This window comes from Mycobacterium sp. 23, assembly GCF_048287075.1.
Lineage (GTDB): Bacteria > Actinomycetota > Actinomycetes > Mycobacteriales > Mycobacteriaceae > Mycobacterium > Mycobacterium gordonae_B.
The window spans coordinates 6,627,830-6,683,984 of the sequence record NZ_JBLVUX010000005.1 but is presented as its reverse complement, the minus strand read 5'-3'; the positions used below and the strand labels follow the sequence as shown (position 1 = coordinate 6,683,984).

Here is a 56,155-nt window from a genome sequence, read left to right as displayed (position 1 = left end):
AGAGGGTCCCGTGCCGCCGGATCCCGGGCTCACCGACCTGCCCCCACTACGGCCACAATGGGGACGCCAAAGCATTGTCGCGCAAAGGCGGGCAACCAACTAGTCGACTGTGCCAGCGCCCACGAGGCCTAGCGCAAGTACACCAACGCGTTGTTGCCGCCCTGGCATACGGATCCGGCGGCCGTACACGTCATCGAATACGTCCGGCCGGTCACTGGGCTGTAGACATCGAACGGCGCCGAGCCATTGCCAATCGCGTGATAAGTCTCCGCGGTCTTCAACGCGAATTCGCACGAGGTGTCCGAGTTGCCGGCGTAGACCGACGCCCCGCGACTGGACTTGCCGCAGTAGGTGTCCGCCATCGCCACCGGGGCCACGGTGACTGTCACGACAACCGCGAAGGACACTGCAGCGGCGCCGAGAATGTGCTTGATCATGACTCGACCTCCACCTGCAAAGTCAACTCGCCGCCGAGAATCCGCAGAGCCTCAACCCGCCGCGGCGTACTGCAAAGCCGGTTCCGCCGAATCAACATGACTACCACTGAGAATGGTAAGCATCTCCGGACGAATCTGGTAGCGCACCCCGTTCGCCGGATTCACCACGTCGAACCCGCCGGAAGCCCTTACCGCACCAGGTAATTCGATATGCGCGCCGTCGCTGATCCGCTCACCGCGGTAGTAGAAGTTCCCAGGTCCGGATTGACACACCACCACCAGAGACTTCGCGGTCCGCAGCACCGCCGCGGGCGGACTGCCCGGGTCACACCGCGCCGTATGCCCGACGAAGCCCAACGCGTCGGCGCCATCCACCGGCCGGGACAAGGACGGGGCCACAGAACTAGCCGGCAACGCCGACGGCGCCGACGGACCTGAGCGGCCGCCGAACGCCAAGACCGCCGCCAGCACGGCCGCGATCACCAGCATCAATGCCGCGAAGCCCCCGACGAACATCGGCAACCGACTTCGCCGGAAAGCCAATGGCGCAGGAGCCGGGGAAGGATACGGACTGAATCCAGTGTCCTCGGGATTGGGGTAATCGGTGGCAAACGGCCGCGTGCCCGACGGCGGGTTCATAACTGCCGCGGCCGACCGGGCCAGTTCACCGGCCGAAACGAACCGCGCCGCAGGCTGTTTGGCCATCCCCTTCGCAATGACCCCGTCGAAAGCCCGAGAAACGCCGCGGCGCATGATGCTCGGCCGCGGCGGGGCCGAGAAGAGGTGCGCGCTCATCACCGCGGCGGGTTCAGGAAAGTCGAAAGGTGTTCTGCCCGTCAGGCATTCGTACAACAGGCAGGCCAGCGAGTAGACATCGGTCGCCGGCCCGACCCAGTCTCCGTTGAAGCGCTCTGGCGCCATGTACAGATACGACCCGATCGGCAACCCCGCACCCGTCAAACCGGGATCCCCGCCGCCGCGGGCGATCCCGAAGTCGACGAGATAGGCAAACCCGTCCGCGTTGATCAGCACGTTCTCCGGCTTGACGTCGCGGTGCACCAAGCCGTCCGCGTGAGCGGCATCGAGCGCGGACGCCACCTGAGCGACGATGGCCACCGCATCCGCCGGCGCCAGTGGGCCGCGAGCCTGCAGCATGTCACGGAGGCTGCCGCCATCCACCAGGCGCATGTCGATGAACAACACCCCGCCGATCGCACCGAAGTCATGCACGGGGATGACGTGCGGTTCCTGCAGCCGCGCCGCGATCTGCGACTCCCGCCGGAAACGCTCCTGATATTGCGGGTCGGCGGCCAGATCCGGGCGCAGCAGCTTCAGCGCCACCATCCGCCCGCGAACGGTGTCGAAGGCCCGGTACACCTCACCCATACCGCCCGTACCCAGCACGGATCGCAGTTCGTACGGTCCGAATCGGGTCCCGACACGCGACCCGCCACGCGGCGAAGTCATCACCCGATCCTTCCACGTAGGCTGCGGTCTATGGCGACCAGCAGCCGTCTCACGGTGGACGATTGGCTGCAGGCGGGCTACGCGACGGTGGCCGACGAAGGCCTCAATGCCCTCAAACTCGACCGGCTCTGCGCGCGCCTGAACGTCACCAAGGGCAGCTTCTACTGGCATTTCACCGACATGGCGGCCTACCGGAAAGCCCTGATCGAATCCTGGACCCGGCTCAAAGACGACGAACTCCGCGAGATCGAGGAGCTCGGCGACACCGAACCACGCGAACGGTTGTCCCAGATGATCGGGCTGCTCATAAAGCCAACCCACTGGACTCTGGAACGTGCCATGCGCGAGTGGGCGCGATCCGACGAAGACATCGCCGCCGCCATCCGCGCCGCCGACGGCCGGCTGTTCAAGCAGGTGCGACGCGCCTTCCGTGACTTCGGATTTGATGCCGACGAAGCAGCTCTGCGCGCCGGAACAACTTTCGCCGCCGGCATCGGCCTGTTGCATCTGTCGGTTGGCACACCGGAAAAGCAGCAGCGCGAGAGATTTCTGGACTTCCTGCTCCGCCCGTAAGCCCGACCATACCCAAAGGTATGGTGAAACCATGACGGCTATCACCGACGATTTCGTCGAACGCCTCCAGCAGCGCGCCCAGGAAGCCGAACGGCTGCGCAGGCTCCCGGACGCCACCGTCGACGAACTCCGCGGGTCCGGCTTCACCGAGCTCCTCAAGCCCAAAGGCTACGGCGGCCAACAAGCCGAGTTCGCAGCCATTTTCGACCCCGTACGCCGGATGGCGCACGGTTGCACCTCCACCGCCTGGACCGCCGCGTTCTACACCCTGCACACCTGGATGCTGTCCCTGTTCGACGAGCAGGCCCAGGCCGAAGGCTTCGCGACGCAGCCCTTCTTCGCGTCGGCCCCGCTGGCCCCCACCGGCCGCGGCACACCGGCCAACGGCGGAGTCACCCTGAGCGGACGCTGGTCCTGGGCCACCGGCGTGATGCACGGCAACTGGACCATCGTCGGCGCACTCTGCGGCCCGGACGACGGCATCTACCCGGCGCTCGCGCTCATCCCGGCCGACGACATCAGCATCGTCGACGTTTGGCACACCGACGGCATGTGCGCCACCGGATCCAACGACATCGTCGCCGATCACGTCTTCATCCCCGAGCATCGCCTGGTCAAGATCACCGACATCTACGCCGGCACCACGCCGGGCGCCCGGTTGCACGACGCGGACGTCTACCGGTGGCCCCTGGTGCCCGCACTCGCGCTCACCGCCGCCATGCCGGCCCTCGGCGCAGCCGAACGCGTCACGGAGATCTACACGCAGCGCCTCAGCGAACGGGTCATCGCCTACGAGGGCACCAGCCAGAAGGACAAGCCCGCCGCCCAGGCCCGCCTGGGTGCGGCTCGCGTCCGGCTCCGCGCTTTGCACGGCCTGCTGCACGACACCACCGGTCGCATCAACGAGATCCTGGCCACCGGCAACAAGGTGCCTAGAACCGTCCGCGCCGACGCACGCCTGGCCGCCGCCCACATCGTCAAGGAATCCCGCAGCATCATCGCCGACCTACTCGAAGCATCCGGCGCCAGCGCCCACTTCCTCGACAACCCGCTGCAACGCGCCAAGCGTGACGCCGACGTGATCAGCGGGCACGTGATCTTCGACTACGACACCAGCCGAGAACTGGCCGGCGCCTTGGCAATTGGGCTCAAGATCCCGCCGACCGCGATGGTCTAGGCCGACTACGCCGTCAGCTGCTTCAACAGCGGCACCAGGCTGAACAGACCCGCGACCCGGTTGCCGGTGTTCAGCAAGCCGGTGACCAGCTGGGCGCTGTTGGGGTTCGCGGCGCTCGTCACAGCTGTGTTGAAGAAGCCGGATAGCTGGCCGTCCCCGAGGCTGCCGCCGCTGGCCGAATTGAAGAAGCCCGAGTTTCGTCCGTTGAATCCCGTTCCTCCGGCAGCCGTATTGAAGAAGCCCGACGAGCCGGTACCGGTGTTCCCGAAGCCCGAATTCGGACCGGGTTGGTCGGTCACGCTGCCCACGCCCGTGTTCAGGCTGCCGAAATTCCACACGCCGGTATTCGCACTTCCCGCATTTCCCCAGCCGGTATTGGTGCTTCCCGAATTCCAGAAGCCGGTGTTGCCGCCCAGCGCGGTGCCGCCGCCATTCCCCCAGCCGGTATTCACCTGACCCGCGTTGAAGAAGCCGGTGTCCAACGCCCCCGAGTTACCCAGCCCGAAGTTACCATTGCCGGTGTTCCCGATGCCGATGTTGCCGAAGCCGGATTGTCCGATGCCGATGCCTTGAATCTTGCCAATATCGGCTGGAATGGTGTTGAAACCGGAGTTGAAAATGCCGACATTGCCGTCGCCGGAGTTGAAGAAACCGATGTTGTGGGTGCCCGAGTTACCGAAGCCGATATTTCCGGCGCCCGAGTTCAGGCCGTTGAACACGAACTGGGCCGTCGCCGAGTCGTAGTAGATACCCCCGACACCGACCAACTTGTTGCCGGTGAGACCGAAGCCGACGTTGCCATTGCCCGTATTCCCAGCGCCGACGTTGAGGTCGCCATGGTTCCCGATGCCGAAGTTTCCGTTGCCGAAATTCCCAAAGCCGAAGTTCGCGCCCGGGTTGGTACTGGTCGCGGGGTTGCCTAGGTTACCGAAGCCGATGTTGTCGTTGCCCCGGTTTCCGCTGCCGAAGTTGTTATTGCCCAGGTTCCCGCTGCCGATATTCCCATTGGCAGCGAGCCCGACCCGGCCGTTTCCGCCGCCGAGGTTTCCGCTTCCCGTGTTACCGCTGCCGATGTTGGCGTTGCCGTTGTTGCCGTTGCCGATATTGCCGTTACTGCCCGGTCTGTTCCCGATGCCGAGGTTGAATGGCAGAGCCTGCAACAGCTGCTCGAACGGGTTCAATCCGGCGGCAGCCGCCGCAGCGCTCGCGTGGTATTCGGTCATGGCGGCGACGTCAGCGGCCCACATCGCCTCGTAGTCGAACTCGAACGCGGCGATCGCCGGCCCGAAGATGCCCAGAAAATTCGAGCGAACCAGCTGCACAAACGCACTGCGGTTGGCTTCCACCAGCAACGGATGCACCGTCGCCACCTGCGCGGCCTCGAAGGCGCTGACGACAGCCTGGGCCTGCGCCGCCGCACCGGCAGCACTGGCCGACGCCGCGCTCAGCCACCCCGCGTACGGCGCGGCCGCGGCGGTCATCGCCGCCGCGGCCGGGCCTTGCCATGCCTGACTGGTCAGGCCTGAAGTCACCGAGGAGAACGAATCCGCCGCCGTACCCAACTCATCGGCCAACCCACTCCACGCCGCCGCGGCGTCCACCATCGGCGCAGAACCCGCGCCGCTGAACATCAGCAAAGAATTGATTTCCGGCGGCAGCATCGGAAAATTGACCATGGTTGACCTCCTGACCCGATTCCTGGCCGCCCCGATGCGGCCATGCCCGAGTGGAATCGTGTCGCCCCAGCGCAGATGCTACGAGTACCGGAATGCGGAAATAAGGGACTAAAGGCCCTAAAGGCTCCGCGCGTGATTTCCGGCCAGGAAACAACGTCGAGCGTTAGCCGGCGAATTAGCGAGGGGAACGAAATCCCTATGGCGAGGCTCTACGACCGCCCGGCCAACCGATCCACGTCCACCACTTCACCGCGATTGATGCTCACCCAGTCGCGCCCGTCCAGATACGGGCGCAGGCTGCGCCCGATCAGTTCGGCGTCGGCCGCTGACTTGGGCCGCTGCAGCTCGTACACGTGCGGCAAAGATGCCATGCCGGTGACGACATCCCAGAGCTTCAGCGCGTCCGCGCCGTCCGGCGGGTCCACCAGCACCGGCCCGAACAAGCACTGGCCGTCCAGGAACATCGTCGGCACCCCGTACCCGCCGGCGTCGACCACGCGCTGGTGCTCGGCACGGACGTCGTCGTGGGTCGATGGGTCCGCTAAAGCAGCATCCAGAACCTCAGCGTCACAACCGATTTCACCGAGCAGTCGGCGCGCTACCGCGGGGTCGTGCGGCTTGCCGCCCAGATCGTGCAGCTCGTGACCGATCGCGGCATACCAGCGGTCCAGCAGCTCCATGTCGGTGCGGCGCAATAGCGCTCCGATGCGCATCAGCGACCAGCCGTAGGACCAGCCCCGTTCCCACGGGTGCTTCTTGCCCTCGACGCGGTTGACCTCTTCGAGGCTGAAGAAGCGCCAGTCGATGGTGATGCCCACCTGCTCGCGAACGTTCCGGATCCACACCGAGGTCTGGTAGGCGAATGGACACATCGGATCGAAGTGGAAGTCAACCGTGCTCATCGCTGGGCTCCTCTCTATACCCGGGGACGCACCCCGGCCGCGCGGTACACGAACATCGGTTCCAGCCGGTACTTCACCGTCGCGGCCGGCAGCCGCTGCAGCACCTCGCCGGGAATCTCCCGCCGATAGTTCAGTTTCATCGTTCCCGTGAAGGCGTGGTCGACTTGGCGCAGATCGATCTCGATCGCCAAACCATGCCCCGAGATCGTCGCAATGGCCGGCCCGGGCTCGGCGTCCCACCGGCAATCGATGGACCGCAGATTCGGGTCCGCGCCCGTCGGAAAGGTGGCGACGATTCGCTGCTCGGTGAACGCGAACATGCCGCGATAGCGCGCCACACCCGCAGCCGAGTAGACACCCGGCACGTGACCGCTGAAGCTGCGGCGAACGGGCACCCGCGCAGCGAGCAAGATGATGCCCTCCGCCTCGAGCTCGGCCTGCAACTCCCCCGGCACATTGGAGAACCTGGGCCAACGCGGCACTACTGCACCGTCACGTTCGCGGTGAAGGTGCACGTCGGCGCGGCGTCGCCGACGACGCTGCGGTAGTTGGCGACGATCGTCGTCTTGCCGGACTTCAGTGCGGTGAACGTCCACACCTCGGTGCCGGGTGCGCCCATCCGGTCAGTGTCGCCCCGCACATATTCGTGACTGGCCTGCTTCAGCAGCGCGGCGTCACCGATCTTCGGGTCGTCTGTCCAGCGGTAGGGGGTGGTGTGGTTGGCGCCCAACGAAACCTTCAGCGTGTCACCGACCGCGAGCGTGACATCGCGGGTGATCGAGCTCTGATTGAGCACGTCGTCGATGGGGACGTCGATGGTTTTGGTGGCCGCCTTGCTCGGGCTCGAACACCCCACGAGCATCAGAAACAGGACGAGGACGGCCAGCTGCTTGACCTTCATCAGTGCACCATAGTCCTCCGCGGACCGAGTGTGCGCTGACCGCTTCGAGCGTGCCCTGGTGGTGGAAAAATCGCTGAAATCGCGCAGTACACGCACACCCGAAACAGGCGGCAATACCCCCGCACCAGCAAACAGTCCGGTACTTTCAATGCGTGTTTGGCATCATTCGGCCCTGCCGTCATCGGCTCGGCGGCGAACTCACCGCGGCTTGGCGCGCCCAGCTCTGCGGCCTGTGTCTGGCGTTGCGTGACGACTACGGTCAGGCCGCGCGAATCGCAACCAACTATGACGGCCTGATCGTCTCGCTGTTGGTCGAAGCGCAGTCGGCGGCAAAGCCGACGCGCCGCACGGCCGGGCCGTGTCCGTTGCGCGGCATGAAGCGCGCGGACGTGGCGACCGGCGAATGCGTGCGACTGGCCGCCGTGGTGTCGCTCGCGCTGGCCGCGGCGAAGGTCCGCGACCACGTCGACGACCGCGACGGCCTGGTCGGGGTCGCGGCGGTGCGTCCCACCGCTCGGCGCATCGCCGAACGCTGGGTGCGCCGCGGCACCGACACCGGGCACGAGTTGGGCTTCGACGCCGGCGTGCTGGTGGCCGCGATGGACCGGCAGGCCGAACTGGAAGCATCGGCGGGCCCCGGCAGCTCCCTGCTCACAGTCACCGAACCCACCGAGACCGCCGTCGCCGCGGCCTTCGCCCACACCGCCGTGCTGGCCGGCCGCCCGGCCAACGAGGCGCCTTTGCGCGAGATCGGGCAGCTGTTCGGACGGGTCGCGCATCTGCTGGACGCCGTCGAGGACTACCGCGACGACGTGGCCCGCGGCAAGTGGAATCCATTGGCCGCCACCGGCACAACCCTCGCCGAGGCCCGCACGCTGTGCGACGACGCGGTGCTCGGCATCCAGCTCGCACTGGCCGACGTCGACTTCACCGACGGCCGGCTGCCGAAGCGGTTGCTGACCAAGGAGCTCAGGCGCTCGGTCTCGCGCACCTTCGACCCCAAAGGCAACTACCCCGACGGCACCGCGCACGGTCAGCAGGAGGGCATCAACTTCGGCCCGCAAGGTCCGCAGGGTTTCGGCAACTACCCCGGAGCCCCCGGGGAACTGCCGCCCGAAATGCAGCCCAAGCCGAAACGAGGGTGCTGGGACAGCTGCACCGACGCCTGCTGCTGCGAATGCGAATGCGACTGCTGCTGCGACACCTGCTGCGAGGGTGACAGCTGCTGCTGCGACTGCGGAGACTGCTGCGACTGCAGCTGACGCGACGCCCGTCCAGCCATAAGCAAGGATGGGACAGGTGTTTGCGCTTGTTCTCATCGTTGCGCTCGTTACCACTGTGGTGCTGGGCACCCTCCTGGGCCGGCGGTTCCGGGTCGGTCCCCCGGTCCTGCTCATCTTCCTCGGCGCGCTGCTCGGGCTGATCCCCCGCTTCGCGCATGTCCACATCGAGGGCGAGCTGGTGCTACTGCTGTTCCTGCCGGCGATCCTGTACTGGGAGAGCCTGAACACCAGCTTCCGCGAGATCAAGAACAACATGCGGGTCATCGTGATGACCAGCATCGGCCTGGTCATCGCCACGGCCTTCGCGGTGTCCACGGCGGCGCGGGCGATGGGCATGGAATCGCATGCGGCCGCGGTGCTGGGCGCCGTACTCTCGCCCACCGACGCGGCGGCCGTCGCCGGCCTGGCGAAAAAATTGCCGCGCCGGTCGTTGACCGTGCTGCGCGGCGAGAGCCTCATCAACGACGGCACCGCGCTGGTGCTGTTCGGGGTGACCGTGTCGGTCGCGGTCGGTGGCGGCGAGGTCGGCCCGCTGGCCCTCACGCTGCGGTTCATCTACTCCTACCTCGGCGGCATCGTCGCCGGGCTGATCGTCGGCGGACTGGTGACGCTGCTGCGCCGCCGCATCGACGCGCCGTTGGAGGAGGGTGCGCTGAGCCTGCTCACTCCGTTCGCCGCGTTCTTGCTCGCGGAGACCACGCATTGCAGCGGTGTGGTCGCGGTGCTGGTGTCCGCGCTGATGCTCACCTACGTCAGCCCGCGGGTCATCCGGGCGCGCTCGCGGTTGCAGTCCTTCGCGTTCTGGGACATCACCACATTCCTGCTCAATGGTTCGCTGTGGGTGTTCGTGGGCGTCCAGATCCCTAACGCCATCCGTGGAATCGCCGACGTCCACGGCGGTATCCGGCACGCCGTCTTTCTGGCGTTCGCGGTGTGCGGTGTGGTGATCGCGACACGGTTCCTCTGGGTCGAGCTGACCACCGTCCTGGGGCTGGCCATCGACAAATCCGCGCACCGGGACACCCGTCACGTTCCGTTCCGCCAGCGCAGCGTCACCAGTTGGGCCGGTTTCCGCGGTGCGGTCTCGCTGGCCGCGGCGCTCGCGGTGCCGCTGGAAACACATACCGGCGCACCGTTTCCCGACCGCAACCTGATCATCTTCGTGGTCTCCGTGGTCATCCTGACAACCGTCCTCATCCAGGGCAGCACGCTGCCCCTGGTGGTCCGGTGGGCGCGGTTGCCCGAAGATGTCGCACGCGCCGAGGAGGTGCAGCTGGCCCGCACCCGCGGCTCCGAGGCAGCACTGGAAGCGTTGCCGGAGGTCGCCGCGGAAGTCGGCGTCGGCCCCAAGCTGATGGCCCGGCTGCAGAAGGAATACGAAGAGAAGGCCCGGCTCGCCGAAGCCGACGGCGACGACTCGGAAGACAGCAACCACCTCACCGAGGCGCGGGACAAGATACGCGAGGTGCATCTTCGGGTGCTGGAGCGCAAACGCCAGGCCGTTACCGAGCTGCGTAACCAGCGCCTCATCGACGACATCGTGCTCCGCGAGATCCAGGAGACCATGGACCTGGAAGAGGTGCGGCTGCTCGGTCCGGCCGACGTGGAATAGGGTCCTGTCATATCGCTTGAGCGACAAGCGACTTCGCATCAGCCGATGCACTGGGCGGAGCGCTGCGCCGCTGGCTCGGGTAGCGTCCTTGACGTGACTTCCGTGCGTAGCGCTCAGAAGATCGTCGACGTGCTGTCCGCGCAAGGCGTGCCGTACGTCTTCGGGGTGCCGGGCGCGAAAATCGACGCGGTGTACGACGCGCTACTCGACGGCGGCCCCGACGTGGTGGTGTGCCGGCACGAACAGAACGCCGCGTTCATGGCCGCCGCCGTCGGGCGGCTCACCGGCATTCCCGGCGTCGTGCTGGTCACCTCCGGGCCGGGCACCGCCAATCTCGCCACGGGCCTGCTCACCGCCAACACCGAACAGGATCCCGTAGTGGCGCTGTGCGGCGCGGTGCAGCGCGAGGACCGGCTCAAGCGCACCCACCAGTCGATGGACGCCGCCGCGCTGTTGCGGACGGTCACCAAGTACACCGGCGAGATCGACCATCCCGACAACGCCGCCGAGGCCACCGTGACCGCGTTCCGTGTCGCGCTGACCGAACCGTGTGGAGCCACAGCGGTTGTCCTGCCCGCGGACGTGCTGGCCGCCCCGACCGACGCGGGGATCACCGCGGCGTTGCCGATTCCCCCGCTCGCGGCGGCGCCGTCCGAGCTGGTGACGCGGGCGGCCGAGTTGATCCGCACCGCGCAGCGGCCGGCGCTGCTGGTCGGCATCCGCGGTGCCGATCCCGAAACCTGCACGGAATTAAGGGCTTTGGTGGCGGCGACGGGACTGCCCGTCGTGGAGACATTCCAAGCCGCCGGCGTCATCTCCCGAGAGCTGGAGGACTGCTTCCTGGGCCGGGTGGGACTGTTCCGCAACCAGCCCGGCGACGTCATCGTGGCCCACGCCGACGTCATCGTCACCATCGGTTACGACGCCGTGGAATACGACCCGGTGTTGTGGAACAACAATGTCGACCGCACGATCGTGCACATCGACTCCATCCCCGCCGACGTCGACAACCACTATCTGCCGACGGCGGAACTGCGCGGCGATATCGCGGCTACCCTCACCGCATTGACGGACTCGCTGACCGGGTTCGCGCCGACCAGCGACTACCAGAGCGAGGTCGCCGTCCAACGGAACGCGTTGGCGCACATCGACAATGCCGCGCGCGACCAGCCCCCGGCCGGCCCGGGCCTGAACCCGGTCGCGGTGGTGCTGCGGCTGCGCGAAGAGCTCGACGACACCGCGACTATCGCCTGTGACATCGGCTCGGTCTATATCTACCTGGCCCGGCATTTCCGGGTCTACGAGCCGCGCCGGCTACTGTTCTCCAATGGCCAGCAGACTCTCGGGGTCGCGCTGCCCTGGGCGATGGCCGCCTGCCTGGTCCGGCCAGGCACGCCCGTCGTCTCGGTGTCGGGCGACGGCGGGTTCCTGTTCTCCGCGCAGGAACTCGAGACCGCCACCCGGCTCGGTTTGACGTTCACCCACATCATCTTCCGCGACAACAGCTACGACATGGTCGGCTTCCAGGAAGAGCTCAAATACGGCCGCAAGTCCGGAGTGCAGCTCGGCGACTACGACGTGATCTCCTACGCCCAGGCATTCGGCGCACACGGCTACCGGGTACACAGCCTCGAAGAATTCGGCTCGGTCCTGCGACAGGCGCTGGCCGAACCCGGCCCCTCGTTGATCGACGTCCCGGTCGACTACAGCCACAACGTCGACTTGGCCGCCCACCTACACGACGACACGTTCGAATGAGCACCGCCCGCGAGCACTTCCGCCGTTGGGCCACAGCCCTTCTCGGCCATGATGCCGAGGTGTACCAGTACTCCACCATCGGCGCCCTGCTCGACGGCGTGTATGACGGCGAGGCCACCGTGGCCGACATCCTGCAGCACGGCGATTTCGGGTTGGGCACCTTCAACCACCTCGACGGCGAGATGGTGATCCTCGACGGCGTCTGCTACCGGTTGCGCGCGGACGGAACCGCCACGCGCGCAGCGCCAACCGACCGCACACCCTTCGCGGCGATCACCCGCTTCCACCGCGACTTCGGCATCGCGATCACCGAACGCACCGACCGCGCCGCGGTGACCGCCGCCATCGACCAGCGGATCGCCAGCACCAACCTGATCTACGCGATCCGGGTCACCGGCCACTTCGCCGACCTGCACACCCGCACCGTGATGGAACAGCAGCAGCCGTATCCACCGCTGACCGAAGCGACCGAAGGGCAGGCCGAAACCCGGTTCACCGACGTCTCGGGCACCCTGGTCGGCTTTCGCACCCCCGACTTCGAACAGGGCATTTCCGTCGCGGGCTATCACCTGCACTTCCTCAACGACGACCGCAACGCCGGCGGCCACGTGCTCGATTTCACGCTGGAACGCGGCGACGTCGGCGTCAGCGGAGCATCCCAGCTGCACCTCAGCCTGCCGACCTCCGGCGCGTTCCTGCAGGCGCGGTTATCCGCGGACGATATCGGCGATCAGATAACCAAGGCGGAAGGCAGCTAGCCGGTACTGCACGGAAGTCGTTTGATGCCATGGAAGAACGACGACCTCAGCCGGTCCGGCTCGCCGGTCACCGTCAGCCCGGGCACATTCGGATACAGCTCCTCGAGCATGACCCGCAGCTCCAGCCGGGCGAGCTGGGCGCCGAGGCAGAAGTGCACTCCCCCGCCGCCGAACGCCGCGTGCCCGGCATCCGTTCGGGTGACGTCGAATTCGTCGGCGCGGTCGAACACCTCCTCGTCGCGGTTGGCCGACAGATAGTGCATCAGCACCCAGTCACCGGCGGGGATCCGCTGCCCGCGGATCTCGACGTCGCGGGTGACGGTGCGGCGGAAGTGCATCACCGGGCTCGCCCAGCGCAGCAGTTCCTCCACCGCGGGCTTGACGGCATCGGGGTCGCGGGCCAGTAGTGCCTGCTGCTCAGGGTGCTGCGACAGCGCTAAGATGCCGTGGCTCAGGGTGTTTCGGGTGGTCTCGTTGCCGGCGATGGCCAGCAGCAGGAAGAATTCGTTGAGCTGGTCGCGGTTGAGCTTCTCGCCGTCCACCTCGGCGGCCAGCAGCGCCGACAGAATGTCGTCGGTCAGGCCGTGTGTCCGCCGGTGCTTGACCAGTTCGCCGCAGTAGCGGAACATCTCGGCGGCCGCCTGCCCCAGCGCCTCCGGGGTGGGGGCGTAGTCCGGGTCTTCGATGCCCAGCGTGCCGATCGCGTTGCTCCACCGGAACACCTCCATCCGGTCTTCGGCCGGCACCCCGAGCACGTCGGCGATCACCTGCAGCGACATCTCCGCGGAAATGTCTGGTACGGCGTCGAATTCACCCTTCTCGGTGATGTCGGCGACGATGTTGCGGGCGACCTGACGCATCTGCGGCTCCAGCCGCAACACGTTGCGGGCCGTGAAGCCCTGGTTGATCAGCTTGCGGTAGTGCACGTGCCGCGGCGGGTCGATGCCCGGCAGCATCGCCGAGGTGGGCCCCGCCTCGACCTCGACCAGGGTGTTGCCCCGGCTGCTGGTGAAGGTGTCGGTGTCACGGCTGACCAGTCGCACGTCGGCATGTTTGGTCAGCAGCCACGCCCGGGGCAGGCCGGACATCTGCACCGGGTGCACCGGCGCGTCCGCGCGCAACCTGGCCATCGCGTCGAAAGGGGCGCCGGCGACGAAGGTGTCAGGGTTCAGCACCGCCGCGGCGTCGCGATCGGCCTGCGTGTCCTGGTTCTCGACCACCAGTGACCCCAGCTTTGGAACGGTCATGACTCCCCCTCGGATGCCTTGATGCCGGCGATGATCACGTCCAGGCCGGCCCGAAAACGCTTGGTGGATGATGGTTTGCCGCGGGACTCGTCCAGACTGACCGAGCCCAGCAGGTAGGTGTAGAGCACCGTGTGCGACGCCGCGGCAACGGATTTGGCGAGCCCCGCTTCGGTGAGCAGCGAGCGACTGAGCCGGTCCAGGCGGCGGGCCCGCTCCCCACCGCCGCGGGTCTGCAGGATGCCCGCTATCCCGGGCACGCCAAGCATGACTTCGCGCGCCGCGCAATAGAGTTCGGCCAGCCGGGTGTCCCAGGGTCCGGCCTCGGGCATCGGGATCCCGGCCAGCACCGACTCGGCCAGCAGATCCAGCGCGGCCTGTTTGCCCGGCACGTGGTAGTAGACCGACGGCACCGCGGCACCGAGTTCGGCGGCCAGCTCGCGCATCGTCACCTGCTGCACCCCGACGCGGCGCGCGAGGGTGTGCAGCGAGGACACCACCTGGGTGCGGTCCAGCTCGCCGTAGGCGCGCCGCGCCGTCATTCGAGCCATGTTCGAATCAATTCGAGCACTGTTAGAATCTAGCGCGATGAGCACGCTGCCCGCAAAGTTGTCCATCTCCACGCCCGTGGTGACGATGTTTCCCGGCGTGAGCGCCGACTGGGAAGTCGACGCGTCGATCGAGGACATCGCGCGGGTCGCCGAAGCGGCGGACCGGCTCGGCTATCACCATCTGACCTGCAGTGAACACATCGCACTACCCGCCGCCGAGCAGGCCCGCCGCGGCGCGCGTTACTGGGACCCGCTGGCCACGTTCGGTTTTCTCGCGGCCCGTACCCGGCGAATCCGGTTGGCCACCAACGTGTTGGTGCTGGGTTACCACCATCCGCTGGAGATCGCCAAGCGCTACGGGACCCTGGACAAGGTCAGTAATGGTCGGCTCGTTCTCGGTGTCGGCATCGGCTCGCTGAAAGAGGAGTTCGACTTGATCGGCGCCCCGTTCGAGGACCGCGGCGTGCGCGGAGACGACGCGTTGCGGGCGCTTCGTGCGGCGCTGTCGGTGGCCGAGCCCGCCTACCACGGCGACTTCTATTCGTTCGACGGCATGGTCGTCGACCCGTGTGCGGTGCAACCGCGGGTGCCGTTATGGATCGGCGGCCGCACGCTGCGGTCGCTGCGCCGGGCCGTTGCGCTGGCCGACGGATGGGCGCCATTCAACGTGAGCCTGCCCCAGGCACGGGAATGGCTGGACCGCTGCGACCTTCCGCCGGGCTTCGAGGTGGTGCTGGGACCGGCCCACCGGCTGGATCCGCTCAACGAGCCCGATCGGGCCCGGGAACTGATCGCCGAGACCGTCGCACACGGCGCCACCATCGTCAGCGCCACCTTCCGGCACAATTCACTGCAGCACTACCTGGAGAACCTGCACGCACTCGCCGAACTCAACGCCGGATGAACCGGGTCAGGGCAGGCGTGTTCAGCCTCACCGCCGCGGCGCCCGCCGACGACGGGTATCTGCGCTGGCATCTGCTCGACCACATGCCCGAGCAGTATCAGCTGCCCGGCATCGTGCACGGTTTGCGCTGGATCGCCGACGGCGACTATCCCGCGCACCGGATCGCTGCGCACGGACCGCTGGGCGACATCGGCAACGTCGTCCACTACCTGGTCGGCGAACCCGTCGCCGAAACTCTGCGCGACTTCGTCGAACTGGGCCGCGTACTGCGGGAGAACGGCCGCATGCCGGTCATGCGTCCGCTACTGCAGATCTCCGGTCTCTCTCTGCTGCAATGGGATTCGGCACCCCAGGCGCTGGTGTCAGCCGAGGTGGTGCCGTTCCGGCCGCACCGCGGCGTGCTGCTGATCCTCGAGGAACCCGTCGGCGAGCGGCCCGGCGCCTGGCTGGAATGGTTGCGCGCCGAGCACTATCCGGCCCTGCTCGCCGGCGCCGGCGTGGCCGGCGTGTGGACGTACGGCGCCATCTGCACCCCCGCGCCCCGCGGGTGGCGTACCGATCCGCACTACGTGACCGTGGTCTATCTCGATGACGACCCGCTGGCCGTGAGCGCGGCCCTGGCACCGGTGGTCGAAGAGCGTTGGCGATCGGGAGCCGTGCGGCCGCTGTTCGCCGGCCCGCTGCGCAGCATGATCAGGTGGGACGCCTGGCCGGACTAGAAGTCGCCGGCCTGCCACGCGCCCGGCGGAAAGGGCGGCACTTTGCCGGCGAAGACGCCGTCGGTCAACGTACACAGCGTGTCCGAAATCGTTCCCGCATTGGCCAATACGGTCGGCTGACCACCCGGCGTCACGCGCGCGACCACGGCCTGCCAGAAGTAACCGATCCCTCCGTGCTCGTACCAGAAAAACCAGTCGCTGCCGCGGCTGCCGGCGCGAATCAGCCGGCGGAATGGCAGGCTCGGGTCATTGACCGAATCGGTGCTGTTGAAGGGTGCACCGATATCGGCGATCGGCGGCAGCAGACTACGCAGCTCGGCCGGCAGCTCGGACACGTGCTGCACTTCCCGCACCGCCGTGGTGAGCGTGCAGTTCGTGTTGGGCACGGCACCGGCCGGGCTCGCCGTCGCCAGACTCAGCGCCAGCGCACCCGCTGCCCAGCACGCGAGGGACCATCGCACCATCAGTCGAGGATAGGGTGAATGCGTGACGACGCGCGACCACGTTCTCATCACGGCCGCGGAGCTGGCCCGCCTGCTTCAGTCCGGCGAACCGGTCACGGTTCTCGACGTGCGTTGGCGGCTCGACGCTCCCGACGGCCACCCGGCCTACCTGGACGGCCACCTGCCCGGCGCGGTGTACGTGTCGCTCGACGACGAACTGAGCGACCACACGGTGACCGGACGGGGCCGCCATCCACTGCCTTCCGGCGCGATCCTGCAGGAAGCGTTGCGGCGCTGGGGTGTTCGCTCCGATCAACTCGTCGTGGTGTACGACGACTGGAACCGGGTCGGGTCGGCACGGGCGTGGTGGGTTCTGACCGCGGCCGGCCTGGCCAATGTGCGCATCCTGGACGGCGGACTGGATGCCTGGCGCTCGTCAGGCGGCAGCTTGGAGACTGGTCCGGTCGAGCCGCGGCAGGGCAATGTCACTGTGGCACATGACAATCTGTATGCCGGTGCGCAACCCACGCTGACCGCGGAACAGACGGCTCAGGTGGCATTGTTCGATTCGCGCGCGCCCGAGCGCTACCGCGGCGAGACCGAACCCCTGGACCCGGTGGCCGGTCACATCCCGGGCGCCACGAACCTGCCGTTCGGGACAGTGGTGGCGCAGGACGGCACCTTGGCCGCCGAGGAGCACCTGCTGCCCGACGGCCCCGTCGGGGTCTACTGCGGGTCCGGTGTCACCGCGGCCGTGGTGGTCGCCGCGTTCGCGGCCGCGGGCCGGCGGGTGGCGTTATATCCCGGGTCATGGTCGGAGTGGTGCTCAGATCCCGCGCGCCCGGTAGCGCGCGGGGCGGAATAGTTGGAGGGGCGAGACGGGCAGTCCCCACCACCGACGTTGGCGCGTCACGGACCCGCCCAACTCGCCATGAACGCCTCCACCACCCGGGCGGCGTTCTCCGCGGCGATCTGCTTGTAGAAGAAGAACTGAAACGGAAATCCGGGCAGGCCAAGGGGATCGCCCGGCCCGTCCGACATCCCGCGAATTCCCAGGAACGGCACGCCGTGTGCCGTCGCGACCGCCAGGGACGCGGCCGTCTCCTGATCCACCGCATCGTAGGCCGGGTTATCGGCGGTCTGAATGTTCAAGTTGCTCAGCAACCCCTTGGCCAGCCACGGTCCGATGGCCTGGAAGAAGTTGCCGGTGTAGAGCAGCGAGCGGCCGGGCGGGCTGCACGGTTGACATCCGAAGACGTCACCGGCGTTGGGGACACACGGAAACGCCTGGCCGTTGTTGGCGTCATGGCTGTAGCCGTTGCCGCCGACGAACAGTTGCGGCTGGCGGGGCAGTTCGTTCAGCCTGACGGTGGGCACGTGCCGGCACAAGCACATCGGATTGCCCAGATTGTTGACGTTGCTGAGCTGGACGGTCAGCGTCTGCGCCGCCGCCAGCATGCCGGGATCCACGGACTGGTAGGTGGCCCCGTTGTCCAGCGTCCACTGCGCCGGTACCGCCACGTCTCCGACGCTGGTTCGCCCGGCACCGCCGGCGACCCCCGAAAACACCACTGCGCCAATCGAAATGCCCGATGCGCAGGTGAAGCGGCTGAGCGCGGCCTCGGTGACCGTGGTCGCGTTCACCAGCCCGATACGCGTCATCGCCACCAGCACCTTCTTGCCGGCGATCGATCCGCGGTAGTAGTACTGTCGGTCATACACGCCAACGGGATTCGGTTCTAGCAGGGTATGGGCCAGCACCGCGTCGGCTTCGGCGGGAAACGCCGACAGCACCAGTGTCCGTTGCTCGCACGCGGACGTCACCACGGTCCGCAGACCTCCGGGGTCAGCCGTGGCCAACCCACCCCCGACACAGAACGCGACGGCCACGACCCAAGCAACGCGGAACCGTCTGAGCACGATCCCCCTATCTGATGGGCATGGCTGGTGCACTTCACGAATGATTTTCGCGCGACACAGCCGACACACAGAGAATCGTTATCGTATTTTTGGACTAGCGATTTCCCGCCGTTACGCGACGATGACGACGTCACCCATGCCCTCACAGCAAGGGCCGAAGCTCGATCGCCGACGTCGGCTTTTCCGCCATCCAGTACGTGATGGCCATGGTGTCCTCGCCCGTCAGAAAGCCGATGCCCTCGTAGACGACCTCCCCGACGGCCACCGGGAGCCGCACATTCTCCGGCCGGTGCCGCCAGGTCAATCGATAGCCTTCCCCGGCGCGCTGAATCTGCAGATCGAGATCTCCGGCGAATATGCCTGCGCCATCGAAGTATTGGACGCGGTAGTGCCCCGCAAAGCCGGCCGTGGTGTCCCCTACGGCGCGCCCGGAGCCCAGCGACCGGGACCCGGCGGCGAGATAGCGGGCGGTGAGCACGCCGGGCTGTCCGGCGCTGAGCCGGTATTCGGCAAGCCCGATCACCCGCGTGTTGAACATGCCCAGCATGGTAAGCAGCCGGAATGCCGGGCGGGAATACTATGCTCACCCGATGGCGAAACGGCGGAGTTTGGGGGTCCTTGGTTGCGTGCTCATCCTCGCCGGGTGTTCGTCATCGCCCAAGCAACCCGCCGCCAGCAGTGCACCCGTCGCCGCAGACCCGCTCTCCGGCGTCACCGTGCCCAACGCCTTCACGCCGTTGACGGTCGCTCCGATCAGCCGGCCGACGTTCCCGTTCCCCGGCTCCGACGACAAGTATCACCTTGCGTTCGACATGCAGGTCACCAACTCCAGCGCGCAACCCGCCACACTGGACGCCGTCGATGTGGTCGACGGAAAGGACCCCAACAAGGTCCTCGCCACGTTCTCCGGTGCCCAATTGGTCGATCCCGCTTGCAACTACGGCAACTGCAACCGGCTGCGGGTGCTGCCCGCCGCCCCGGCGCCCGACTTCACCATCGCACCGGGCACCTCGCGGTCACTGCTCATCGATTTCCGCCAGGACAACCTGTCCGACTTCCCGAAGGCGGTAATGCTGCGCTTCCACGGCAACGGCGTCGCCAACCCGGCCACGAAAGAGCCGGGACCCTTCGACACCCTGGGCGCGCCGTTCAACATCTCCGCCGGCATGCCGCGCATCATCGCCGCGCCGCTGAAGGGCAACAACTGGGTGGCGTTCAACGGCTGCTGCGACCCGGGCTGGGCGCACCGCGACGCCATCCTTCCGCTGAACATGAAGCTGAACAACAGTCAGCGCTTCGCGATCGACTGGATGCGGATGAACGATCAGGGCAACTTCTACGCGGGCGATCAGACCAAGAACGAGAGCTTCATCGACTACGGGTCGGAGATCTACGCGGTGGCCGACGGCACCGTCGTGTCCACCCTCGACAACGTCGAGGCCAACGTGCCGGGCATCCTGCCGGCCTCCGACCCCGTCCTGGCCGCCAAGCTGACCGTCGACAACGTCGACGGCAACCACATCATCCTGGACATCGGCGACGGCCTCTACGCCATGTACGCCCACCTCATCCAGGGATCGCTGCTCGTCAAACCCGGGGACAAGGTGAAGAAGGGTCAGCAGATCGCCAAGCTGGGCAACACCGGCAACTCCAACGCTCCGCACCTGCACTTTCAGTTGATGAACGGGCCTTCGCTGTTCGAGGCCGACGGCCAGCCCTACGTGATCGAGGGTTTCAGTTACCAGGGCCAAGTCAACCCAGCCCAGGTGTGGAATGCCGACAACTACCTCAGCGGCTCGTTCTTCGGCCCGGACATGTTGGCGACCCCTCAACTCAAGGGCAACCAGTTACCGGTTCTGCTGGCCGTCGTGACGTTCCCGCAAACCTAGAAAGGCCGCAGCGATGGACATCTTCGTGGAATGGAACAACGGCGGAACGGAATTGCGCTGGCGCTCAACCACCGAAGCCAACGACGGGCAATCGGTCACGGTGTTCCTGCGCCGCTACGGCACGCCGGGCAAACCGGCGCTGGTATGCGTGCACGGGTTTCCGACTTCCAGCATCGACTATTTCCCGCTGGCGCGTGAGCTCAAAGACGAGTTCGAGATCTTCGCGCTGGACTTTCCCGGCTACGGCGTATCCGACAAGCCGCCCCACCCCTACGTCTACTCCCTCTACGACGATGCGCGTCTGCTCGTGCACGCCATCACCGAGGTGTGGAAACTGACCGACTACCACATGATCACCCACGACCGGGGCTGCAGCGTCGGCATGATCGCGGTGGGCCTGCTCGCCGAAAAGTCGTCATCACCAAAGGATCTGATACTCACCAACGGCAACATCTACCTGCCGCTGTCGAACCTCACCGCGTTCCAGACCGCGCTGCTCAACGACAAGACAGCCCGGGCCACCGCGGCGGAGACGACGCCGGAGTTGCTGGCCGCCGGCCTCGGGTTCACCACGTTCATGCCGCGGCGCACCCCGGAGAATCCCGAGATCGCGGCCCTGGCAAAGTGCTTCGCGTTCAACGACGGGATGCGGGTGCTGCCGGACACCATTCAGTATCTGCACGAGCGCGCCGCGGACGAAAAGAATTGGCTCGAACGGCTTTCCACGCTTCCGGTCAACGTCACCGTGGTATGGGGCCTGCACGACACGGTCGCCCCGCTGCGGGTCGCGAACCATGTGTGGCAGAAGTATCTGCGCGGCATGCCGGGCCGCAGCCGCTACTGGGTGGTGCCCGGCGCCGACCACTACATGCAGTGCGACGCACCCGCGGAGTTGGCGCAGATCGTGCGGCTGACCGCGCAGGGCGAAAGCCTTGCGCTGCAACTGCAGACGCTCGGGGACCGGCCGGAGGGCGCGGTCCTGGTGGATCAGGCTTAGATCGGTCAGTTCGCCGTGACGACCTTCTGAGCGATGGCGGACAGGCTCTGGTGCAGCGGCTGAATCACGGCGGTCAGCTTAGGAGTGTCGCGCTCGCGCACGTCGGACGTGTAGATCCGGTAGCCGCCCAGCGCCGTCGGGTCGCGGTAGTGATCAAGCATGGCCAGGATGTCCTGGAACTGCTGGTCGATCTGCTGGACCAGGCCGCTGTCGATGTCGTTCAGACCGGAGCGCAGGAGCGCGTAGGCGTGTTGTGCGCCTTCGACGTTGGCGGCGAAGTCGACGAAATCGAGGTGGCTGAACGCTTCTTCCTCGCCGGTGATCTTGGTGTTGTAGACGTCCTCGATCAGATCTGCGGCGCCGTTGGCCACATCCTCGGGCCGGAATTGCACGGTGGTCACCGTGGTAGTCAATGTGCTGATATTGCTCACCAATTCGGTGCTGAGCACCTTGGTGGCGGCGGTGATCGCACCGGCCTGCCACAGGTCCCGCTCGATGGCGTGGAAGCCTTTCCAGCCGACCTTGGGGTCGACGGGGGTGGCCTCCTGCATGTCGATCAGGTAGTCGAGGTTCCCCCTGTTGTCACCCACGGTGAAGCCCGGCAGCAGATAGCCGTTGACGCTCGATTGGATGTGTTCGTAGAACGGACGCGCCTGTGCGTAGGCCGCTTTGGCACCGTCGACGTTGCCCGACTGCACGGCCGCATCGAGTGCCTGCACCGCTTCGTTGAGGTGACCCATTTCAGTGACGACGTATGGCGCGAAGTCTTTGGCGCTGCGGGCGAAGGTGGCCGCGACCGGTCCGGTGGCCGGTGCCGGCGGGCGTCCCGTCACCGTCAGGGTCTGGTATTCGATCTCCGCTGCGGGACAATAGATCTGGTAGGCGCCGCCGTCCAGGCTGACGGTGAAGGACACCGGCTCCTCCCCGGGGTCCACGCTCTCCTTCTCACCGATGACGCGCTGGTCTTTGAGCAGTTCAACGTGCGAGATGCCCAGTGCGCTCGCGTTTAACACCGTGAAGGTGACCGGGCCGGCCGGAACGGTCGTGGTGTCCAGTACGCAGCGATTGCTGCCGCCGTTGTTGGACATCGTCACTTTGACCGCGTTGCTGCTCCTCGGTGCCGGGCTCGAATGGCTGCATCCCACTGCCGCAACAGTCAACGCCGCCAGAGTGGCTGATAACCGGTAGGCAAACACCGGCCGACATTACCCCGTGATGACAGGCAGTTTCGCCCAGCCCCGCACACTGCTGGTGTGCGCCTTGACGGCGTTGTCGTAGTCGACGTCCCATTCCGGCCAGCGTTTGATCACTTCTTCGAGCGCCACCCGCGCCTGCATGCGGGCCAGCGCCGAGCCCAGACAGAAGTGCAGACCGTGCCCGAAACTCAGGTGGGCGCCGCCGCGGTGGATATCGAACCGCTCGCCGTCGACATACCTGCGCTCGTCGCGGTTGGCCGACCCGTTGAGCAGCAACATGATTGATCCCTCCGGGATCACCGTGCCGCGACACTCGACGTCATGGGCAACGTGGCGCGCCTGCACCGGGGACGGCGCCTCGTAGCGCAGAACCTCCTCGATGGCCATCGGGATCAGCGATGGGTCGGCCACGATCTCGCGGCGCTGGTCGGGGTGCTCGGCCAGCAGCTGGCCGATAAACCCGATCAACCGGGTGGTCGTCTCGTTGCCTGCGCCGGCGATCATGCTGGTGTACATCAGCACCTCGGTGCGATCCAGGCGCCGGGTCACCCCGTTGTCCTCGATCTCGGCGTTGAGCAGTTGCGTCATCAGGTCATCGGAGGGATGTTCGGTCCGCCAGTCGATGTAGTCGGAGAACACCTCGTAGCTCTTCTCGAAGAGGTCTTCCTCGACGGCCCGGAAGGTGCCCTCGGTGAGGTTGATGGCGCGACCGCCACGGTCCCGGATATGCGCCTGGCTCTCCTCCGGAATGCCCAACAGGTAGCCGATGGTGCGCATCGGGATCGTCGAGCCGAGGTTCTCGATGAAGTCGAACCGGCCGGTACCCACCAGCGGGTCGAGTGCACGGACGCAGAAATCGCGGGTCAGCGGTTCGATCGCCTCCATCCGCCGTGGCGTGAAAACCCTGGACAGCAAACGGCGATGCAGGTCATGCAGGGGTGGGTCCTCGAACAGGATGACCCCGGGCGGCACCTGGATCCCGCTCATGATGATGTCCATGGTGGTACCGCGGCCCGAGCGGTAGGTCTCCCAGTTCGTCAGTTCCGGGGCGACGTCCTCGTAGCGGCTCAGCGCGTAGAAGTTGTATTTCTCGTTGTAGTACAACGGAATTTCGTCGCGCATCCGCTTCCAGATCGGGTACGGATTGTCGTCGATCTCGAAATCAAAAGGGTCGTAATAGATCTCGGTGGTACTGGCCCCAGTCATCAATCACCCGTTCTTGTTCGACAGCAGTTCGCCGAGGGCGCCCTCGGCAGACGTGGAAGCCTCCGGCAGCACGACCTTCCCCATCCGCTCGAGATAGGGCCACGCGATCTCCGGCGGCAACCCGCCACACAGCGGGGACATGGCCAGCATCTGTCCGGCGCGTACCCGCGAAATCGCCTCCGGCACCGAGTAGATCACGTGCGAGGCCGCGGCCTGACGCAGCTCGCCTACGGTGTCGACATGAGTGAATCCCGCCGACACCTCGTTGCCGGGATTCCAAGCCGCGTAGGTGCGCGCGTCGTGCAACAGATACTCCCCCAGCTCGGCCCAGGCCTCGTCGACGTCGTCGGCGACGAAGCACACCGACGGCGTGCTGCGGTCGGGAAAGAACGCCGGCCCCGGCTCGTGGCCGTGCTTGCGGCACGACTCCTCGTAGGCCTGCCGCATTCCCGGCACATTGGCGTTGGCCAGCATGCCCAGCCCGTATCGACCTGCCCGCCGGGCCGCGGCCAGACTTCCGCCGCCCCACATCATCGCGGGCCCTCCCGTGGTCACTGGCCGGGGCGTCACGACGATCTGCCGGCCGTCCTGGACCACCGTCTCCCCGGCAAGCAGCCTGCGCAGCATTCCCAACTTCTCGTCGGCCAGCCGGCCACGGTCGCCGAGATCCAGTCCGAAGATCTCGTACTCCTCCGGCCGGTAGCCTAGCGCCATGATGTAGGAGGCCCGCCCAGCGCTGAGGATGTCGAGCACCGCGATGTCCTCGGCCAGCCGCACCGGATCGTAGAACGGGAGAATCAGGATCAGGCTCAATGCCAGCCGTTGCGTCCGCGCCGCCACCGCCGACGCCAGGAGCAGTGGCGACGGCAGGTAGCCGTCCGGCGAACCGTGATGTTCGCACATGACGGCGGCCAGGCAGCCGTGGTTTTCGGCCCACGCACACATCTCCGGCGCGGCGGCGTACAACGCCGCCGGATCGGCCCCGAAAGCCGGAGCCCGCATGTCGAAACGCAGGGTGAACACAGCTGATTCCGCCTGACCTAAAATTTGTCCCACGTAGGCTACGTGGGATCCGCGAACCCGGTCAACCACCCGATTGAAACTTACATCTTGTCCGGATACTGTAACGTCGGGTCACGAATCACCAGGGAATTAAGGGGCTGAAGATGACGACGGCGTCAGACTTATTGGGCTACGAGGGCAAGCGCGTCCTGGTGGTCGGCGGCGCGACCGGGATGGGCGCCGCGGCGGCACAACTCGCCAAATCGCTCGGAGCGCACGTGACCGTGATGGACTTCGCGCCGGTGGACTTCGACGTCGACCAGGTGATCTCGCTGGACCTCAGCGATCCGGACTCGATCGACCGGGCGGTCGACGAACTGGACGGGCCGGTGCACAAGTTGTTCTCCGCTGCCGGTGTGGCCGACGGGCCAAAACTGATGCGGGTCAACTTCATCGGGCATCGCCACCTGATCGAGCGGCTGTTCGACAAGGACCTGCTCCCCCGCGGCGCGGCCATCTGCTTCATCTCGTCGGTGGCCGGAATGGGCTGGGAGAACGACCTGGAACTCGTGCAGGACTTCCTGGCCGCGCCGGACTACAAGTCCGCCCACGACTGGTGTCAGGAGCGCGAACCGCAGGGCATCATCCATTACGGGTTCAGCAAGAAGGCGATCAACGGTTACGTCGCGTGGCAGGGATACCCATTCCAGAAGAAGGGTGTGCGGATCAACGCCGTCTGCCCCGGCCCCACCGATACGCCCCTGGCCCGCGCGAACGCCGACCTGTGGCTGACCTTCGCTCAGGACTACCGCGATGACACCGGCAGCGCGACGCTGACGCCCGAGGACATCGGCAAGGCCATGATCATGCTCAACAGTGATGCCGCGGCGTCGGTCAACGGGATCACGCTGAACGTCGACCAGGGTCACGCCATGGCGTCGATCACCGGGTCGTTCGCCCCGGGCAAGGCGATCATGGACCTAATCACCGGCCGCGTCCAGCTGGCCTAGAGGTTCGGCGAGCAGACGCAAAGTCGCCCTGGAACGCCTGTTCCAGGGCGACTTTGCGTCTGCTGGGCGGGGGTTAAGCGACCACATGCCGCGGCAAGGTCGGCGGCAGATCCAGCGAACTGAGCAGACCGGGCGGCGCCTCCACGACATATGGGACGGCATTGACCACGCGCATGGCAGTGGCCGCCATCGCCGCATGTCCGGCGCCGTGCCCTTCGGCCGCGCCGAGCGTCAGCATGCAGTGCATGTCGGGGTCGCCCTCGATGTCGACGCGGTAGGTGGCGTCGCTGTCCGAGGCCGGCCAGTCGGGTGCGACATCGCGCGCCATCCGGATCACGTGCTCGATCACGATCGCTTCCCGGCCGTTGATCACCGCGGCGGCCCGCGTCCGTACGGCGCCGCAGGTGCCCGCGGGAATGGTGCCGAACGCGACCTGGATATCGCGGGCGGTCAGCTGGCGGTCCAGGGTGCCACGCACCTCTTCGATCTCGACCTGCAGTCCGTCGGCGATCAGGTACAGCGGTGCTTTCCAAGCCAATTCGATGAATCCGGGAGTCTTGAGCATTGGCTCGAAGTCCAGCGGGCGGCCGAAACCCATGCCGTTCACCATCACATCGGCGACCGGATAGTGGTCGTTCAGTGAAACCTCGCTGACCGTGATGCGGCGAATGCTCCTGGACTGGGTGGTCAGCAGCAAAGCGAGTTGGTCGGAGGCGAAGCCGGGAAAGATGCCCGAGGCATAGAACGACGCCCCACCGGCGATCGCCGCCTGGTGCAGCTCATCGCGCCACTGCGGGGAGAAGTACGACGGCGGGTACACCAAACTCGTCGACGACGTCGACAGCACATTGATCCCGGCGGACAGTAGCCGCAGGTAGTCCGGTATCGCGGCGGCGTCGCGTTCGGGACCGCTGGCGGCATAGATCACGCAATCGGGTTTTAATCCGACCAGGGCCTCGGCATCATCGGTGGCCGGTAGCCCCAGCGGCGTGCCACCGGCGAGTTCGCCGGCGTCCCTGCCCACCTTGTCCGGTGAATGCACCCACACACCAACAAGTTCCAGATCGGGCCTAATCCGGACGGCCTCGATCGCGTTGGACCCGACACCCCCGGTGGACCATACGACGACACGCACGAATCCCTCCTTTCAGAAATAACCTAACCTTTGTTCCGGGAAATGGCACGTCCGAAGGGGCCGACGATGGCCGTGACGCCCCGGCTGCGCGAGCAGTCGCAAACTCGCACGTTTTGCGGGCAAAGCGTGCGAGTTTGCGACTGCTCGCCAGAAAACGCTAGGCCGCGCAGTTGAGGTGGCAGCGAATCCGCTCGGCGAGGCGCGCGGGATACAGCCGGACGTCGTCGACCACGATCGGGATGATTGTCCATCCGACCTCTTGGACCAGGCCCCACCTCTCTTTGTCCTTGAGCATCGCGGTGCGGCCCGAATGCCAGCCGACGCTTTCGTATTCGGCGGCCAGCCGGAATTCGGGCCAGGCGAAGTCGACGCGGAATAGCTCGCCGTCGACGCCACGGATCTCGTACTGAAGTTCGGGAAGCGGTAACCCGTAGTCAATCATGACCAGCCGGGCCTCGCTTTCCATCGCTGACTCGGCGCGTCCGTCCGCAAAGGGCAACAGGCCGCGCACGGCCACGATGCCGCGACGGCCCTTCTGCTCGGCAACCGCGCGCTCGAGGTCTTCGCGACCGCAGTACCTCGAACGTAATGCGGCGTCCAGCGTCGCCAACGCCCGCGGGCGCCGCAACTGCCGGGCGACCTCAACCGCAGTCCAAGCCGGTGCCGTCGCGAGACGGTCAGAGATCCGTTGCAGCCGCGCCCCGGTACGCTGATGAACCATCAGGTCGACAGTCGGACGCATGCGAATGCCGGGATCCAGCACGTGAATCTTCAAGGTGTTTTCCGTATCGAACCCGTACAAGCCGGCCGCAGTCCCCATACACACGACCACCCGACGTCCGGCGAAGAGATCCAGTGCGGTCAAGCGCTCCAACAGATTTGGGTCCCGCGCCGCGTAAACCCCATGCCACACCTTGTGAATGCGGACCGCTTTCACCGCAACGTCGAGCTGCTGGCGAGTCATCACCGTCAAGAGCTGAGCGGTGGTGGCAACTCCCCCGCACTGCTCCATGAGCGCTATCGCGTCGGCAAGCACAGCGTGAGCATGCTCAAACCACTTCCAACCGGCCAGTCACCCCTGTGGACACCGCCGCCGAGCAGACGCAAAATCGCATGATGGGCGACGAAACAGTGCGAGTTTGCGACTGCTCACGCAAGGAAAGGAACCCGCTCGAGGAGGTGGGGCTGGAACAGCTGCGCCGCCGCACCAGCATGAAGTGGCGCGCGTACCCGGAAGATGTGCTGCCGCTATGGGTCGCCGAGATGGACGTCAACCTCGCGCCCGAAGTGGCCCAGGCCATCCACCGCGCCGTCGACGCCGGTGACACCGGCTACCCGCACGGCAAGGGCTACGCGCAGGCGGTCAGCGAATTCGCCACGCGGCGTTGGCAATGGGACGGTCTGTCGGTCGGCCGCACCCGGGTGGTGCCCGACGTGATGCTGGGTGTCGTCGAGATGCTGCGCCTGGTCACCGACCGCGGCGATACCGTCATCGTCAACTCGCCTGTCTACGCGCCGTTTTACGCGTTCGTCTCGCACGACGGCCGGACGGTAGCCGAAGCGCCGCTGGGCGCCGACGGGCGCATCGACTTCGACGCGCTGAAAGATGCCTTCGTCCGGGCCCGCACCCAGGCCGGTCCGAACGGCAAAGTCGGCTATCTGCTGTGCAATCCGCACAACCCGACGGGCGCGGTGCACACCGCCGAGGAACTGCAAACCATAGCCGAACTGGCCAGACAGTACGACATCAGAGTCGTTTCCGACGAGATACACGCGCCACTTGTCTTGCCGGGCGCCCATTTCACGCCGTACCTCAGCGTCCCCGGAGCCGAGAACGCGTTGGCACTGACGTCGGCGTCCAAGGCGTGGAATCTCGCCGGGCTCAAGGCAGCGCTGGCCATCGCGGGTCCGGAGTCCGCGGCCGAATTGCGGCGCATGCCAGAAGAAGTCGGTCACGGCGCCAGTCATCTGGGTCTCATCGCCCACACCGCGGCCTTCCGCGACGCCGGGGACTGGCTCGACGCGCTGTTGCTCGGCCTCGACGAAAACCGCACGCTACTAAAACATCTGGTGCAGGAACATCTTCCCGGCGTCCGACTGCTGCGCCCACAGGGCACCTATCTGGCATGGTTGGACTGCAACGAACTCGGCTTCGACGACGAGCACGTCGAGGGCATCAAGGTGGTGTCGGACCTGTCCGGACCGGCCCGCTGGTTCCGCGATCACGCTCGGGTGGCCCTCAGCTCCGGCCACGTGTTCGGCACCGGCGGCGCCGGGCACGTGCGCCTGAACTTCGCCACCTCTCAGGCGATTCTGACCGAGGCCGTACTACGGATGCGGCAAGCGCTCGCCGACCGGGACGCCGCCGAACGTTGAACCCGTGGCACCCCTACGCCGTCTACGACAGCGTGCAATCCACCCACGCAGGCTCCCGGGTCCAACACATCGGCGCGCTGATCAGTCGCTACGGACTGGTATTGGTGTTGGCCTGGATCGGATTCGGCAAGTACGTGAAGATGGAATCCCGCGTGCTGATCGAGCACAGTCCGTTGATGAGCTGGATCTACGACTACGCCGGCGTAACGACGGTCGCGCGGACGCTGGGATCGTTGGAAATCGTTGCGGCAGTGCTCATTGCGGTCCGGCCGTGGTGGCCGAGGACCTCCGCGGTGGGCAGCGCCCTGGCAATCGTATTATTCCTGGGCACGTTGAGTTTCCTGTTCACCACCCCAGGGTTGGTCGCCGCGCACGCGGCGGGTGTGCCTGTGCTGACGGCCCAGCCGGGTCAGTTTTTACTCAAAGATGTTGTGCTGCTGGGTGTCGCGATCTGGACGTCGGGCGATGCGCTGTCTAGGACATGAGTCCGCGCTTGTCCAGGCCGTCGATCACCCAGTTGGCCCATTCGATCTCGTGCTGCGTCCAGCGCAGCCCTTGCTCGAGCGCGGCACGGGCGAAGAAGGCGTCGTCGGCCGTCCAGTCGTGCGCCTCAAGGATCTCGGCATAGTGTGCATGCTCGCGCTCGGACACTGACAGCAACGACTGCAGATACTCACGTGCCTCATCCGGCTTCAGTTCGCCGAGCAGGTAAACCCGCAACAACGCGGCATTGCGGATCGGCGGATCCTCCTCCGGCGACAACATCCACCGATGCAGCTCCGCACGCCCCGCATCCGTGATCGCATACTCCTTGCGGCCGCGTGGTCCCAGGTCGGACACGGTGATCAGCCCCGCAGCGGCGAGTTTGTTGAGCTCGCCGTACAGCTGGCTCTGCGTCGCCGGCCACATGTTGTCCATCGACTCTTTGAACCGTTTCAGCAGGTCATAGCCGCTTCCGGGCTCCTGGGACAACAGGCCTAGCGCAGCATGTCGCAAACTCACGAGACCCATCTTAACCTTCCAGAATTGACATGTCACTTATCGTCATGTCAGTATCGACATGTCAATTTAGGAATGTCAAGATCAAGGAGCTGACCATGACGCAGCCAGCACACGTCAACCGCGGCGCGCAGCCGTCGCAGGAGAGCACGAACCGCATCACGCGCATCCTGGATGGTTTCCTCACGTCACCGTTCGCCGGCATTGCGCCGTGGGCGCTGCTGTCCATCCTCGCCACGCCGGGCCACTTCGAGGTCGCGGTGCTGTCCGCCCTCGGCTTCTCGGTGCTGGTGATGCTGGTCGGGTTGCTTCGCGGCGTGAAGATTCACGCACTGGAAGTCTTCGGCGCGGCGGTTTTCGCGGCGCTGGCCGTGGTCGGCCTGTTCGCCGACGCGTCGGTGATCCGATTTCTGGAGATGTGGTCCGGCGAGCTGACCAACGTCGCGCTGGCGATGTTCGTGTGGCTGACTCTGCTATTCGGCCGGCCGTTCACGCTGGCCTACGCCAAAGACAGCACACCTGAGGAGCATTGGGACAGCGCACTGTTCAAGCGGATCAACAACGTGATCACCGGCGTATGGGCGGGTGCGTTCACCTTCGCCGCCGGCATCGGCCTGGCCGGCAACTGGGTCCTGCACGACCCCGAGAACTTCTGGACGGGCTGGATCCTGCAACTGGCGGCCATCTTCTTCGCCGTCGCGTTCACCGAGTTCTACCCGGACTACGCCTCGGCGATGTTCGCCCTGGACAACGGCGAGGAAGCGGACGTGCCCTCGGTATTGCAGATCATCGACTGGCTGCCCGGTTTCGTCGTGACCGCGGGAGTCGTGGGGCTGATCACCGGATCGATCGGCGTTGGCGTGGCCATCGCGATGATCGCGGGCGGCAGCGTGGTGTCCGGAATCCTCGCGAAGATCTGAACGCACTGCTTCGCCGTGCTCGCTGGCCCTGACCGGAACCCGTTGCCTGCCTTCGCAATCCGCAGAGCGCCGCTCAGGACCGGCGGGTGACGGCCAGCACCGACTCGGCGAGTTCGGGGCGGCACACGACCAAGTCGGGCAGCTTGGGGTCGGACCGGTTGTACAGCAGCGGCGACCCGTCGATGCGGGACGTGTGCAGTCCCGCGGCCCGCGCGACCGCGACCGGTGCGGCCGAGTCCCACTCGTACTGGCCGCCGGCATGCACGTAGACGTCTGACAATCCCTGCACGATGGACGCCACTTTGGCTCCCGCCGAGCCCATTTCGACCAACTCCCCGTCCAGCGCGTCACGGACGGCCAGCGCGATCGCGGGCGGGCGGGTGCGCGACACCACGATGCGCGGCTTGTCCGAGGCCTCGGGTGGCGGCAGGACGTCCGGAGTCGCCAGGGTGACCCCCTGCGCGGGCAGCGCGACCGCGCCGGCGACGAGCTCGCCGGACTCCCACAGCGCGACGTGCACGGCCCAGTCCTCGCGGCCGAGCTCGGAGAATTCTCGGGTGCCATCCAGCGGGTCGACGATCCACACCCGCTCGCTGCGCAACCGCACCGGGTCGTCGGCACCCTCCTCGGACAACACCGCGTCATCCGGGCGCTGACGGCCCAGCGCCTCCATCAGAAAGTCATGAGATCGCTTGTCCCCCGCGGCTTTCCGCTCGCTTGCGTCGGCTTCGGCGAACTCCGCGCGAACCCCGAGCAGCAACCGGCCGGCTTCGGAGGCCAACTGGGCGGCCAGTGCGTGGTCATTCATGGCAAGCGGGTCCCTCACCTGTCCGGAGAAATGTTGGCTACGTTAACCGACTTTACCCGGCTACGCATGGTGCGATATCACCGGTGGTGAACACGCGCGGTCAACGCAAAGGAGCAACGCCATGGACGTCCTGCGAACCCCGGACTCCCGCTTCGAGAATCTGGAGGGCTACCCGTTCGCGCCACACTACGTCGACGTCACGGCCCGAGACACCCCGGCGCTGCGCATGCACTACGTCGACGAAGGGCCGCCGACAGGCTCACCCATCGTGCTGCTGCACGGCGAACCCACCTGGAGCTACCTGTATCGGACCATGATCCCGCCGCTGTCCGGCGCGGGGCATCGCGTGCTGGCACCGGATCTGATCGGGTTCGGAAAGTCCGACAAGCCAACGAGCAGAGCGGATTACACCTATCTGCGGCACGTGGAGTGGGTGACGTCATGGTTCGAGAAGCTCGACCTGCGCGAAGTGACCCTGGTCGTGCAGGACTGGGGATCGCTGATCGGGCTGCGCATCGCCGCCGAGCAGAGCGACCGCATCGCACGATTGGTGGTGGCCAACGGGTTCCTGCCCACCGCCACGCGGCCTACACCGCCCGCGTTCTACATCTGGCGCGCGTTCGCCCGTTACACCCCGATGCTGTCGGCGGGCCGCATCGTTGCCGTCGGCACCGTCCGCAAGGTCCCGGCCCGCGTGCGCGCCGGTTACGACGCACCCTTCCCCGGCAAGAAGTACCAGGCCGGCGCCCGCGCGTTCCCGCAGCTGGTGCCGACCTCGCCCGAGGATCCGGCGATACCCGCCAACCGGGCCGCCTGGGACGCGCTGGGCAGGTGGGAGAAGCCGTGCCTGGCCATCTTCGGAGACCGCGACCCGATCCTCGGAAAGGCCGACCGTCCGCTCATCGAGCACATCCCCGGCGCGAAGGGGCAGCCGCACGCCCGGATCAACGCCAGCCACTTCATTCAGGAGGACAGCGGACCGGAACTCGCCGAACGCATCCTGGCCTGGCGGTGAAACCGTGCGTCCAGCATGAAACCAGGAGCCCTTTTCCGCACCCAGGTCACTCTCGGCGCAACAGCGGCGACACTCAGAGCCCGAACTGGTCCTCGACGATGCCGAGCCAGATCTGCGCCGAGTCCATGGCGACCTTCTCGCTGATGAAGGCGTGCTGCGTACCGGTGTAGATGTCACGGAAGGCCCGTTCCAGACGACTGCCTTCGCGGATCGAGCTGGTCCCCGCCACCAGATGCGCCCACTCCGCGCACTCGCGCGAAATGTCGGTGGCGAAGACGGCGGCGGCACGCATGTCCGCCCGCAGCATCGGACTAAGTTCGTCGCCGGCCGCCACGGCGGCCTCCGCGGCGCCGAACGCGTCCAGCACCAGCAGCCGCGCCGCCCGCCAGGCCGACACGTGGTGTGCCAGACCCTTCTGAAAGGTCGGGCGGCTGGCCAACGACGCCATGTCGCTCATCCGGTATTTGGTCGCGGCCAGTTCCGCGACGTCGTCGAGCATGCTCTTGGCCACCCCCAGCGCCCACGAGGCATGACCGGCGGCGGTCACCGGCATCAATCCCATGTGCGCGGCCGGCGACGTCCCCCGGTAGGGCCGGCGGTCGAAGAGCCCGAACGTCCTGCTGGCGGGCACGAACACGTCCTGGGCGCTGTAGTCATAGGAACCGGTGCCCTTGAGGCCCTGTACGTGCCAGCCGTCGTTGAACTGGATCTCATCCCGCGGCACCAGGGCCACCTGCATGTCGGGAATTCCCTCGCTGACCCAGCGCATCTCGCCGTTGTCCATCGGGAAGAATCCGGCGGCCACGTACTGCGAATGGCCGGTGCCCGAGCCGAAGCTCCATGATCCGCTCAGCCGGTACCCGCCGTCGACGACGACGCCCTGGCCGTTGGGGAAGAACTGGCCGCCCATGGTGACGTGGTTGTCGTGCGCGGTGAACACCTCCGCGAAACCTGCGTCGTCGAGGTAGCTGGCCGCGGCGAATCTGGACGGCAGATTGGCGATCCCAATCCATCCGAAAGAGCCGTCCTGCCAAGCCATCTCGATCCAGGTATCGATCATCTCGGCGAGCGACGGCTCGGTGCCACCGGCTTCGGCGGGGCTCAGCGCGGTCATCAGCCCGCTGTCCCACATCTCCTCGACCACGGCGCCGGTCAGGGTGCGCAGCTGCTCGGATTCACCCGCTTCGGCCCGCACCAGATCCCGCATTCCGCGGGCCAGGGCGACGATCTGACCACCCACCTCGGTTGTCGACGTCATTGGTGATTTCCCATCGCGAATGCCGACCACTGCCGGGCCCCGACTAACGACAGGTCGACCGTACGCCACACGTTTCGGCTCGAACATCTGTGGTTATTTCAAGAGGCAAATGACCACCAAGTATGGCGAGACGCTGACGCAGCCGCTCGGGGTGCTCGGCGGCCGCTACCAACTGGGCAAACTCTTGGGACGCGGCGGGATGGCCGAAGTCCGCGAGGGTTGGGATGTGAAGCTGGGTCGCCCGGTCGCGATCAAGCTGTTGCAGTCCGGTCCGGGCAACGATGACGGGCCCGAGAGCCGGCTGCGCTTCGAGACGGAGGCGCGGGCGACCGCGGCGCTGAGCAGTTCCCACATCGTGATCGTCCACGACGTCGGCGAGCACCACGGGCTGCCCTTCATCGTGATGGAGCGACTGCCCGGTACGTCGCTGGCCGACCACATCGCGCGCGGCCCGCTGCCCCAGCCGTTCGTCCAGGCGGTTCTGGATTCCGTGCTCGCCGCGCTCGCCGCGGCCCACGACGCCGGAATCCTGCACCGCGACGTCAAGCCCGGCAACATTCTGTTCACCGCCGCCGGCGAAGCCAAGCTCGCGGATTTCGGGATCGCCAAGACGGCCGGCGGCGCGCACACCATGACCGGCCAGGTCGTCGGCACCATGGCCTACCTGAGCCCCGATCGGCTGGCCGGGAAGCCCGCCACACCGGCCGACGATCTCTACGCCGTCGGCGTGGTGGGCTATGAAGCGCTGACCGGGCGCAGGCCGTTCCCCCAGCAGGCATTCGGCGCGCTGGCGCACGCGATCCTGCACGAATCCCCGCCGCCGATCGCCGCACTGCGACCAGACGTGCGACCGGAGTTGGCGGCAGCTTTCGAGCGCGCCATGACGCGCCGGTCGAGCGAGCGGTTCTACCAGGCCGGCGCCATGCGTGCGGCGCTCAATGTCCCCGCTCCCCGCGCGGCACCGATACCCGTTCGCACGCGAGTCATGCCGGCGCCGGCGGGCACCTCCGCGTATATCCCGGTGGAATCCGAGCCGACACGGGTAAGTCGCAAGTTGTGGGCTGCCGCTATCGTCGCGGTGCTCCTGCTGGTGATCATGCTGATGGCGCTTGGCGCACCCTTCTCCGCACCGCCGCCGTCGCCGGTCGGCACGTCGACGCCGCAGCCGCCGACGACCACCGAGACGTCGCCGATTGCCAGCACGCCGGAGCCCGCGCCTGCGCCGCCCCAGGCGCCCCCGGGCAAACCAGGCAAGAAACCCAAAGGCCCAAAGGGCGACTGATCAGTCGGGCAGGCCGAACAACTTGACCACCTCGTGGTCGCGGCCGGCCAGGTAGCCGCCGTCGACCGCGATGGCCTGGCCCGACACGAACGAGGCGTCGGTGGACAACAGAAACGCTGCCATCGCCGCCACCTCCTCGGGGCGGCCCAGCCGTTGCAACGCGTGTTCTCTGGTGATCGCCGCCCGCGGGCCCTCCATCCCGGGGATGCCGAAAACGCTTTCGGCAAGCGGGGTTTCGATGAAACCGGGGCAGATCGCGTTGGCCCGGATGCCGCTCGGCCCGTAGTCGAGCGCGATGTTCTTCGTCAGCAGGACGACGCCGCCCTTGGCCGCGTTGTACGAGCTGCCGCCCGCGGTTCCTTCCAGGCCCTCAACGCTGGCCAGTGTCACGATGGAGCCGCGTTCGCCGTCCACCCGGGGTTGCCCGATCATCCTGGCCAACGCGGCCTTGGCCACCAGGAACGTGGCGGTGAGGTTGATCCTGATGACGCGGTCCCATTCGGACTGCGGGAGCAGGTGTACCGGCCCCCCACCGGCCACCCCGGCGGAGTGCACCACCCCGTCGAGTCGGTCGGGTACCGCGGCGAAGATCGCGGCGACCGCCGTCTCGTCGCTGACGTCGGCCGTCACAAAATGGAATCGCGGACCCAGATCGGGCGACGACGCCAGATCGGCGCCGATGACGGTGCCGCCTTCGTCCAGCAGTCGCCGCGCGGTCGCCAAGCCGATGCCCGACGCGGCACCGGTCACCACGAAAGTGCGCCCCTGGGCGCGTTCGGCGCTCACTGGCGCTCCTGAGTTGTCCCGCCAATACGACTGACCCCTCGGCAACCGCATTGGGCAGGTAGGGCTAGTCCTACACCCCCCAGCCGGGCGGTTTCGAGTTTTTCCAAGCAGAAATGCACTTTCACAGCTGACTCACAACTGCTTTATCGCAGGCTGCCAGGATGGCGAGGAAGTTCCATCGCAACAGCGGTCGGCTGACCTTCTCCATCAACGTGCCTCCCGCATAGCCGGGGTGGGTGTAATTGGTCAGCCAGTCGACGTGGGTGCCGTCCCCGGACGAGGTGAACGTCAAGGTGCCGCCGTCATGATCGAAGGCCGGGACCGACCGCACGATCAGATAGGTGTAGCTGTTTGGGCGGTCATAGGCGGTGATGTCCTCCCGGAACCACATGCCGGTGCCCAGTACCTCACGAACGGCGCCGACACCGGGCCCCTTGGTGTTCTTCGTCCATGCGGACTTCAAAACCAGCGGCGCCGCAACCAGATTGGCCGGATCGGCCAGCCAGTCGAAGACTTGTTCCACGGGTGCGGCGATCGTTCGCTGCACGTGAATCTGCACCATGAGGTTTCATGCTAAACGCCGCGCCGTGCGCGGAAACGACCGTGCTCGGCGTCGACGTCGTCGACGGTGAAACCGCGCCGCGCCAGCCGTTGCGCGAACAACTGGCCGCTGACCTTGCGGTGCAACCGCGCACCGTTCTCCCGGCAGAAAACCCGGGCCTGCGGCAGGATGACCGGCCCCGCCGCATCGGAGGCCGGCGTGTAGCGGATCGTCGTTCCGTCTGCGGCGACCCCGGCGTATTCGTAGTCCAGTAGCGGCGACCAGCCCTGCTTGTCCCGGACCGAAATGGCATCGGGCTCAACCCGGAACTCGCGACCGCGCCGGATGAACGGAACGAGGTTGGCGCTGAGGAGCAGCAACCCGGGCACGATCAGCACGAACAGCGCGTACGCGTGCGTCTTCTCCAGTTCGGCGTCGTAGGCGGCGTTGGTGAGGAGCTCGGCCGTCCAGCCTTCGACGAAAATCGCCATGTCCTGCAGCACGTCGCGTACCGTGGCGCGGCCGCTGCTCAGGTCGTAGACGATCGCGCCGAGTGCGCCGACGCCACCGATCGTGAGCACCACGCCGAGCAGCACCAGCCCCCAGCTGGTTCGGGACACGAACGTGCCGGATACCTGTGCCACCTCGTCGATCTCCACTTTCGGGCCACCCAGCGGGCGGGCCAGGCACCAGATGCTGACGCCGATCGCCACCGCCAGGCTCAGGAATTCCACTGCGCCGAACGCGGCCCGGTCGGAGTTCGCAACCGCGAGGCCCAGGAACGTCAGCCACGCGGCCCACCGCAGCGCCCGCTGCCAGCCGGCCACACGCCGCTCCGCTCCCCCGGGCCGAGTAGACACACCGGGATGGTAACGCCGCCGCCTGGTCTGATGTGCACGCCACGACAGGGAACGGTCAGGGCATGATTAGCGCCATGACCACCGAATCGCTCGCCGAACGCGCCCCCGCCCAGACCACGGCCTACCGCCTCGCGGCGATGTTGCTCGGCGTGGGCACCCTGCACTTTGTCGCACCCAAGCCGTTCGACGACATAATCCCGGCCGAACTGCCGTTCAGTGCGAGGTTTTACACGTATGCCTCGGGGGTGGCCGAGCTGGTGATCGGGGCGCTGCTGCTGCCGCGCGGCACCCGCCGACCCGCGGCGGCCGCGGCCGCCGCACTGTTCATCGGGGTGTACCCGGGCAACCTCAACATGGTTCGGCTGTGGTGGGACAAGCCGTGGCCGATGCGCATCCTGGCGCTGGCCCGCCTGCCGCTGCAGTTCCCGATGATCACGGCGGCGATCAAGGTCTACCGCGCCAGTTAGAGCGGAGAGCCGACGCGGTGCAGGGTGCCGTCCGGGTCGACGTAGGCGAATTCCCTTAGCCCGTAAGGCGTGTCCTGCGGTGGGTGCAACCGCCCGCCGAGATCTGCCAGGGCCTTCCATTCCGCGTACAGGGCGTCGGCGTCGCTGACGTAGAGATACACGCTCGACGACGTGGTCAACGGGTCATGCTCGGCCCATTCGGTGAGATGGAGCTGAACGGAACCCCGGTCGACGAAGCCGTAGCGTTCGGGACCCGCATAGCCGCGGGCGTCGAACCCGAGCCGGCGGTATCGGTCGAGTGCCGCGTCGAGGTCCCGTACCGGCACGATCGCTGCCGCCGAGGTGAATTCGATGTCGGACATGAGAAGAGTCTGACACCGCGCTCGCGGCCGCTTGATAACCACCGCCGATCAAAGCATCGAAAACGGGTGTTGGACGGCGCGCCGGCCCTGCCTGGATGCTGAAGGCAGCACATTACGGCGGCATCATAGGAGGACGAAATGCTCACGCAGACAAGCACACACGTCGCATCGCTGATCAACGGCGAGGTCGTGGAAGAGTCCGACCTGGGTTCGATTCAGCGGCTGACGGCCGACAACTTCCCGATCCTGCGGGGCATGTCGATCAAGCGGTTGCTGATCAACCCGGGCGCCATGCGGACACCGCACTGGCACGCCAACGCCAACGAGCTCACCTACTGCGTTTCGGGCACCGCCCTGGTCTCGGTGCTCGACACCGGCAGCCAATTCAGCTCTTTCGTGGTGCGCGCCGGTGAGATGTTCCACATCGACTCGGGTTCGCTGCACCACATCGAGAACATCGGCACCGATGTCGCCGAGTTCATCATCACGTTCCGCAGCGAACGGCCCGAGGACTTCGGCCTGGGCGCCGCATTCGGCGCGATGACCGACGCGGTGCTGGGCAACACCTACGACCTGCCGGCCTCCGACTTCGCGGCGCTGCGCCGCAGCACCACGGACCGGGCACTGGCGGCACGCTCCGGGGCGCCCGACGTCCCGGCCTCGGCGTTCTTCAACGACCCACACAAGTTCGCGGTCGAGGCGATGACTGCACCCGTGAGCATCGCGGTGGGCTCGGCCAGGACCGCGCGGCTGCAATACTGGCCGGCACTCAAGGACCTGTCGATGTACTCCCTGCGCATCCGCGAGGACGGGATGCGTGAGCCGCACTGGCACCCGGTCACCGCGGAGATGGGTTACGTCAATCGGGGCGCGGCGCGCATGACCGTGATGGGGCCGGGCGGCGAGTTGGACACCTGGTACCTGCGTCAGGGTGACGTGTACTTCATCCCCCGCGCCTACCCGCACCACATCGAGGTCTTCGACGCCCCGGAGATGCACTTCTGCATCTTCTTCGACCAGCCCACTCCCGCTGACATCGGCTACCGGGCATCGGTGAGCGCCTATTCACGCGAAGTGCTCGCGGCGACATTCAACACCCACATCGACGGCCTGCCCGACTTCCCGTTCACCAACGCCGACCCGCTGATCGTCGACCGGCTCAACCCGCTCGACGCCCACGCGGTCGGGGAGCGCTGAACCGGGCCCGACCCCGACGCCAAGAATCCTCCAAGAATCCTCCAAGTGCCCGGCGAGACCGTGTGGTTACCAAACCGACACCAGCACGGCGGCTACCCCGGCCAGGCTCGTCAAAGGGGGAAGAACATGACCGACACCGCGCACCGACTGACGGCTGCCACGCGCAATCACCTCGCGGAGCTTGCACCACTGCTGGACGCCCTGGCAGCCGTCGCGGTGCGTGGCGAGGCGCCGGACGCCGAGCTGTCGGCCCGCGCCGCGGCGGCCGGTCCGGCACTGTCGGCCCTGGCCGGCGAACCCGGTGACGGTGAGCCGTATTCGCGTTCGATCCTGCGGGTCGACGATCATGTCGAGATCATGCTGGCCCGCTGGCGCCCGGGCCACGGCTGCGCGCCACATGACCACGGCGGCGCGGGCGGTTTCGTGATCGCGGTGGAGGGCGAGTTCAGCGAGCGCCGGTTCGGCTGGGCGGGAACCCGGTTGGCTGTCACCGAACAGCTTGCGCGCCAACAGGGTAGCGCCATCCAGATCTCACCGGAGGTCATTCACGACATGTCCGCCCCGTCGGGCGGGCTGTCCCTGCATCTCTACAGTCCGCCGCCGGCCGGCATGCGGGTTTTCGACCTGGAACGGGCCGAGGTGCTCGAACTTGTCGGCAACTACGGTGCCTGGATTCCCTCGGGTGAGCATCCGCGCATCCCGGTTGCCGCTCTCGCGCCGCACAAGCCGCTGATCTGGGTGGCTCACACCACCAGATACCGCGGCGGATCGGCTGAATTCGCCCTGGCCGCGGCCACCACGGGCCGCGAACTGGCCGCCGCGCACCCCGAGGCGGAGGTGGTGGTCTCGGGTCTGCACCGCAAGGCCGACTTCACCGCCGAACTCGCCGCGTTCGCGTCGTCGGGCCGGATGATCAGCGAGCTGCACCTGATCAGCCACTCCGGGATGTACGGTCCGATGTTCGGTTCGACGGATTGGCCCGAACAGTTCTCGCCGCACGAGTGGCGGGACATGACGATCCCCTTCGCCCCGGACGGCCGCGCTTACTTCCACGCCTGCCGGACGGCGCGCTGGTTCACGCCGTTTTTCGCCGAGGTTTTCGGCGTCACCGCCTTCGGCAACCACAACTACACGACCGTGTCCGCACGCAAGGACCGGTTTGCGTGGGCGGGCCGTCGACCGACGGCTCGCCCGAGTCTTTATCTGATCGCTGCGCCGGGCCGCAAATCGCACGGCTGGCCCGGCAGCGTGCGCAAGTACCTGGGCTGCGCCGCGGAGGCGATGGTCGAAAGTTCGCCCACCGCAGCACAACACGAGCGGTCCTACGATCGCGTCGCCGATCTCTACGACCGTGCGTACGCCGACATCCGCGTCCGGGAGGCCGAATGGAAGTGGGTGGCCGGCCGGCTGGCAGCTGCCCACGCCGACCTCGGGCGCCGGGCCCGCGTGCTGGAGATCGGTTGCGGCAACGGGGCTTTGCTACGGGCACTGGATGACAACGGCGACATCGACTTCGCCGTCGGCGTGGACAGTTCCGCGGGGATGCTCGCCCGGGCTCGCGAACGCAGCCGCGACCGTTCCCGGCTGCGCTTCGGCATGGTGAACGGGCCGGCGCTCGACGTGCCCGACAACCACGTCGACGTGGTGATCTCCTTCCTGTCCTTCCGCTACCTGGACTGGGACCCGGTGATGGCCGAGATCCGCCGGGTGCTGGCCCCCGGCGGCCGGCTGTGGGTCGTCGACATGGTGGAGCGACCGGTGCGCATCCGCGAACTGCCCGTACTGACCCGGTCGGCCGTCGCGCACCTGCGCGGCCGTCGCAGGCGTCCGCAGTTCGCGCACGACCTGGCCACCCTGACCAACCACCCCGAATGGCGGAACATGCTGCAGCACAACCCGATCCGCGCCGAGCACGAATACCGCTGGTACTTCGGCAGTCGCTTCCCCGACCGGGACCTGCAGATCTTGACCACCACCAGGTCAGCGCGCGTGGTGGCGTTCGATTCCGGTCCACTGGCCAAGGGGCAGACCACCCCGCTGTCCTACCCGTGACCGCCATGAATACCGAAGCCTGCCTGGGCATCATCGACTGGGGCATCGGCGGCGTCGGCCTGGTCAACGCCCTGGACCGATTGGTCCCCGGACTGCCGGTGGTGTACTGGTCCGACGCCGGAGCCACTCCCTACGGACGGATGGGTGCCGACGAACTGACCGATCGGCTGATGCGGGTGGTCACTGCGCTGGCCGAGCGCGGTGCGACGGAGGTGGTGCTGGCCTGCAACGCGGCCAGCACGGTGGTGGCCGAGTTACGGGCGGCGCCGGTCATTGTCGAGGGCATCATCGCCCACGGGCTGGCCTCCGTGCCGGAAGACCTCACCTCGATCGGGGTGGTGGGCGGACAGCGCACCATCGACGCCGGGCACTACCAGCGCGGGCTGGCCCGACCGGGCCGGGAGGTACTGGCCCGGGTGGCGCAGCCGCTGTCCGCGCACATCGAGGCGGGCCGTACCGGCTCCGCGCAGTTCCATGCCGACCTGGCCGACATCGTCGCCCCGTTGCGACGGGTGCAGGCGCTGGTGCTGGCCTGCACGCACTACCCCGCGGCGAGTCGCTGGTTCGCGGCCGCCCTGCCTGACGCGCGGCTGATCGATCCGGCCGAACACCTGGCCACGGCGATCGCCTACCGCTATCCCGATGCGGCCCGGGTCACGGAACCCGCCGGAAAGGTCTTTCTCACCACCGGTGACCCTGATGCCATGCGCCACAACGCCGCTCGTGCATGGGGCACACTGTTGAGCACCCGGGCGGTCCGGCGCCGCGACCGCAGCGCGCTGGCTTCTTAATCGGCCGCGCGGGCCACGATGATCGGCGTGTGCACCGAGTGCACCACGGCGTTGCTCACCGAGCCGAGCAGCACTCTGGCGATGCCGCCCCGGCCACGGCTGCCCAGAACCACCAGCTGCGCGGACTTCGACTGATTGACCAGCTCGCGGGCCGGCCGGTCACACACCACGAGTCGCTGCACCGCCACGTCGGGATAGCGCTCCTGCCAGCCGGCGAGGCGCTCGGCGAGGATCTGCTCCGACTCCTGCTGGAGCGCCGGCCAGTCCAGGCCGCCGAGGTCGAGGATCTCGACGTCGCTCCACGCGTGCACCGCTCGCAGATCCACGCCGCGACGCGATGCCTCGTCGAACGCGATGGCCGTGGCGAGCTCAGAAGCCGGGGACCCGTCGATGCCCACCAGCACGGGGGCGTCCTCGCGGATGCCGGGCTCATCGGCGGGAATGATCGCGACCGGGCTGGCCGCGCCGCGCAGCACTCCCGAGCTGACCGAACCCAGCAGCGCCCGGCCGACAGCACCGCGCCCGTGGCTGCCTACGACGACCATCTCGGCGTCCTCGGACAGCTGCACCAGCGTCGGTATCGGCGGCGACGACTTCAGCTCGGTGGCGACGACGACGGAACCTCGGGCCGATTCCCGCGCCAGCTTGGCAGCTTCCTCGAGCACCAGCCGCGCGTCTTCTTCCTGCCAGACCGCGACGCCGCCGGGCAGCGGAATCTGCGGAAACGTCGGCACGTACGTGCTGAGCATGTGGACCAGTGTCAGCGGGACATTCCGCATCGCCGCATCGCGGGCGGCCCATGACACCGCTGCGTTCGACGCCGACGACCCGTCGACTCCGACGACGAGGCCCAACTTCGATGTCGTCATTTCCTTCTCCTAGCGCTCGACTCACGAAAACGCTATTGCGCGAATGCCGCTCAGTCGTGGGCCTTAAGTCCTCGACTACATGAACATCGGGTCCTGCCGGGGTGAACGGCTAGTGCGCGGGGGGTTGGCGATAGAGTGCCGCACCGGCCACGACGCCCGCACCTGCGGCCACGAACAGGACCTGACTGCCGGGTCGCGCGCTCTGCTGCTCGAACGCTGCCGCGAGCGCGGCCGTATGCATGCGCTGATCGTCTGCGACGCATACTTTTTCGGCGGGCAACCCCAGTAGTGTGCGCAGCGTCTCCCGGTAGCGCGGGCGCGCCGGAGCGGCGATGATCAGGTCGACCTCGGCCAGCTGCACACCCTGCCGCTCGAGGCAGGACCGCGCCGCCTCGGCGGCCACCGCCGCGAGCCGTTCGTCCGCGCCGGGCGACCTGCGGAACCGCAGGACATTGCGTCCGTCGTCGAATCCGACTGTTGCAGAGAATGTCTCGACATCATCAAGCGCATCTCCGGCATTGGCCCACGAAACGTCGCTCAGACCGTAGTCGGCATCGGTCCAGCCGCAGAGCAGTGCCGCCCCGGTAGCGGAGAACGGGAAGTTCTCGCTCATTCCGTGACCCGGGTCGGCCTCACTGGTCACCACCAACGCGCGCTGCACGCTTCCGGTCCGCAGGAAGCCGTCGACGATTTGCAGCGCGGTCAGCACGCCGCACGCGCCGTTGGCCACGTCGAAGGAGAAGGTGCCGTGGGCGTCATTTCCGTGGGCGTCGTTTCCGTGGGGATCTTCCGGATTGGCCCCGATATCGTCCTGGATCAGTGCGGCCAGCGCCGGCTCACCCAGGTTCTTGTCGCGGTAGATGCCCGCGTTGACCACCAGATCCAGTTCGTGCGGCTGGCATCCGGCATGCCGTAGACAGTCTTTCGCCGCGGCGACGGCCAGGTGCAGAGCGCTGTGCCGGCCGCGCAGCCGTGGACGGGCGACGTCGACCCGATCAATCACTGTGCCCATAGCGGCTCACCAAATCCTCGTCCAGGGTCAACAGGACCACGCCGATCTCCAGGCCGGAAGCCAACGCCAGCAGCGCTATCCGCTCGCCGGCCACGATCCGTCCTGCCTCCAGTTCCTCCACCAGCGCCACCGTGTGCGTCGTCGATGCGGTGTTGCCGTACCGGTCGACGGTGATCACCGCATCGTGCTGCGGACTGTCACCGAACGACTCCTTCATCCGCGTCATGCCCTTGCGGATGGCGCGGGCAGACGTCTGATGAGTGATCACGTGGTCGATGTCGTGAATCGAAATACCCACCGTGTCCAGCACTTCGTGCAACAACAACGGGGTGTTGGCGATCGCGGCCTTCTGAATGGCGCGCGAGTTGGTGAACATCCGCGCACCCGGGTCGTGACCCTGCGGATACGCCAGGCAAAGCCGGCTGTAGTCGGCGACCGTGGTGAACCCGGCGAGTTCGATACCCGCGGAGCCGGCCGGCGCGCGCTCGAGCAAGAGGGCCGCACCGGCGTCACCGAGAGTCAGGCACGCTAGTTCCTTGCTCATGATGTTGCGGATGTGCCTGGCCGCGTTCTGGCTGAGCTGTGAAATGTATTCGCCGCTGACCACCAGTCCGCGCCGTACCATGCCCTGCCGGATCCAGTTGTTGAGAATCGTTACACCGGTGAGCATTCCGGCGCAGGCGTTGGACACGTCGAAGGTCATCGCCCGCTTCGCCCCGACGTTGCGGGCCACCGCACCGCTCATGGTGGGCTCCAGCCATTGGGTGAGGCCGTCGCGGAATTTCGTGATGCTGCAGCTGATCACCACGTCGATGTCCGCGGGATCCTGCTGTGCGGTGGCCAGGCAGTTCAGCGCCGCCGAAGTGGCCAGGGACAGCGAATCCTCCTCGCCGGAGGACACCCGGCGCTCGCGGATACCGGTCAGCTTTTCCAGGTCGATGTGCGTGTGATGGCGGGTGGATGCCATCAGATCGTCTGTGGTCAAGCGGGTCTCGGGCAGGTGCCGGCCGGCGCCCGCCAACCTGCTGACGTAGGGCGCCCGGGCGCCCTGCCCGTCGGTTTCCATCACCATCCAGTGCCGTGTCATGGCGGTACCTCCTTGCGCGCGAGACGGTTACCCCGTCAACCGCGCACCGATTCCAGCAACAGCCGGCGTTCGGCGGCCGCCACGGTACGCCGGGTCGCCGCAGCCGCGTCCGGGTTGACCGACACCGAGGTGATGCCCATCCGGACCAGGTGTTCGGCGAAGGCCGGGTTGGTCGACGGCGCCTGGCCGCACAGCGACGAGGTGATGCCGTGCTTGCGGGCCGTCGAGATGATCCGTCCGATCGCATCGAGTACCGCACCGTCGGATTCGTCGAACAGCTCGGCGCAGATGTCGGAATCGCGGTCGACGCCCAGGACCAGCTGGGTGAGGTCGTTACTGCCGATCGACACCCCGTCGATGCCCATCGCGATGTACTCGGGCAGCCAGAACATCACCGACGGCACTTCGGCCATCACCCACCGGTGCAGACCGCGCTGCTTGCCCAGTGGACTCGCGTCCACCTGCGCCAGGCATGATTCCAGCTCCCACCGCGTCCGGACGAACGGAATCATCAGGTGCAAGTTGGGGTTGCGTTCGCGCACCCGGGCCAGTGCCTCCAGTTCCAGAGCGAACAGGTCCGGCTCGTTGACGTAGCGGTAGCACCCGCGGTAGCCGATCATCGGGTTGTGCTCGACCGGCTCGTAGGCCTCGCCACCCTGCAGTCCGCGGAATTCGTTGGTGCGGAAATCGGTGGCGCGGTAGACCACCGGCCGGTGGCCGAAGGCGGCGGCGATGCGGCCGATCGAGCCCACCATTGCGTCCACCAGACCGGCCTGCTCGCCACGCGCGATCAGATCGCGCGGGTGTCGTCCCGAAAGAGCCTGTGTGAGCAGGAATTCGGCCCTCAGCAGACCGACTCCGTCGACATCCTGCGCGGCGACTGCCTCGGCGGTGTCCGGGATCGCCAGGTTGACGTAGACCTTGGTGCCGGTGGTTTCGCTGACCGTGGTGACTGGGGCGGGCGTGGCCGCCGTCACCTGCGCCGGTGCGGCGGCAGCTCCGGCGGTGACGGTGCCGCGGGCGCCGTCGACGGTGACCACGTGGCCGTCGTGCAGGATCGTCGTCGCGTCGCGGGCGCCGACCACGCAGGGCACCCGCAGTTCGCGCGCGACGATGGCCGCGTGACAGGTCATCCCGCCGGTCTCAGTCACCAGCGCCGCCGCACGGCGGATCGCCGGCAGCCAGTCCGGGTTGGTCATCGGCGCGACCAGAATCTCGTTGTCCTGCAGCCGGTTACCCTCCTGGGGCGTGCGCAGCACCCGCACCCGCCCGGACGCCGCCCCGGGAGCCGCCGGCAGCCCCCGCACCAACACACCGGATTCGCCGGCATCCTCCGATTCGTGGTCGTACAGCATGGTGATCGGCCTGGCCTGCACCAGCCAGGTCTTGCCGTCAGCGATCGCCCATTCGACGTCCTGCGGGCACCCGTGGTGATTCTCGGTGGCAACCACGAGTTCGGCGACCCGGCGCAGCGCGTCGTCGTCGAGGACGCGCGCCTGCGCCTGCTCGGGCGTCAGGTCGACGATCACGTCGTGGCCGTCGGCACCACGTTCGATCTTGAAAGCCTGGTAGCCGATCGAGAAGTCGCGCACCTGCAGCGTCTTCTTGTCGACGACGTAGGTGTCGGGCTGGACCTTCCCGGACACCACGACTTCGCCGAGACCCAGCGCGGCTTCGATGACGAGGTGGTCCCGCTCCCCCGTGCTGGGGTCGGCGCTGAACGCGACGCCGGACTTCTCGGAGGCGACCATCTGCTGGATGACGACGGCCATGGCCGGGTCGGCGGTGAATCCGCGGCTGGCCCGGTAGGTGATGACGCGTGGGCTGAACAGCGACGCCCAGCACTGCGTGACGGCGTCGATCAAGTCCTCGCCACCGGTGATGTTGGTCAGCGTCCGGTTCATCCCGGCGAAGGATGCATCGGCACCGTCCTCACCGGTTGCCGAAGAGCGCACCGCCACAACACAGTTCGATCCCAACCGGGCATAGGATTCGAGCAGCTGCGCGCGGACGTCGTCACTGACGCCCGCCTTGCTCACCAGTTTCTGCATCCGCTGGCACAGCTCGGCCAACCGGGCGCTGTTGTCGACCTGCGCCAGCGCTTCGCGGTGCAGCGCGGCGAGTTCGGCATCCACTTCGCCCGCCCGCATCGCCGCCTGGTAGCCGCCGCGCAACAGGACGAACCCCGGTGGAACCGGCAGGCCGGCGGCGACCAGCTCGCCCATGTTGGCGCCCTTGCCGCCGGCCTCCTCGGCGTCGGTCAAACGCAGCGCCGAGATGTCGGCGACGTAGCTGTCGGTGGTGGTCATGCGCGTTCCTTTCGGTGCAGAAGATTGACGTCGGTCACCTGGCGCCAGGCGTTACATGCCTGTGCCACCGAAGCTTTCAGCGGCTGTGAGGTGTCCAGCCGGACTGCTGACTCCCAGGCGTCGCGGCGGGCAGCCAGCGCCGCGGCAATGTCCGGGGTGGCGTCGGAGTTTCCCGCCGCCCGCTGTTCGATTCGGCCAGCCGTCGTCTCCACCGGCACGGCACACATGATTTCCACTGCACGCGAATGGGTTTCGGCGGCCATTCGGCGGGCCTGGGCGCGCAGACCCGGGTCCTGCCACGTACCGTCGAGGATCACCGACTGCCCCTCACCCAGGCGGATGCGGGCTCTGCGCAACACGGTTTCGTAGACGGCGGCGACATTGTCGGGGCTGTAGAGACCGGAGTCCAGCACCCCCGGACTCCCGGAAATGGCGCCCGAATCCCGCAGTTCCCGCCGTACATCGTCGGTGGAGATGACATGCGCGCCGACCTGTTCGGCGAGCCCGCGGGCCACCGTGGACTTCCCGCTTCCGGGGTTTCCGCCGATGAGTGCCAGCCGGACGGCTCCGGCGGCGAGATGCTCCGCGGCGATCTCGAGGTGCCGGGCGCCATCGTCGGCCGACTCCGCCCTGCCCTGCAGGAACCGCACACAGTCGACCTTGGCCCGTACCCCCGCGCGGTAAGCGATGTAGAAGTGCTGCAGCGAGGACGGCACGTTGTCGTCGGTCAGCGCGACGTAGCGGGCCAGGAAGTAGTCGCCGAGGTCTTTGCGCCCCAGGAATTCCAGGTCCATGGCCAGGAAGGCGGCGTCATCGATCCGGTCGAGATGACGCAGTTGGTCATCGAATTCGAGGCAGTCCAGCAGTGCCGGGCGGCCGTCGACGAAGAAGATGTCGTCGGCGAGCAGGTCGCCGTGACCGTCGACGATGTTGTCCTGGTCGATCCGGCTCGCGAACAGATGCCCCCGGCCGGCGATGTATTCCGCGGCAAGACGTTCGATATGGTCGATGACTTCCTGCGTCACACCAGGAATCGCGGTGAACTGGTGCAGTTCCTTGAGGTTGGCCCGCCAACGCTGGTCCACCGCGCCGGCCTCGCCCTGGATGCTGATCAGCGGGCTGCGCTCGGCCCCCTCGTGGAACTCCGCCAGCACGGCGGCGACAGCGTCCAGCAGGTTCTCGGCTGATTCGCCGGGCCCGGTGCCGGTGACCAGAAATGCCAGCCGATCCTGATCCCGATAGCGGCGCATGACCACGATCGGCTCATCGGCGCCTCCGGCCGGATCGGACAGATGGGCCACCCCCAGATAGGCCTCGGGCGACAAGCGGCGGTTCAACTCGACCTCCCGCCGGCAGGCATGCTCGCGCTGTTCGGTGGTGCGAAAATCGACGAAATCGGTCAACACCGGCTTTTTGGCCTTGTACGCCCGGTCTCCGGCCAGCACCACCACGCCGGTGTGCGTCTCCCGGACATCCAGAAACGGGGCTGTAGTGGCATCGGCTGACCGTTCGGCGGTGATCGCAAACTCCATGACTTCAGACTGTCAGTCGCCGGGACGGGGCCTGCACCGGTCGCGCGACGATAACGGGCGTGCTGGTGGAGTGCAGCACCGCGTTGCTGACCGACCCCAGCAGCATGGCGCCCACCGAGCCGCGGCCGTGGCTGCCCACCACCACGAGCTGCGCCGACTCCGCCTGCTCGATGAGCTGTCGGGCGGGCCGGTCACACACCACCACGCGGTGCACCGTCACATCCGGGAACTGCTCCTGCCATCCCGCCAGTCGCTCGGCCAGGATGAGATCCGCGTCCTCTTTGAAGACCGTCCAGTCCAGGCCGGGCAGTTCGACCGCTTCGATGTCGCTCCACGCATGGACCGCTTTGAGCTCGGCTCCGCGCCGGGAGGCTTCTTCGAACGCGATCGCCGTCGCCAGTTCGGACGCCGGCGACCCGTCGATCCCCACGACGACCGGGGCTCCCGTACGGGTGTCTTCGTCGCGGATCACCGCTACGGGGCAGTTCGCGCGTCGCACCACCGACGAGCTCACCGACCCGAGCAGTCCGCGCCCCAACGCCGAGCGCCCGTGGCTGCCCACCACCAGCATTTCCGCCTGCGCGGACAGCTGCACGAGAGTCGAAACCGGCGGCGAACACTTCAGTTCGGTGGAGATCGGCACCGGCCGGGTGGCCACACCGACGATGTCTTCGGCCACCTTGACGGCGTGTTTGAGCACCCGCCGGCCGTCCTCATCCCGCCATATCCCCATGCCCATCGACAGCGGCATCTCCGGGTACATCGGGACGGCCGCGGTCACCATGTGAACCAGCGTCAGGGGAACGTGGCGCAGCGCCGCCTCATGCGCGGCCCACACCACCGCAGCGTTCGATGGTTCCGATCCGTCCACCCCGACGAGGATGCCGTGGCGGTCAGCCATCGCGTCCATTCCGTTCTCCCTCCGTTACCGAAAACGCTATTGCCCGAACCGACCTGGGTCGTGGGGCTTTAGTCACCAAGTACAGGGACGTGCGACCTTCATTGCCTTTTCGGCGGCCAATCGGGGGCCGCGCTGTGGCATCGTCACTGGCGTGACCGAATGGCCCGCGACCATTGACCGGCGTTACCACGATGCAGTCATCCTGAACCTCGACGGGTTAGTCTCCGCGGCGGTTTCGGGCGGCTTTCAGGCCTCCGATTCGACCGGGCCGCTGCTGCGCCGGCTGCGCGACGCCGGCATCGGCACGGCCGTCTACTCGACCAACCGTGGCGGGGCGCAACTGTCGGCCGGCGTCATCGATCAACTCGTCGATGTCGACGCGGTCGAGTTCGCCGACGAGCAGGACTCGTCGGTGCTGACCCGGACGGCGGCCCGGCTGAAAGTCCGCCCCGACCGGTGCGCGGTCATCGAGCACGATCCCGCGGCGGTCGAGGACGCCTGTGCCGCAGGTTTCAGCCTGGTGATCGGGCTCGACCACGGCGGCGAGGAACTCACGGCGCACGGGGCCGACGCGGTCATCGCCGACCTTGCCGAGATCTCGGTGCGCAACGTGGACGCGGTGATCTCGGCCATCACCGACGCCCTGCAGGTCTACAGCCAGCTCAAGGAACTCGTCACCGCCCGCCAGCCCGTGACGTTCGTCGACTTCGATGGCACCCTGGCCGACATCGTCGGCCAGCCGGATTCGGCGAAGCTGGTCCCCGGCGCCGCCGAGGCGTTGCGGGCACTGAGCCGGCAGTGCCCGGTGGCGGTGATCAGCGGCCGGGACCTGGCCGACCTCCGCGACAAGGTCGACGTCGACGGGTTGTGGTTCGCCGGCAGTCACGGTTTCGAACTCGTCGCGCCCGACGGCACGCTGCACCAGAACACCGCCGCCGCGGCATCGATCGGCGTCTTGGTCCGTGCGGCAACGCATTTGGCCGAGGAACTCAAAGACATTCCCGGCACCATCGTGGAACGCAAACGGTATGCGGTGGCCGTGCACTACCGCAACACCGATCCGCAGGCGGTCGATCAGGTGATCGCGGCGGTGCGCCGGCTCGGGCGTGCGACGGGCCTGCGCGTCACCACCGGACGAAAGTTGGTGGAGTTGCGCCCGAATGTCGCCTGGGATAAGGGCAGGGCGCTGCACTGGATCCTGGAAAACCTGGCGGCGCAGGATGATTCGGCATCCACCACCGCCCTGCCGATCTTCATCGGCGACGACGTCAGCGACGAGGACGCGTTCGACGCGATTCGCTTCGACGGCATGGGCATCGCGGTTCGTCACCTCGAGGGTGGCGACCGGCCGTCGTCCGCGAGCTTCAGCCTCGAAAACCCCGCTGCGGTCACCGAGTTCCTGCAGCGACTGGCCGACGACCTGAAAGAGGAGTCGCAGGCTCCGCACGATGCGTGGGAACTCGTCTACGACCACTACGACCCGGCGAGCGAGCGGCTGCGCGAAACGCTGTGCACCGTGGGCAACGGCTACGTCGCCACCCGCGGCTGCGCCGCCGAAGCCACCGCGTCGCAGCACCATTACCCCGGCACCTACGCGACCGGCGTCTACAACATCGTCGCCGATCAGATCGCGGGCCGGACCATCGAGAACGAGAGCCTGGTCAACCTGCCCAATTGGCTGTCCCTGACGTTGCGTATCGACGGTGGACCCTGGTTCGACATCGACCAGGCCGAAATTCTGTCCTACCGGCAGGTGTTCGACCTACGCCATGCCACGCTGTCCCGGCGGGTCCGTTTCACCGACGGCGCCGGCCGGACCACCACCCTGGAACAGCAGCGCTTCGCGTCGATGCACGATCCCCACCTGCTGGCCATGAAGACCACGGTCTACCCCGAGAACTGGTCCGGCACAGTCGAATTCGAATCGCTGGTGGACGCCACCGTACGAAACACGATGGTGGAGCGCTACAAGCCGCTGTCCAGCGCGCATCTGTCCGAAGCGGTGATCGACGAGATCGCGCCCGATGGCGTGGTTCTGCGCACCGAGACGTCGCAGTCGCGCATCGCGATCGCGCTGGCCGCCCGCAGCAGCGCCTGGCACGGCGACACCCCGGCCGACGCGCGCTCGGAGACCATCCGCGAGCACAATCGCGGCGGCCAACACATCGAGGTCGCGGTGTCGGCGGGCCGGCCGGTGACGCTGGAAAAGATCGTGACCATCTTCACCGGCCGGGACGCCGCCATCGCCGAACCGGTCGGCGCCGCGGCCGAAAGCCTGGACGCCGCCGGGCGTTACGACGAGCTGCACCAGGCGCACGCGCGGGCGTGGGCGAGGCTGTGGGAGCAGTGCGACATCGGCCTTTCCGACCGGGAAGACGCCCTGCGAATCCTGCGTCTGCACCTGGTGCACGTGCTGCAGACCCTCTCGCCGCACACCGCCGAACTCGACGCCGGCGTCCCGGCCCGGGGACTGCACGGTGAGGCCTACCGCGGACACGTGTTCTGGGACGCACTTTTCATCTCCCCGGTGCTGAGCCTGCGGATGGCGAACGTGTCCCGCTCGCTGCTGCTGTACCGGTACCGGCGCCTCCCACAAGCGCGCCGTGCGGCGCGCCGCGCCGGCCATCTGGGCGCCATGTTTCCCTGGCAGTCCGGCAGCGACGGACGAGAAGTGAGTCAGGAAGTCCATCTCAATCCGCAGTCGGGTCGCTGGCTTCCCGACGCCAGCGCCCGGGCACATCACGTCGGGCTCGCCGTGGCCTACAACACCTGGCAGAACTATCAGGTCAGCGGCGACCGCCAGTTCCTGGTGGACTACGGCACCGAGATGCTGGTCGAGATCGCACGATTCTGGGTGGGTCTTGCAACCTTCGATGCCGGCCTGGGCCGCTACACGATCCGCGGCATCATCGGGCCGGATGAGTTCCATTCCGGTTACCCGGGGCGGGAATACGACGGGATCGACAACAACGCCTACACCAACGTGATGGCGGTCTGGGTCATCTTGCGGGCGATGGAGGCGCTGGACCTGTTGCCGCTGCGCGACCGCCTCGAACTCGTCGCCAAGCTGGGCCTGACGACCCAGGAGCGGGAGCGCTGGGACCACGTGAGCCGTCGCATGTTCGTGCCGTTCCACGACGGCGTCATCAGTCAGTTCGAAGGCTATTCCGAACTGGCCGAGCTGGATTGGGAGGGTTACCGCCAGCGGTACGACAACATTCAGCGACTCGACCGGATCCTCGAAGCCGAGAACGACAGCGTCAACAACTACAAAGCGTCCAAGCAGGCCGACGCACTGATGTTGTTCTACCTGCTGTCATCCGAAGAGTTGCTCGGCCTGTTCGGCAGGCTCGGCTACCACTTCGCGCCGGCGCAGATCCCCAGAACGGTCGACTACTACCTGGCCCGGACCTCCGACGGATCGACATTGAGCGCGGTCGTGCACTCCTGGGTCCTGGCCCGCGCCCACCGCGCCAACGCGCTGGAGTACTTCCAGCAGGTGCTCGATTCCGACGTCACCGACATCCAGGGCGGCACCACCGCCGAAGGGATCCACCTGGCGGCCATGGCGGGCAGCATCGATCTGCTGCAGCGGTGCTTCACCGGCCTGGAAACCCGGGACGACCGGCTGATCCTCAGCCCGCAGTGGCCGGAAGGGCTTGGGCCGATCGAGTTTCCGTTCGTGTACCGGGGTCACCGCCTGCATCTGGAAATCAGCGGGCGCAGTGCGACCCTGACCGCGGAATCCGGCGGCGCCGGGCCGATTCACGTCGAGTGCCGTGGCCGGATTCACCGGCTGCTGCCGGGCAGCACGATCGAGGTCGGCTAGACCTTTAATGCCGGACCAGCAATACCGAGCAGTCCGGATACCCGAGGATCGGATGGCAGTTCGGGATCGCCAGCCCCGGCAGGTCAGCCGCCTCGGACTCGCCGACGATCGCGAGATCAATTGCCCGACTGTGGTTCTCGTCCACCACCCGGGCGCCGGTTCCGGACGCCACGATCTGGACGGGCACGTCGGGGTAGCGGCGGACCCAGCTGTCCAGGCGTCGGTCGATCTGCCGCACGATCGCGTGCCGGCGGCGCCCTTCCTCCATTGCCAGCCGGACCACTTCGTCGTTGTCGGGGTCGTCGTTGAGGACGACGGCGATCACCCCCACCTGGGTGGGCGACCCGTCAGGGTTGGTGCGGATCACCGCGACCGGACAGTGCGCGTGAGTGACCAGCGCGGCGGCCGTGGGACCCAGAAGCCCGTCAGCGGCCCAACCGCGGCGGGAGGTGCCCACACACACCAGGGCCGCGTCCTGAGACGTGTTGATCAGGGCCTGCGCCGGGTCCCCGGAGCGGATGGCGGTCTCGATCTCAACCGGCTTACCCTGGGCCTGCGCGGCGCTGAGCACCGCGCTTTCCGCCTGCGACAGCACCATTTCGGCGCGTTCGAGCTCCCACTCGGAAGCCTGCCCCGCGTCCCCGCCGGCAATCACATACACCAAGCGAAGCGGCATCTGGCGGCTCAGCGCCTCGTCGATCGCCCACTTGGCCGCATTGACCGCGGCTTGCGAACCGTTGACACCCACCACCACCGACTTCGCGTCCAGCTGGTTCATGTCGGCTCCTGACTTTCGCTCACCATCAATCTATGGCGCGGTCAGCCGTTTCTGCAGGGGTCGTTTGGCCTGAGTTTGCAAAGCCCTTCGTCCCCGGCGGACCGTCGCCCACCTCCACCGGCTCGCCGGTCAACTCGAAAAGCCGTTCCACGTCCGAGCGCTCGCAAACCGCGGTGCCGGGCGTCAGCAGCATCGCCGCACCGGCCGCGATTCCCAGGCGCACCGACTTGGCCAACGGCCACCCACGGGTCAGACCGACGGCGATGGCTGCCACCATCGCGTCACCGGCACCCACGCCGCTGCCGGCCTCCATGGGCACCGCCGCAAAGCGCTGACAGGTCTGCCGGGTGGCCAGCATCGCACCCGATGAGCCCAACGACACCACCACGACCTCCGCGCGACCGCTGTCCACCAGTTCACGCGCGGCGACGATCTGTTCCGGCTCGGTGGCCAGCTCGCGACCCACGCATTCGCGCAACTCCCGCACGCTCGCCTTGAGCAGGAAGATCCCGGACGAGACACCCCGCAGTCCACCACCGGAGGTGTCCAAAACGAGCCGGGCACCCACATCGCGCGCGACGTCGGCCACCCGCTGATAGAAGTCGGCGGGAACACCGGGCGGCAGGCTCCCGCTGGCCACCACGAAGTCGGCCGACCGCGCCGCCATCCGCAGCTCCTGCAGACATCTGGCCTGTTCGGCCGGGGTCAGCACCGGGCCGGGCAGCACAAACCGGAACTGCCGTCCGGTGCTGGTCTCGTTGACGGTGAAACTCTCCCGGGTGGCCGCGGCGATCGGGATCTCACCGAAGGGCACCCCCGCATCGCTGAGCAACCTGGTCAGCATTCCGCCGTGGGAGCCTCCCGCGGGCAACACCGCGAACGCCGACCCGCCGAGCACGTGGGCGATCCGCGCCACGTTCACACCGCCCCCACCCGGATCGTAACGCGTTGCGCTGCAACGTAACTTGCTGGTAGGTTGCACCACTTCCACGCTGGTGGTGATGTCGAGCGCGGGATTCATCGTCAACGTGACGATCCGCGGTAGCCCCGGTGCGAAACCGGCGTGCATTATGAACTCCGCTCGTCGGACTTTTGGTGCGGACTAGAGGCCGCTGGGATAGGTCTCCGGCGTCTCGCCGGCAATCCACACGCTCGTCGTCTCGAGTGGCTCCAGCGCACGGGTGGTGTCGATGTGAATCATGGCATCGAATTGATCGTCGGGCCGGACGTGGAAGTAGTGGCTCTGCCGCTCGGTGGCGGGCTGATAGATCACGCCGATGGCGCGGCCCAGGCGAACGGCCGACATCGGCTCGGCTGCCTTCTGGTTGATCCGCGAAGATACCAGGAAGGCGTCCTTGCCGGTC

54 protein-coding genes (1 of these 54 only partly in view) are annotated in these 56,155 nt (G+C 67.1%); 22 read left to right on the top strand and 32 right to left on the bottom strand.

Features of this window, described 5'->3' with window-relative positions:
- Nucleotides 1-128 precede the first annotated feature (128 nt).
- Both ACNQS7_RS31600 and ACNQS7_RS31595 read right to left on the bottom strand, forming a co-directional pair.
- On the bottom strand, nt 129-437 hold the full coding sequence (locus ACNQS7_RS31600) for a hypothetical protein (protein ID WP_418015663.1): 309 nt from the start codon (nt 435-437) through the stop codon (nt 129-131).
- A gap of 51 nt (nt 438-488) precedes the next feature.
- Nucleotides 489-1,904: a serine/threonine-protein kinase gene (locus tag ACNQS7_RS31595; protein WP_418015662.1), complete on the bottom strand. Its 1,416-nt coding sequence runs from the start codon at nt 1,902-1,904 to the stop codon at nt 489-491.
- A 30-nt stretch (nt 1,905-1,934) separates the two neighbouring features.
- Here ACNQS7_RS31595 and ACNQS7_RS31590 point away from each other — a divergent pair, with 30 nt between their 5' ends.
- Entirely contained in the window at nt 1,935-2,477 is a 543-nt protein-coding gene (locus tag ACNQS7_RS31590) for a TetR/AcrR family transcriptional regulator (protein ID WP_418015661.1), read from the top strand.
- 31 nt (nt 2,478-2,508) lie between these two features.
- Complete coding sequence (locus ACNQS7_RS31585; RefSeq protein ID WP_418015660.1) at nt 2,509-3,654, top strand: acyl-CoA dehydrogenase; 1,146 nt, start codon at nt 2,509-2,511, stop codon at nt 3,652-3,654.
- Between the two features lie 5 nt (nt 3,655-3,659).
- Here ACNQS7_RS31585 and ACNQS7_RS31580 read toward each other — a convergent pair whose 3' ends face one another.
- The 4 genes from ACNQS7_RS31580 to ACNQS7_RS31565 all read right to left on the bottom strand — a co-directional run bounded on the left by ACNQS7_RS31580 (nt 3,660) and on the right by ACNQS7_RS31565 (nt 7,133).
- Nucleotides 3,660-5,330 (bottom strand): PPE domain-containing protein, encoded by a 1,671-nt coding sequence (locus tag ACNQS7_RS31580; RefSeq protein ID WP_418015659.1) that lies wholly within the window; start codon nt 5,328-5,330, stop codon nt 3,660-3,662.
- A gap of 209 nt (nt 5,331-5,539) precedes the next feature.
- Complete coding sequence (locus ACNQS7_RS31575) at nt 5,540-6,232, bottom strand: DsbA family protein (protein WP_418015658.1); 693 nt, start codon at nt 6,230-6,232, stop codon at nt 5,540-5,542.
- 14 nt (nt 6,233-6,246) lie between these two features.
- Nucleotides 6,247-6,714: a hypothetical protein gene (locus ACNQS7_RS31570; RefSeq protein ID WP_418015657.1), complete on the bottom strand. Its 468-nt coding sequence runs from the start codon at nt 6,712-6,714 to the stop codon at nt 6,247-6,249.
- A complete protein-coding gene (locus ACNQS7_RS31565) occupies nt 6,714-7,133 on the bottom strand; it encodes a protease inhibitor I42 family protein (protein WP_418015656.1) in 420 nt (139 codons plus the stop codon). The genes ACNQS7_RS31570 and ACNQS7_RS31565 overlap by 1 nt, the downstream gene beginning before the upstream one ends.
- A 152-nt stretch (nt 7,134-7,285) precedes the next feature.
- Between ACNQS7_RS31565 and ACNQS7_RS31560 the strand changes: the two genes are divergently transcribed.
- The 4 genes from ACNQS7_RS31560 to budA all read left to right on the top strand — a co-directional run bounded on the left by ACNQS7_RS31560 (nt 7,286) and on the right by budA (nt 12,544).
- A complete protein-coding gene (locus ACNQS7_RS31560; protein ID WP_418015655.1) occupies nt 7,286-8,395 on the top strand; it encodes a DUF5685 family protein in 1,110 nt (369 codons plus the stop codon).
- Between the two features lie 37 nt (nt 8,396-8,432).
- Complete coding sequence (locus ACNQS7_RS31555) at nt 8,433-10,028, top strand: Na+/H+ antiporter (RefSeq protein ID WP_418015654.1); 1,596 nt, start codon at nt 8,433-8,435, stop codon at nt 10,026-10,028.
- Between the two features lie 93 nt (nt 10,029-10,121).
- Nucleotides 10,122-11,786: an acetolactate synthase AlsS gene (gene alsS, locus ACNQS7_RS31550; RefSeq protein ID WP_418015653.1), complete on the top strand. Its 1,665-nt coding sequence runs from the start codon at nt 10,122-10,124 to the stop codon at nt 11,784-11,786.
- Nucleotides 11,783-12,544 carry an acetolactate decarboxylase gene (gene budA, locus ACNQS7_RS31545; protein ID WP_418015652.1) on the top strand — a complete coding sequence of 254 codons (762 nt, stop codon included), beginning with the start codon at nt 11,783-11,785 and terminating at the stop codon, nt 12,542-12,544. The genes alsS and budA overlap by 4 nt, the downstream gene beginning before the upstream one ends.
- Here budA and ACNQS7_RS31540 read toward each other — a convergent pair.
- Together ACNQS7_RS31540 and ACNQS7_RS31535 are read right to left on the bottom strand one after the other, a co-directional pair.
- On the bottom strand, nt 12,541-13,791 hold the full coding sequence (locus ACNQS7_RS31540; protein WP_418015651.1) for a cytochrome P450: 1,251 nt from the start codon (nt 13,789-13,791) through the stop codon (nt 12,541-12,543). The two genes, budA and ACNQS7_RS31540, sit on opposite strands and share 4 nt — an antisense overlap.
- Complete coding sequence (locus ACNQS7_RS31535; RefSeq protein ID WP_418015650.1) at nt 13,788-14,330, bottom strand: TetR/AcrR family transcriptional regulator C-terminal domain-containing protein; 543 nt, start codon at nt 14,328-14,330, stop codon at nt 13,788-13,790. Before ACNQS7_RS31535 ends, ACNQS7_RS31540 begins: the two co-directional genes overlap by 4 nt.
- A 46-nt stretch (nt 14,331-14,376) precedes the next feature.
- Here ACNQS7_RS31535 and ACNQS7_RS31530 point away from each other — a divergent pair, with 46 nt between their 5' ends.
- Both ACNQS7_RS31530 and ACNQS7_RS31525 read left to right on the top strand, forming a co-directional pair.
- Nucleotides 14,377-15,243 carry a TIGR03619 family F420-dependent LLM class oxidoreductase gene (locus ACNQS7_RS31530; RefSeq protein WP_418015649.1) on the top strand — a complete coding sequence of 289 codons (867 nt, stop codon included), beginning with the start codon at nt 14,377-14,379 and terminating at the stop codon, nt 15,241-15,243.
- Nucleotides 15,240-15,962, top strand: coding sequence for a hypothetical protein (locus ACNQS7_RS31525; RefSeq protein ID WP_418015648.1), 723 nt, complete (start codon nt 15,240-15,242; stop codon nt 15,960-15,962). The genes ACNQS7_RS31530 and ACNQS7_RS31525 overlap by 4 nt, the downstream gene beginning before the upstream one ends.
- On the opposite strand, the gene ACNQS7_RS31520 is transcribed toward ACNQS7_RS31525, so the two are convergent.
- Nucleotides 15,959-16,426 carry a hypothetical protein gene (locus tag ACNQS7_RS31520; RefSeq protein ID WP_418015647.1) on the bottom strand — a complete coding sequence of 156 codons (468 nt, stop codon included), beginning with the start codon at nt 16,424-16,426 and terminating at the stop codon, nt 15,959-15,961. The two genes, ACNQS7_RS31525 and ACNQS7_RS31520, sit on opposite strands and share 4 nt — an antisense overlap.
- A gap of 22 nt (nt 16,427-16,448) precedes the next feature.
- On the opposite strand from ACNQS7_RS31520, the gene ACNQS7_RS31515 reads away from it, so the two are divergent.
- Nucleotides 16,449-17,270, top strand: a complete 822-nt coding sequence (locus ACNQS7_RS31515) for a sulfurtransferase (RefSeq protein WP_418015646.1) — start codon at nt 16,449-16,451, stop codon at nt 17,268-17,270.
- Nucleotides 17,271-17,314: 44 nt separating this feature from the next.
- Here ACNQS7_RS31515 and ACNQS7_RS31510 read toward each other — a convergent pair whose 3' ends face one another.
- Entirely contained in the window at nt 17,315-18,295 is a 981-nt protein-coding gene (locus ACNQS7_RS31510; protein ID WP_418015645.1) for a hypothetical protein, read from the bottom strand.
- Between the two features lie 172 nt (nt 18,296-18,467).
- Complete coding sequence (locus ACNQS7_RS31505; RefSeq protein WP_418015644.1) at nt 18,468-18,863, bottom strand: hypothetical protein; 396 nt, start codon at nt 18,861-18,863, stop codon at nt 18,468-18,470.
- A 52-nt stretch (nt 18,864-18,915) separates the two neighbouring features.
- Here ACNQS7_RS31505 and ACNQS7_RS31500 point away from each other — a divergent pair, with 52 nt between their 5' ends.
- Both ACNQS7_RS31500 and ACNQS7_RS31495 read left to right on the top strand, forming a co-directional pair.
- Nucleotides 18,916-20,214 (top strand): M23 family metallopeptidase, encoded by a 1,299-nt coding sequence (locus tag ACNQS7_RS31500; protein WP_418015643.1) that lies wholly within the window; start codon nt 18,916-18,918, stop codon nt 20,212-20,214.
- A 13-nt stretch (nt 20,215-20,227) separates the two neighbouring features.
- Nucleotides 20,228-21,211 carry an alpha/beta fold hydrolase gene (locus ACNQS7_RS31495; RefSeq protein ID WP_418015642.1) on the top strand — a complete coding sequence of 328 codons (984 nt, stop codon included), beginning with the start codon at nt 20,228-20,230 and terminating at the stop codon, nt 21,209-21,211.
- A gap of 5 nt (nt 21,212-21,216) precedes the next feature.
- Here ACNQS7_RS31495 and efeO read toward each other — a convergent pair whose 3' ends face one another.
- From efeO to ACNQS7_RS31480, 3 genes are read right to left on the bottom strand one after another with little or no spacing between them, the layout of a single operon-like run.
- Nucleotides 21,217-22,356, bottom strand: a complete 1,140-nt coding sequence (gene efeO / locus ACNQS7_RS31490; protein ID WP_418016229.1) for an iron uptake system protein EfeO — start codon at nt 22,354-22,356, stop codon at nt 21,217-21,219.
- Nucleotides 22,357-22,416: 60 nt separating this feature from the next.
- The gene (locus ACNQS7_RS31485; protein ID WP_418015641.1) at nt 22,417-23,613 is read right to left on the bottom strand and encodes a cytochrome P450; all 1,197 of its coding nucleotides are present in this window, start codon (nt 23,611-23,613) and stop codon (nt 22,417-22,419) included.
- Nucleotides 23,614-23,616: 3 nt separating this feature from the next.
- Nucleotides 23,617-24,636: an LLM class flavin-dependent oxidoreductase gene (locus tag ACNQS7_RS31480; protein ID WP_418015640.1), complete on the bottom strand. Its 1,020-nt coding sequence runs from the start codon at nt 24,634-24,636 to the stop codon at nt 23,617-23,619.
- 143 nt (nt 24,637-24,779) lie between these two features.
- Between ACNQS7_RS31480 and ACNQS7_RS31475 the strand changes: the two genes are divergently transcribed.
- Nucleotides 24,780-25,625 carry an SDR family oxidoreductase gene (locus ACNQS7_RS31475; protein ID WP_418015639.1) on the top strand — a complete coding sequence of 282 codons (846 nt, stop codon included), beginning with the start codon at nt 24,780-24,782 and terminating at the stop codon, nt 25,623-25,625.
- A 73-nt stretch (nt 25,626-25,698) separates the two neighbouring features.
- On the opposite strand, the gene ACNQS7_RS31470 is transcribed toward ACNQS7_RS31475, so the two are convergent.
- The gene (locus tag ACNQS7_RS31470; RefSeq protein WP_418015638.1) at nt 25,699-26,760 is read right to left on the bottom strand and encodes a dihydrodipicolinate reductase; all 1,062 of its coding nucleotides are present in this window, start codon (nt 26,758-26,760) and stop codon (nt 25,699-25,701) included.
- A gap of 157 nt (nt 26,761-26,917) precedes the next feature.
- Nucleotides 26,918-27,772: a hypothetical protein gene (locus ACNQS7_RS31465; RefSeq protein WP_418016228.1), complete on the bottom strand. Its 855-nt coding sequence runs from the start codon at nt 27,770-27,772 to the stop codon at nt 26,918-26,920.
- Nucleotides 27,773-27,876: 104 nt separating this feature from the next.
- Here ACNQS7_RS31465 and ACNQS7_RS31460 point away from each other — a divergent pair, with 104 nt between their 5' ends.
- On the top strand, nt 27,877-29,136 hold the full coding sequence (locus ACNQS7_RS31460) for a MalY/PatB family protein (protein ID WP_418015637.1): 1,260 nt from the start codon (nt 27,877-27,879) through the stop codon (nt 29,134-29,136).
- Nucleotides 29,137-29,168: 32 nt separating this feature from the next.
- Complete coding sequence (locus ACNQS7_RS31455; protein ID WP_418016227.1) at nt 29,169-29,621, top strand: DUF417 family protein; 453 nt, start codon at nt 29,169-29,171, stop codon at nt 29,619-29,621.
- Here ACNQS7_RS31455 and ACNQS7_RS31450 read toward each other — a convergent pair.
- Nucleotides 29,611-30,138 carry a PadR family transcriptional regulator gene (locus ACNQS7_RS31450; RefSeq protein WP_418015636.1) on the bottom strand — a complete coding sequence of 176 codons (528 nt, stop codon included), beginning with the start codon at nt 30,136-30,138 and terminating at the stop codon, nt 29,611-29,613. The two genes, ACNQS7_RS31455 and ACNQS7_RS31450, sit on opposite strands and share 11 nt — an antisense overlap.
- A gap of 95 nt (nt 30,139-30,233) precedes the next feature.
- On the opposite strand from ACNQS7_RS31450, the gene ACNQS7_RS31445 reads away from it, so the two are divergent.
- Nucleotides 30,234-31,055 (top strand): hypothetical protein, encoded by an 822-nt coding sequence (locus ACNQS7_RS31445; protein ID WP_418015635.1) that lies wholly within the window; start codon nt 30,234-30,236, stop codon nt 31,053-31,055.
- 73 nt (nt 31,056-31,128) lie between these two features.
- Here the strand turns inward: ACNQS7_RS31445 and ACNQS7_RS31440 are convergent, their stop codons facing one another.
- Nucleotides 31,129-31,863, bottom strand: a complete 735-nt coding sequence (locus tag ACNQS7_RS31440) for a 3'(2'),5'-bisphosphate nucleotidase CysQ (RefSeq protein ID WP_418015634.1) — start codon at nt 31,861-31,863, stop codon at nt 31,129-31,131.
- A gap of 121 nt (nt 31,864-31,984) precedes the next feature.
- Between ACNQS7_RS31440 and ACNQS7_RS31435 the strand changes: the two genes are divergently transcribed.
- The gene (locus ACNQS7_RS31435) at nt 31,985-32,878 is read left to right on the top strand and encodes a haloalkane dehalogenase (RefSeq protein ID WP_418015633.1); all 894 of its coding nucleotides are present in this window, start codon (nt 31,985-31,987) and stop codon (nt 32,876-32,878) included.
- Between the two features lie 73 nt (nt 32,879-32,951).
- Here ACNQS7_RS31435 and ACNQS7_RS31430 read toward each other — a convergent pair whose 3' ends face one another.
- The gene (locus tag ACNQS7_RS31430; protein ID WP_418015632.1) at nt 32,952-34,136 is read right to left on the bottom strand and encodes an acyl-CoA dehydrogenase family protein; all 1,185 of its coding nucleotides are present in this window, start codon (nt 34,134-34,136) and stop codon (nt 32,952-32,954) included.
- 109 nt (nt 34,137-34,245) lie between these two features.
- Between ACNQS7_RS31430 and ACNQS7_RS31425 the strand changes: the two genes are divergently transcribed.
- Complete coding sequence (locus ACNQS7_RS31425) at nt 34,246-35,418, top strand: serine/threonine-protein kinase (protein WP_418015631.1); 1,173 nt, start codon at nt 34,246-34,248, stop codon at nt 35,416-35,418.
- Here the strand turns inward: ACNQS7_RS31425 and ACNQS7_RS31420 are convergent, their stop codons facing one another.
- From ACNQS7_RS31420 to ACNQS7_RS31410, 3 genes are all read right to left on the bottom strand, one after another.
- Nucleotides 35,419-36,255 (bottom strand): SDR family NAD(P)-dependent oxidoreductase, encoded by an 837-nt coding sequence (locus ACNQS7_RS31420; protein ID WP_418015630.1) that lies wholly within the window; start codon nt 36,253-36,255, stop codon nt 35,419-35,421.
- Nucleotides 36,256-36,325: 70 nt separating this feature from the next.
- Nucleotides 36,326-36,766, bottom strand: a complete 441-nt coding sequence (locus ACNQS7_RS31415) for an SRPBCC family protein (RefSeq protein ID WP_418015629.1) — start codon at nt 36,764-36,766, stop codon at nt 36,326-36,328.
- 11 nt (nt 36,767-36,777) lie between these two features.
- Nucleotides 36,778-37,605: a hypothetical protein gene (locus ACNQS7_RS31410; RefSeq protein WP_418015628.1), complete on the bottom strand. Its 828-nt coding sequence runs from the start codon at nt 37,603-37,605 to the stop codon at nt 36,778-36,780.
- Nucleotides 37,606-37,679: 74 nt separating this feature from the next.
- Between ACNQS7_RS31410 and ACNQS7_RS31405 the strand changes: the two genes are divergently transcribed.
- Entirely contained in the window at nt 37,680-38,072 is a 393-nt protein-coding gene (locus ACNQS7_RS31405; protein ID WP_418015627.1) for a MauE/DoxX family redox-associated membrane protein, read from the top strand.
- On the opposite strand, the gene ACNQS7_RS31400 is transcribed toward ACNQS7_RS31405, so the two are convergent.
- Entirely contained in the window at nt 38,069-38,425 is a 357-nt protein-coding gene (locus ACNQS7_RS31400) for a bleomycin resistance protein (protein ID WP_418016226.1), read from the bottom strand. The two genes, ACNQS7_RS31405 and ACNQS7_RS31400, sit on opposite strands and share 4 nt — an antisense overlap.
- Nucleotides 38,426-38,572: 147 nt before the next feature.
- Here ACNQS7_RS31400 and ACNQS7_RS31395 point away from each other — a divergent pair, with 147 nt between their 5' ends.
- The 3 genes from ACNQS7_RS31395 (at nt 38,573) to ACNQS7_RS31385 (ending at nt 42,474) form a co-directional block, all read left to right on the top strand.
- Entirely contained in the window at nt 38,573-39,631 is a 1,059-nt protein-coding gene (locus tag ACNQS7_RS31395; protein WP_418015626.1) for a cupin domain-containing protein, read from the top strand.
- A 126-nt stretch (nt 39,632-39,757) separates the two neighbouring features.
- Nucleotides 39,758-41,683, top strand: coding sequence for a methyltransferase domain-containing protein (locus ACNQS7_RS31390; protein ID WP_418015625.1), 1,926 nt, complete (start codon nt 39,758-39,760; stop codon nt 41,681-41,683).
- Between the two features lie 5 nt (nt 41,684-41,688).
- On the top strand, nt 41,689-42,474 hold the full coding sequence (locus tag ACNQS7_RS31385; protein WP_418016225.1) for a glutamate racemase: 786 nt from the start codon (nt 41,689-41,691) through the stop codon (nt 42,472-42,474).
- Here ACNQS7_RS31385 and ACNQS7_RS31380 read toward each other — a convergent pair.
- The 6 genes from ACNQS7_RS31380 to ACNQS7_RS31355 all read right to left on the bottom strand — a co-directional run bounded on the left by ACNQS7_RS31380 (nt 42,471) and on the right by ACNQS7_RS31355 (nt 50,193).
- On the bottom strand, nt 42,471-43,343 hold the full coding sequence (locus ACNQS7_RS31380; RefSeq protein ID WP_418015624.1) for a universal stress protein: 873 nt from the start codon (nt 43,341-43,343) through the stop codon (nt 42,471-42,473). The genes ACNQS7_RS31385 and ACNQS7_RS31380 overlap by 4 nt on opposite strands.
- Before the next feature lie 109 nt (nt 43,344-43,452).
- A complete protein-coding gene (locus ACNQS7_RS31375; RefSeq protein ID WP_418015623.1) occupies nt 43,453-44,355 on the bottom strand; it encodes a 3-oxoacyl-[acyl-carrier-protein] synthase III C-terminal domain-containing protein in 903 nt (300 codons plus the stop codon).
- Nucleotides 44,339-45,442, bottom strand: coding sequence for a 3-oxoacyl-ACP synthase III family protein (locus ACNQS7_RS31370; protein ID WP_418015622.1), 1,104 nt, complete (start codon nt 45,440-45,442; stop codon nt 44,339-44,341). Before ACNQS7_RS31370 ends, ACNQS7_RS31375 begins: the two co-directional genes overlap by 17 nt.
- 35 nt (nt 45,443-45,477) lie before the next feature.
- Nucleotides 45,478-47,751, bottom strand: a complete 2,274-nt coding sequence (gene ppsA, locus ACNQS7_RS31365) for a phosphoenolpyruvate synthase (protein WP_418015621.1) — start codon at nt 47,749-47,751, stop codon at nt 45,478-45,480.
- Nucleotides 47,748-49,283, bottom strand: a complete 1,536-nt coding sequence (locus tag ACNQS7_RS31360) for an AAA family ATPase (protein WP_418015620.1) — start codon at nt 49,281-49,283, stop codon at nt 47,748-47,750. The genes ppsA and ACNQS7_RS31360 overlap by 4 nt, the downstream gene beginning before the upstream one ends.
- Nucleotides 49,284-49,287: 4 nt before the next feature.
- Complete coding sequence (locus ACNQS7_RS31355) at nt 49,288-50,193, bottom strand: universal stress protein (protein WP_418015619.1); 906 nt, start codon at nt 50,191-50,193, stop codon at nt 49,288-49,290.
- Between the two features lie 190 nt (nt 50,194-50,383).
- Here ACNQS7_RS31355 and otsB point away from each other — a divergent pair, with 190 nt between their 5' ends.
- Nucleotides 50,384-54,013: a trehalose-phosphatase gene (otsB, locus tag ACNQS7_RS31350; protein WP_418016224.1), complete on the top strand. Its 3,630-nt coding sequence runs from the start codon at nt 50,384-50,386 to the stop codon at nt 54,011-54,013.
- Nucleotides 54,014-54,017: 4 nt separating this feature from the next.
- Here otsB and ACNQS7_RS31345 read toward each other — a convergent pair whose 3' ends face one another.
- The 3 genes in view from ACNQS7_RS31345 to ACNQS7_RS31335 are tightly spaced (at most 33 nt apart) and all read right to left on the bottom strand, a layout consistent with a single transcriptional unit that may run on beyond the window.
- Nucleotides 54,018-54,791 carry a universal stress protein gene (locus tag ACNQS7_RS31345; protein ID WP_418015618.1) on the bottom strand — a complete coding sequence of 258 codons (774 nt, stop codon included), beginning with the start codon at nt 54,789-54,791 and terminating at the stop codon, nt 54,018-54,020.
- A 25-nt stretch (nt 54,792-54,816) separates the two neighbouring features.
- Complete coding sequence (locus ACNQS7_RS31340) at nt 54,817-55,860, bottom strand: 1-phosphofructokinase family hexose kinase (protein WP_418015617.1); 1,044 nt, start codon at nt 55,858-55,860, stop codon at nt 54,817-54,819.
- 33 nt (nt 55,861-55,893) lie between these two features.
- Nucleotides 55,894-56,155, bottom strand: the 3' portion of a protein-coding gene (locus tag ACNQS7_RS31335) for an erythromycin esterase family protein (protein WP_418015616.1). The gene runs 1,769 nt beyond the window's last position; 262 of the gene's 2,031 nt are visible here — the last part of the coding sequence; its start codon lies beyond the right edge, outside the window; it ends in the stop codon at nt 55,894-55,896.

Excerpts from the sequence above, each read along its gene's own strand:
- ACNQS7_RS31420 (WP_418015630.1), bottom strand. The coding sequence starts at position 36,255 with ATGCGGTTGCCGAGGGGTCAGTCGTATTGGCGGGACAACTCAGGAGCG.
- ACNQS7_RS31445 (WP_418015635.1), top strand. The coding sequence starts at position 30,234 with ATGACGCAGCCAGCACACGTCAACCGCGGCGCGCAGCCGTCGCAGGAG.
- ACNQS7_RS31580 (WP_418015659.1), bottom strand. The coding sequence starts at position 5,330 with ATGGTCAATTTTCCGATGCTGCCGCCGGAAATCAATTCTTTGCTGATG.
- ACNQS7_RS31425 (WP_418015631.1), top strand. The coding sequence starts at position 34,246 with ATGACCACCAAGTATGGCGAGACGCTGACGCAGCCGCTCGGGGTGCTC.
- ACNQS7_RS31465 (WP_418016228.1), bottom strand. The coding sequence starts at position 27,772 with ATGGAGCAGTGCGGGGGAGTTGCCACCACCGCTCAGCTCTTGACGGTG.
- ACNQS7_RS31380 (WP_418015624.1), bottom strand. The coding sequence starts at position 43,343 with ATGACGACATCGAAGTTGGGCCTCGTCGTCGGAGTCGACGGGTCGTCG.
- ACNQS7_RS31405 (WP_418015627.1), top strand. The coding sequence starts at position 37,680 with ATGACCACCGAATCGCTCGCCGAACGCGCCCCCGCCCAGACCACGGCC.
- ACNQS7_RS31360 (WP_418015620.1), bottom strand. The coding sequence starts at position 49,283 with ATGGAGTTTGCGATCACCGCCGAACGGTCAGCCGATGCCACTACAGCC.
- ACNQS7_RS31385 (WP_418016225.1), top strand. The coding sequence starts at position 41,689 with ATGAATACCGAAGCCTGCCTGGGCATCATCGACTGGGGCATCGGCGGC.
- ACNQS7_RS31600 (WP_418015663.1), bottom strand. The coding sequence starts at position 437 with ATGATCAAGCACATTCTCGGCGCCGCTGCAGTGTCCTTCGCGGTTGTC.
- ACNQS7_RS31475 (WP_418015639.1), top strand. The coding sequence starts at position 24,780 with ATGACGACGGCGTCAGACTTATTGGGCTACGAGGGCAAGCGCGTCCTG.
- budA (WP_418015652.1), top strand. The coding sequence starts at position 11,783 with ATGAGCACCGCCCGCGAGCACTTCCGCCGTTGGGCCACAGCCCTTCTC.
- ACNQS7_RS31370 (WP_418015622.1), bottom strand. The coding sequence starts at position 45,442 with ATGACACGGCACTGGATGGTGATGGAAACCGACGGGCAGGGCGCCCGG.
- ACNQS7_RS31540 (WP_418015651.1), bottom strand. The coding sequence starts at position 13,791 with ATGACCGTTCCAAAGCTGGGGTCACTGGTGGTCGAGAACCAGGACACG.
- ACNQS7_RS31525 (WP_418015648.1), top strand. The coding sequence starts at position 15,240 with ATGAACCGGGTCAGGGCAGGCGTGTTCAGCCTCACCGCCGCGGCGCCC.
- ACNQS7_RS31345 (WP_418015618.1), bottom strand. The coding sequence starts at position 54,791 with ATGAACCAGCTGGACGCGAAGTCGGTGGTGGTGGGTGTCAACGGTTCG.
- ACNQS7_RS31520 (WP_418015647.1), bottom strand. The coding sequence starts at position 16,426 with ATGGTGCGATGGTCCCTCGCGTGCTGGGCAGCGGGTGCGCTGGCGCTG.
- ACNQS7_RS31500 (WP_418015643.1), top strand. The coding sequence starts at position 18,916 with ATGGCGAAACGGCGGAGTTTGGGGGTCCTTGGTTGCGTGCTCATCCTC.
- ACNQS7_RS31390 (WP_418015625.1), top strand. The coding sequence starts at position 39,758 with ATGACCGACACCGCGCACCGACTGACGGCTGCCACGCGCAATCACCTC.
- ACNQS7_RS31355 (WP_418015619.1), bottom strand. The coding sequence starts at position 50,193 with ATGGACGCGATGGCTGACCGCCACGGCATCCTCGTCGGGGTGGACGGA.
- ACNQS7_RS31495 (WP_418015642.1), top strand. The coding sequence starts at position 20,228 with ATGGACATCTTCGTGGAATGGAACAACGGCGGAACGGAATTGCGCTGG.
- ACNQS7_RS31530 (WP_418015649.1), top strand. The coding sequence starts at position 14,377 with ATGAGCACGCTGCCCGCAAAGTTGTCCATCTCCACGCCCGTGGTGACG.
- ACNQS7_RS31395 (WP_418015626.1), top strand. The coding sequence starts at position 38,573 with ATGCTCACGCAGACAAGCACACACGTCGCATCGCTGATCAACGGCGAG.
- ACNQS7_RS31375 (WP_418015623.1), bottom strand. The coding sequence starts at position 44,355 with ATGGGCACAGTGATTGATCGGGTCGACGTCGCCCGTCCACGGCTGCGC.
- ACNQS7_RS31585 (WP_418015660.1), top strand. The coding sequence starts at position 2,509 with ATGACGGCTATCACCGACGATTTCGTCGAACGCCTCCAGCAGCGCGCC.
- ACNQS7_RS31460 (WP_418015637.1), top strand. The coding sequence starts at position 27,877 with ATGGGCGACGAAACAGTGCGAGTTTGCGACTGCTCACGCAAGGAAAGG.
- ACNQS7_RS31440 (WP_418015634.1), bottom strand. The coding sequence starts at position 31,863 with ATGAATGACCACGCACTGGCCGCCCAGTTGGCCTCCGAAGCCGGCCGG.
- ACNQS7_RS31590 (WP_418015661.1), top strand. The coding sequence starts at position 1,935 with ATGGCGACCAGCAGCCGTCTCACGGTGGACGATTGGCTGCAGGCGGGC.
- ACNQS7_RS31415 (WP_418015629.1), bottom strand. The coding sequence starts at position 36,766 with ATGGTGCAGATTCACGTGCAGCGAACGATCGCCGCACCCGTGGAACAA.
- ACNQS7_RS31505 (WP_418015644.1), bottom strand. The coding sequence starts at position 18,863 with ATGTTCAACACGCGGGTGATCGGGCTTGCCGAATACCGGCTCAGCGCC.
- ACNQS7_RS31595 (WP_418015662.1), bottom strand. The coding sequence starts at position 1,904 with ATGACTTCGCCGCGTGGCGGGTCGCGTGTCGGGACCCGATTCGGACCG.
- ACNQS7_RS31435 (WP_418015633.1), top strand. The coding sequence starts at position 31,985 with ATGGACGTCCTGCGAACCCCGGACTCCCGCTTCGAGAATCTGGAGGGC.
- ACNQS7_RS31340 (WP_418015617.1), bottom strand. The coding sequence starts at position 55,860 with ATGCACGCCGGTTTCGCACCGGGGCTACCGCGGATCGTCACGTTGACG.
- ACNQS7_RS31430 (WP_418015632.1), bottom strand. The coding sequence starts at position 34,136 with ATGACGTCGACAACCGAGGTGGGTGGTCAGATCGTCGCCCTGGCCCGC.
- ACNQS7_RS31565 (WP_418015656.1), bottom strand. The coding sequence starts at position 7,133 with ATGAAGGTCAAGCAGCTGGCCGTCCTCGTCCTGTTTCTGATGCTCGTG.
- ACNQS7_RS31485 (WP_418015641.1), bottom strand. The coding sequence starts at position 23,613 with ATGACTGGGGCCAGTACCACCGAGATCTATTACGACCCTTTTGATTTC.
- ppsA (WP_418015621.1), bottom strand. The coding sequence starts at position 47,751 with ATGACCACCACCGACAGCTACGTCGCCGACATCTCGGCGCTGCGTTTG.
- ACNQS7_RS31535 (WP_418015650.1), bottom strand. The coding sequence starts at position 14,330 with ATGACGGCGCGGCGCGCCTACGGCGAGCTGGACCGCACCCAGGTGGTG.
- ACNQS7_RS31575 (WP_418015658.1), bottom strand. The coding sequence starts at position 6,232 with ATGAGCACGGTTGACTTCCACTTCGATCCGATGTGTCCATTCGCCTAC.